Origin of the sequence: Cellulomonas sp. NPDC057328, from assembly GCF_042667215.1 — a bacterium.
Classification (GTDB): Bacteria; Actinomycetota; Actinomycetes; order Actinomycetales; family Cellulomonadaceae; genus Cellulomonas.
In genome coordinates, this window is the sequence record NZ_JBHUZW010000020.1 from 1 (window position 1) to 47,238 (window position 47,238).

Genomic DNA, 47,238 nt, shown 5'->3' on the forward strand with positions numbered 1-47,238 from the left:
GGGCAGGCGACCTCGCCACCGGACCGGCGACCTCGGCGGAGAGGCCCCGGCTCCGGGTGCAGCGGGTGGGCGTGCCCGTCAGCCGATGAGGAGCCCGAGCGCGGCGAGGAAGACGAGCCCGCCGAGCGCGCCGATCACCACCCAGCGCCGCGGCACGGGCGTACGGCGCCCGTAGGACCGGGCAGCGAGGCCGAACAGCACCCCGGGGACACCCCAGATCAGCCACGTCATGCCGAAGTTGAACCAGCCCGTGGCAGACATGTCGCTGATGCCCTTCGGGACGGGGTCCATCACGCCGGCGAGGATCGCGCCCTTCACCACCGTCTCGGCGAGCGGGTACGCGAGCTGCACCGCGGCGATGCCCCACAGGCCGCCGAGGAGCACCCAGCCGGGCACCCGCCGGCCCCACGCCTGGACCGACGCGAGCGCCGCGGCCACGGTGACGAGCCGCAGGCCGATGGCCAGCGCGACGACGCCGCGGTCGTCCCCGGGGCCACCGAGCAGGAGGTCGCGCACCAGCATCGTGCCCGCGACGGCGCAGAAGACGCCCACCCAGGCCGCCGCCGCGAGGGCAGGCCAGCGCGGCGCGGGGCCCCTGTCGGCGGCCGGGCGGGCGGGGCCGTGCGAGGTGGGGCGGCGTGCGGGGCCGGCGGTCTCCATGTGTCCGAGCCTGCTCCCCGGCACGGGCACGGCACATCGGGCGCTCCCCGGACACGCCCCCGGGTACGCCTGCGGGCGAGCGGGGGTAAGGGTCGGGGTGCGGCTCGGGGTCGCGTCAGCGGATGCGGCCGGCGACCGCCTCCGGGAGGGCCTCGACGAGGGCGCGCGTGTCGGGGTGCTGCGGGTCGCGCAGCAGCGCGCGCAGCGGGCCCGACTCGACGAGCCGGCCCTCCGCGAGCACGTGCACGGTGTCGGTGAGGCGCTCGAGCAGGCGCACGTCGTGGGACGCGACGAGCAGGCCGATGCCGTCGGCGCGGACGAGCGCGCGGACGTCGGCCGCCACCTCCTCGCGCATGGCCTGGTCGACGGCCGTCAGGGGCTCGTCGAGCAGCAGGAGGTCCGGCCTGGCGGCCAGCGCGCGGGCGATCGCCACGCGCTGACGCTCGCCGCCGGACAGGGACTGCACCGTGCGCGTCACGAACCGGATGGGGAGGCCGACCACGCCGAGGGCGGCCTCGACGTCGTGGTTGGTGGACCGGCCGGCCTTGCGGGCCTCGGTGAACGCGTCCGTGAGGGTCTTCTCGACCGTGCGCTGCGGGTCGATGCCCGCGAGGCCGTTCTGGTGCACCGTGCGCAGGCGCGCCCTGACGACCTTCTTCTGCCGCAGCGGCGGCTTGCCGACGTTCACCCCGTCGAGCGTCACCTGGCCCTGCGCCGGGCGCATGTGGCCGCCGAGGATCTCGACCAGCGTCGACTTGCCGACGCCCGAGCGGCCGAGCAGGCCGACCGCGTCCCCGGGGCGCAGCGTCAGGTCCACGCCGTCGAGGACGGCCGGACCGCCGTACCCGGCGCGGACGCCGGTGGCCTGGAGGACTGCGGGGGTGCTGCTCATCTGCTGCTGCTCTCGTCGTTCGTCCGGCCGCGCGGGCCGCTCCCTGCCCCTCAACGTACGACCACCCGCCGAGGATCCCGACATCGGCCGCTCCGGGTCGCGCGCCGAACCGGCGGTCGTACAGCGCTCCGGACGCGCGGTGCTGCCGAACGGCCGGATCGACGTCCTGACGTCCGACCGGGTGGGCGTCGTCGTGCCGTGACGCGCCTGGGGGACCCGGGTGAGTCCGCCCCCGGCCGGGCACGAGGCAGGCCGGCCGAGGGCGGAGCTGGGGGGACGGACGGTCCGGTCAGGGGGGCGTGATGTTCGTCCGCGTGAGCGCGACGCCGCCGTTGAGGGACACGAGCCGCCCGGCCACGGTCACGCGCGTCGCGGTGACGTCGCCGTTCGCGAGGACGAGCCCGCGCACCACCGCGCCGTCGTTGAGCGTGGCCGTCGACGTGCTGACGAACAGCACCCGGTCGGCGGAGGCGCCGTTCGCGAGGACGACCGACGACCCCGCGGCGAACGTCAGCGACGTGCCGGTGAACACGAAGAGGGCGCTCGCGTCGCCCCGCGCGTCGAGCGTCAGCGTGCCGCCGACCTGCACGGCGCCGGCGCGGTGCAGCACGCCCGGGCGCAGCGTGCCGGTGAGCGTCGCGACCGCCGTCGCGGTGGCCGGGCGGGCGCGTGCGGCGTCGTACAGCGTGACCGCGTCGGTGCGCGCGGCGGCGGACACCGCGGTGTTCCGCTCGGTGCTGCCGGTGATGTCCCAGCTCCAGAAGCCGGACACCGTGGTGCCCGGCGAGACACCGACGTTGCCGTTCACGGAGCTGCCGATGCCGAGGAAGGCCTGGTTCGTCACGCGCGTCGCCGCGAGGACCGCGAACGACCCGACCCGACCGAGCGCGAGCGTCGGCCACGTGCCGACCCGGAACGTGTTGGCGGCCATGGACGTGCGCGCCGAGAACCCGGCCCACACGGGCTCGCGCGAGACGAGCGCGGAGCCGCCGGCCGTCGCGGCGAACGCGGCGGCCAGGAACGTGCGGCGGGTCAGCGCCGGTGCGCCGGACGCGGCGGACCCGGCGGACGGCGTGCCCGGACGGGACCCGTCGCGCGACGGCCACGTCCACGCCACGAGGCCGACGGCGGCCGCCGTGAGGGCGGCCCAGCCGACGAGGAGGTCGGTGCGGCCGTCCCGCTGCCAGATGCTCGGCAGCCCGACCCACCGCACGAGCAGGCGCGCCTGCCCCGTGATGTCGTCGCGCGTCAGCGGGCTGCTGTCGACGTCGGCGTTCGCGTCGCCCGCGGTCACCCACTGGCCCCGCTCCTCGCCCTCGCCGACGACGCGGTGCATGACCGTGCGCTCGCCCCCGCCGGGGGCGGACGTGCGGAACTCGACGACCCCGCCGAGCGGGACGGGCGAGTCGGCGGGCAGCGGCGTCGACAGGACGACGTCGCCCGGCCGCACGCGTGGCTCCATGGACCCGGTCTGCACGACCGAGCCGTGCCACCCGAGCGCGAGCGGCAGCACCGCGATCGCCGTCATCGCGAGCGTGAAGACGAGGTAGCACTCGGCCGCCGTGCCGAGGAGGAAGGCGGGCCAGCCCTCGCGGCGGAGCCACCCGCGGCGCGCCTCAGGCGAGGTCGCGCGCACGGGTGGCTCCGAGGGGGGCGGGTGCCGGCTGCGGGGTCGTGCTCAGGACGTCCCCGCCGCGCGTCACGGGGCCGGGGTCGCCGGGTCGGCGCTCTGCAGCTCCCACACGAGGTCGATCGACACCTGGTTGCCCTGGAGCGCGTCGATCTGCTGCTGCGTCAGGCCCGTGGTGTCGAAGACCCAGGACCCGCGGTACGTCGTGGACTCGCCGGGCGTACCCGTCGTCGTCCACGCCTGGCCGCCGTTCGCGAAGCTGTTGTACGCCGTCGAGAGCAGCGAGAGCGGCTGCGCCGGGAGCGACGGCTGCGCCGGCGTGAAGCCCGCGCAGCTCTCGAAGCTGCCGCCGGTGCCGCGCTCGACGCGCAGGAGGACGTGGTCGGCCAGCGTCGCCGACGAGGTCGAGAGGTTCTGCACGTACGAGCGGACCTCGCCCGGGACGGTCGAGCTCGACGTCACGACGATGCAGCGCTCGCCGGTCTGCCCCGGCACCAGGTTGGTGACGCTGAAGCCGGCGCGGCCGGCGTCGTCGTCGGTCAGGGCGACCTGGCCGGTGCTCCACGAGTTGCCCGCGTTGCGCGTGGTGGCGGTGAACGCGGCGGTCGAGCTCTGCCAGACCATCGCGCCGGCGGCGAGGACGGCGACGGGCGCGGCGGCGAGGGCGACGGCGCGGCGCACGCCGCGGGACGGTGTTGCCATGGTGGTGGTGTTCTCCCCCTGCTGGGGCCGCGCCGATCGGCGGCCTCGTGGGTAGAACGATATGTAGCGCATGCGCAACACTGCAACGTATCAGTAACGGATAAACCGGACGTCCGTGGGTGAAGAATCCGACAGGTCCGGCAGTTGCGCGAAGCGCGGGGGCGCGATCAGGCGAGCACCGCACTGACGATCAGCAGCACCGGTACGCAGAGCAGCGTCGTGATCAGCCCGGCGTCGCGGGCGAGCGCCTCGCCATGGCGGTACTGCATCGCGTACACGAGCACGTTCTGCGCCGTCGGCAGCGCCGCCATCGCGGTGACCGCGAGGAGGGCGTGCGCGGGCAGCCCCAGCGCGCTGCCCAGCCCCCACGCGAGCACGGGGTGCACGACGCTGCGCAGGGCGACCGCCACGACGAGGTCGCGGCGCGGCGCCGACGCGCCGGGTGCGCGCGGGACCGCGAGCTGCATGCCGAACGCCAGGAGCGCGAGCGGTGCGGCGGCCGCGCCGACCAGGCGGAACGGCTCGAACACCACCTCCGGCAGGTCCCACGGGAGGGCCGCGAGCAGCACCCCGGTCAGCGTGCCGAGGATGATGGGGTTGGTCAGCGTCCGCCGCACCACGGCCTGCGCGCGCAGCGCCCACGGGACGACCGCCGCGACGTCGTCCGGTGCCCCCGGTGGCGCCGCCGCCGCGGCGCCGTCCAGCACCGTGAACGCGACGGGCGCGAGCACGAGCAGCTGGAACAGCAGCGTCGGCACCACGGCCACCGGGTCGCCCAGCAGGTACACCGACAGCGGTAGGCCGACGTTGCCGGCGTTCACGTAGGACGACGCGAGCGTGGCGACCGTGACGTCGGCCGCCGCGCGCCGCAGGGCGAGCCGCAGCACCAGCGCCGCCACCAGCGCGACCAGCGCGGTGGACCCCCATGTCGCCGCGGCGGTGCGGGAGAGCAGCAGCCGCAGGTCGGCGTGCGCGAGCGTGCCGAGCAGCAGGGCCGGCGTCGCGACCGTGAAGACGACGCGGGCGAGCACGGGCGCGGCGCGCTCGCCGAGCACCTGCCAGCGGCCGAGCGCCCAGCCGAGCGCGACGACGGCGCCCATGGTGCCGAGGGCGGTGAGGACGGCACCCATCAGCGCGCGCCACCGGCTCGTCGTCCCACGGCCCCGATCCTCGCACGCCGCGCGACCGACACGGAAAGCGCTTGCCTCGACGTGCCGCGGCGTGGCACGATCGCACGTGCCGCCGACGACGGCGGTCCGGCCGTGCGCGCCCCGGGCCCGACACCTCGAGCCCGGCACCGCGCACCCGGCCGCGTGCTCGCACGAGGGAAGGCAACGATGCCCGCAGTCGCACTGGTCACCGGAGGCAACCGCGGGATCGGCCTCGGCATCAGCCGCCGCCTCGTCGCCGACGGGTTCGCGGTCTCGATCCTCGCGACGCGCGAGGAGCCGACCGACGTCCTGGAGGAGCTGCGCGCGGCCGCGGGGGACCCGTCGCTCGTGCGGTACGTGCGCGGGTCGGTCGCCGACCTCGACGACCACCGCCGCTACGTCGCGGACGCCGTCGACGCGTGGGGACGCCTGGACCTGCTCGTCAACAACGCCGGCGTGGCGCCGAGCGTGCGCGCCGACCTGCTCGAGGCGACGCCCGAGTCGTTCGACCGGGTCCTCGGCATCAACCTGCGCGGCCCGTACTTCCTCACGCAGGAGTTCGCCCGCCGCGTCATCGAGCTGCGCGGGCCGCTCGAGGCGCTGCCGGAGCCGCCCGCCGGTCCCGTCGCGACGGTCGTCAACGTCTCGTCGATCTCCGCCACCACGGTCTCGACCAACCGCGGCGACTACTGCATCTCGAAGGCGGGCGTCGGCATGGCGACCCAGCTGTGGGCGGCCCGGCTCGGGCCCGAGGGCGTCGTCGTCTACGAGGTCCGCCCGGGCGTCATCGCGACCGACATGACGGCCGGCGTCACCGGCAGGTACGACGCGCTGATCGCCGAGGGCCTCGCGCCCGTCAACCGCTGGGGCCGGCCCGCCGACGTCGCCGGCGCCGTCGCGATCCTGGCGTCCGGCCAGACCCCCTACTCCACCGGCGAGGTCTTCCACGTCGACGGCGGCATGCACATCCCGGTGCTGTGAGGACGGAGCGAGAGATGACCGAGCAGCCCCTGCAGCAGCGCGACCACGAGCAGCGCCGGCACGAGCCGGAGACCCTGCGGATCGGCGGCCACGACGTCCCGGTCGTCACGGCCACCACCGTCGTCGTCGGCACCGGCTCCGCCGGCTACTGCGCCGCTGCGCGGCTCGTGCAGTTCGGCCACGACGACGTCGTGATGGTCGCGGACAAGATCGGCGCGGGCGCGTCCCGCAACGCCGGGTCGGACAAGCAGACGTACTACAAGCTCACGCTGTCGGGCGGCGACGGCGACTCCGTGCGCGAGATGGCCGAGACGCTGTTCAGCGGCGGCGCGATGGACGGCGACAACGCGCTCGCGGAGGCCGCGCTGTCGGCGCGCGGGTTCCTGCACCTCGTCGACCTCGGCGTGCCGTTCCCGCAGAACCGGTTCGGCGAGTTCATCGGCTACAAGACCGACCACGACCCGCGCCGCCGCGCCACGTCCGTGGGTCCGTACACGAGCCGGTCGATGGTCGAGCGCCTCGAGGCGAAGGTGCAGCGCGACGGCACGCGCGTGTTCGACGAGTGCCGCGTCGTCGACGTCGTCACGACCACCGACGCCGACGGCACGCGCCGGGTCGCCGGCCTGCTCGTGCTGCGCACCGACGTGCCGCACGACGGCGCCGCCAGCCCGTGGCTGCTCTTCCGCTGCTCGAACCTCGTCTACGCGACGGGCGGCCCGGCGGGCATGTACGCGACGCGCGTGTTCCCGAACGGCCAGTGGGGCGCGTCCGGCGCGGCGTACCGCGCCGGCGTGCACGGCAAGAACCTCACCGAGTGGCAGTTCGGCCTCGCGTCGACGAAGCCGCGGTGGAACGTGTCCGGCACGTACATGCAGGTCGTCCCGCGGTTCGTCTCGACGGACCAGGACGGCGGCGACGAGCGCGAGTTCCTCACCGAGGCGATCCCCGACTACGGGCGCCTCATGTCCCTGGTGTTCCTCAAGGGCTACCAGTGGCCGTTCGACATCCGCAAGGCGCGCGACGGCTCGTCGCTGGTCGACCTGCTCGTCTACCGCGAGACCGTGCTGCGCGGGCGGCGGGTGTTCCTCGACTTCCGCCGCAACCCGGTGCGCGAGGAGTTCGACCCGTCCGCGCTCAGCCCCGAGGCGTACGCGTACCTCGAGCAGGCCGGCGTCCTGTTCGGCACGCCCATCGAGCGGCTGCGGCGCATGAACGAGCCCGCGTACCAGTTCTACCTGGACAAGAACCCGTACGTGGACCTCGAGAAGGACATGCTCGAGGTCGACGTGTGCGCGCAGCACAACAACGGTGGGCTCGTCGTGGACGCGTGGTGGCAGTCGAACGTCACCGGGTTCTTCCCGGTCGGCGAGGCCGGTGGCGCGCACGGCGTCTACCGGCCGGGCGGCGCCGCGCTCAACAGCGGGCAGGTGGGCGCGACGCGGGCGGCGCAATTCATCGCCGCGCGGCGGGACGAGAAGCCGCTGCCCGAGGCGGAGTTCGGCGAGGTCGCCGCGCCGGTGCTCGGGGAGGCGCTCGCGCTGACCGCCGCCGCGATTGGGCGGGCCGCCGCCGGTGTCGCCGACAACACCGGCGACCTGCTGCGGGACGTCCAGGTGCTCATGAGCGCCAAGGCCGGGCCGGTGCGCTCGGCGACGTCCATCCAGGAGGCGCTCGTGCAGGTGCACGACTGGCTCACGCGCTACGACGACCTCGTGAGCGCGGACGGCACGTCGCGGCGGTCCGTCAACCGGACCTTCCTCGTGCGCGACATCCTCACCAGCGCCTACGTCTACCTGTCCGCGATGGCGGACTACGTCGCGCACGGCGGACGCTCGCGCGGGTCGGTGCTGTACTCCGACGCCGCGGGGGAGCTGCCGCGCGCCGGGCACGGGCCCGACGCGGAGACGGAGCTCGACCTGCCGGACGTGTTCCGGTTCGCGCTCGACGGCGGCGTGCTCGACGACGTCGTCCAGGAGACGGCCTGGATCGCGCCCGGGTCGGCGCCGGCGGACGCGGGCGACGGCGCCGGCTGGGCGCCCGTCGTCCCCCGCGACGTCGACGACCCCGCGGGCACGCCCGTGTTCCGGTGGCGGCCGCGCCGGCCGATCCCCGCGGACGACGACTTCTTCGAGAACGTGTGGCGCGAGTTCCGGGAGCACGGCAACGTCCGCTGACGCCCTCGTCGTCCCGCTGCCCGACGCGCGCGTCGAGGTCCGCGGGGCGGCGTGGCTGGAGGAGACGTCCGGCGGCGTGCTGCCGCACCGCCTGCCCGCGTGGACGCGCGCGCAGTTCCCGGACGGGTTCGTCGCGATGTGCGACGAGCAGCCGTCCGGGGTGCGGCTGCGGCTGCGGACGGCCGCGCGGCGGCTCGTGCTGCACGTGCGGACGTGGCGCGTCGCGACGCTGCCGCACGCCGAGCCGGCGCCGGGGGAGCGGTTCGAGGCCGTGGTCGGTGGGCAGGTCGTCGACGCGGCCGTGTGCGAGGTGTCCGGGGTGCAGACGTTCGACCCCGGCGCCGCGACGGCCGCGGCCGGGCCGGCCCCGGCGGGGTCCGTGGCGTTCGTCCTGCCCGATGCCGGCGGCGTGCCCGCCGACGTCGAGGTGTGGCTGCCGTACCGGGAGCGCGTCGCGCTCGTCGCGGTGGAGGCCGACGCCCCCGTCCTGCCGCCGTCGCCCGTCGACGCGCCGCGGTGGGTGCACCACGGGTCGTCGATCAGCCACGGCGCGAACGCCGACGCCCCGACCGGCACGTGGCCGGCCGTCGCCGCGCGGGCGGCCGGGCTCGACCTCGTCAACCTCGGGCTGTCCGGCAACGCGGTGCTGGACCCGTTCGTGGCGCGCGCCGTCCGCGACCGGCCCGCCGACGTGATCAGCCTCAAGGTCGGCATCAACGTGGTGAACCACGACCTCATGCGCCGGCGCGCGTTCGGGCCGGCCGTGCACGGGTTCCTCGACACGGTCCGCGAGGGGCACCCGACGACCCCGCTCGTCGTGGTGTCGCCGGTGCTCTGCCCGCTGGTGGAGGACGTCCCCGGGCCGACGTCGATCGACCCCGACGCGCCCGGCGTGCGGTTCCGCACCGCGGGGCGGGCGGAGGAGGTGGCGGAGGGGAAGCTGACGCTCCGGGTGGCCCGCGACGTGCTGGCCGCGGTCGTCGCGGCGCGGCGGGCCGCCGGCGACACCGCGCTGACGTACGTCGACGGGCGCACGCTCTACGGCGACGCCGACGCCGCCGAGCTGCCGATGGCGGACCTCCTGCACCCCGACGCCGCAGCGCAGCGCCGGATGGGCGAGCGGTTCGCGCGGGTCCTCGGCTCGCTCGCGCGCCCCCACCGCCCCGGTCCTGGCGGCGGCACCGGCCGGCCCTGACGTCACCGGTGCGCCGTGCGCGGGCTGACCCGCGCACGGCGCACCGGTGGTGGCGTCAGATGTTGGCGCCCTTGAGGGTCCCGGTCACGCCGCCCTCCTCCTGCACGACGAGGCACTGCACCAGGTCGTCGCCCTGCTCGAAGCTCAGCTCGGTGGGCACCAGGTAGGAGAAGTACAGGACCGACTCGTCGTAGCTCTTGCCGACGAAGCCCGCGAACTGCTCGAGGCAGTACGTGTCCGCGAACTCGTCGACCGTGGCGAGCTGGTCCTCGGTGATGGTCGTCTCGGCGTAGATCTCGGTGTCGTGCGGCTCGGAGCACGGCACCGTCGGCAGCTCGGAGATCTCGGTGACGTCCTCCTCCTGCATGTAGTTGAGGCAGTCGCCGAGCTGGAGCGAGAACACGTCGGCCACGGCGGACGCGGTCACCTCGCCACCGGGCTCGGCGCGCTGCGCGGGCGGGGCGGTCTCCCCGAGGACGGCCTCGAGGATCGAGCCGCACCCGGACAGGGAGACGGCCGCCACGAGGGCGGTCACGGGCAGGAGGGCACGGCGCAGGTTCGCGGTCACGGGGAGAAGTGAAGCAGCGCGTCACCACCGCGGGTGAACGAATTCGGACGTGCGTCCGGGTGAACTCGCACACCGTGCCCGGCCGCCCCGGTCCGGGGTCGCCTCAGAGGTGCGGCAGGACGTGCCGGACGTGCCGCTCGGCCATCGTGGCGAGCGTGCGCTCGGGGGCCTCGGCCCAGATCGTCTCGTTGAAGATCTCCACCTCGACGTCGCCCGCGTAGCCCGCGTCGCGGACCCAACCGGTGATCGTCGCGACGTCGACGTAGCCGTTCCCGACGTGCCCGCGGGAGTTCAGCGGCTCGGCCGCGAGCGGCAGCACCCAGTCGCACACCTGGTACGACGCGATGCGGCCCTCGGCGCCCGCCCGCGCGACCTGCCGCTGCAGGTCCGGGTCCCACCACACGTGGTACGTGTCGACGACGACGCCGACGACGTCCGGGGCGAACGGCGCCGCGAGGTCGAGCGCCTGCCCGAGCGTGGAGAGGACCGCACGGTCCGCCGCGAACATCGGGTGCAGCGGCTCGAGCACGAGCCGCACGCCGTGCTCCGCCGCGTACGGCGCGAGCTCGGCGATCCGGTCGGCGACGCGCTGCCGGGTGGCCACGAGGTCGCGCGCCGGGTCCGCGGCGCCCGCGTCGGCGGACGGGTACGGGCGGGCGGCCGTGCCCGGCGCGGGGCACGCCGGCAGGCCGCCGACGACCATGATGAGCTCGCGCGTGCCGAGCGTGGCGGCCTCGCGGATCGCCAGGCGGTTGTCCTCGAGCGCCGCGGCGGCCCCGTCGGGGTCGGGCGTCGTGAGGAACCCGCCGCGGCACAGCGACGAGACGCGCAGCCCGTGGTCGGCGACGACGCGGGCGGCCTGCTCCGCGCCGACCTCCTGCACGCGGTCGCGCCAGACGCCGATCGCGGACAGGCCGGCCGCCGCGGCCGCGGCCGCCGCCTCCGGCAGCGTGAGGTGCTTGGTCGTCGCGGTGTTGAGCGACAGCCGCGCGAGGTCCGCCCGCCGCCCCGCGGCCGCCTGCGCGACGGGGGTGACGGCGACGGTCCCCGTCCCCGCCGCGCTCACAGCGTGATCTCGGGGACGTCCAGGCGCCGGCCCTCGTCGGACGAGCGCAGGCCCAGCTCGGCGAGCTGCACGCCGCGCGCGGCGGAGAGCAGGTCGAAGCGGTGCGGGCGGCCCAGCGCGACGTCGGCGAGGAACTCCTCCCACTGCGCCTTGAAGCCGTTGTCGAGCTCCGCGTTCGCCGGGATGTCGATCCACTGGTCGCGGAACCGCTCGGTCGTCGGCAGGTCCGGGTTCCAGACCGGCTTGGGGGTCGCCGAGCGCGGCTGCGCGACGCAGTGGAACAGGCCCGCGACCGCCGAGCCGTCGGTGCCGTCGACCTGGAACTCGACGAGCTCGTCCCGGTGCACGCGCACGGCCCAGGACGAGTTGATCTGCGCGACCACCGGGTCACCGCTCGGCGTCTCGAGCTGGAAGATCCCGTACGCGGCGTCGTCGGCCGTGGCCTCGTACGCCTCGCCCTTCTCGTCCCAGCGCGTCGGGATGTGCGTCGCCGTCTGGGACGAGACCGTGCGGACCTTGCCGACGATGCCCTCGAGCACGTAGTTCCAGTGGCAGTACATGTCGACGGTCATGCCGCCGCCGTCGGCCGCGCGGTAGTTCCACGACGGGCGCTGCGCGCTCTGCACGTCGCCCTCCCACACCCAGTACCCGAACTCGCCGCGCAGCGACAGGATCCGGCCGAAGAACCCCTCGTCGACGAGGCGGCGCAGCTTGACCAGGCCCGGCAGGTAGAGCTTGTCGTGGACGACGCCGGCCGTGACGCCGGTCGTCTCGCGCAGGCGCGCGAGCTCGACGGCCTCGTGCAGCGTCTCGGCCGTCGGCTTCTCCGTGTAGACGTGCTTGCCGGCCTTCATCGCCTCGGTGAGCGTGGCGGCGCGCAGGCTCGTCATCGACGCGTCGAAGACGATGTCGGTGGCGTCGTCGTGGATCGCGGCCTGGAGGTCCGTCGTCCAGTGCTCGACGCCGTGCTTCTCGGCCAGCTCGCGCACCTTGTCGGCGTTGCGGCCGACGAGCACGGGCTCGACCTGCACGCGCGTGCCGTCGGGCAGCGTGATGCCGCCCTGCTCGCGGATCGGGAGGATCGAGCGGACGAGGTGCTGGCGGTAGCCCATGCGGCCGGTGACGCCGTTCATGGCGATGCGCAGCGTGCGGGTGGTCATCGGGTCTCCCTGTCGTCGGGGCCGGCGCCGTCGCCGCCCGGAGGAATGCGCTTTCCGCACTGTAACCGACCGCCCCGGCCCGCCGTCAAGACCACGACCGCCGGCGCCCCCTGCCCGCGACCCGGTCGTCGTGCAGCACCGGCCGCCGGAACCGCTGCACAACGGCCGCGTCGACGCGGTGCCGTCCGGCGGACCCGACCGGTGCCGCACCGGCCGGTCCCCGTGGGTGCGAACCGGTCGTCGTGCAGCACCGGCCGCCGGAACTGCTGCAGAACGGCCGGGTCGGCGGGATCCGAGAGGCCTCGCGTCAGCGGGTCAGCGTGCGGAGGGCCGCGACCGTCGCGTCGCGGAACTCCGCCGACGCGGCGACGTCCGCCGGGACGACCTGCCGCAGCGCCAGCACCCCGTCGACCGCCTGCTCCGGCGACCCGGCGGTGACCTCCGTGAGCGTCGCCGCGAGCGGGTCGTCGAGCGCCACCGCCCGCCCGCCGACGACGAGCCCGCCGGCCACCGCGGCCCGCACGTACGCGACCCACGCGGCGAACGTCGTCGCCGCCGCGTGCGGCACCGCGCCCGCGGCGAGCCGGTCGGCCACCGTGCCCAGCAGGCGCACGGGCAGCTTCTGCGACCCGTCCATCGCGACCTGCACGGTCGTGTGCCCGGTCGCGGGGTTCGCGAACCGGTGCAGCACCTCGTCGCGGTACGCGGCCAGGTCCGTGCCGTCGGGTGCGACGAGCGTCGGCAGGACGTCCTCGTCGACGAGCGCCCGCGCGACCGCCGCGAGGTCCGGGTCGGCCACGGCCTCGGCGATCGTGGCGTGCCCCCGCAGCGCGCCCAGGTACGCGAGCGTCGAGTGCGTCGCGTTGAGCACCCGCAGCTTGGCGCGCTCGTACGGCGCGACGTCGCCCGTGAGCGTCGCCCCGGCGCGCTCCCACGCCGGGCGCGGCCCCGCGAAGGCGTCCTCGACGACCCACTGGAAGAACGGCTCCCCGACGACCAGCCCCTCGTCGCGCAGGCCCAGCAGGCGCTCCGCCTCGGCGTGGTGCGCGTCGGTCGTCGCGGGCACGATCCGGTCGACCATCGTCGACGGGAACCGCACCGCCGCCTCGACCCACGCGCCGACGGGGTCCGCGCCCGGCACCGCGGCCAGCGCGTCGGCGACGAGCCCGGCCAGCACCGTGCCGTTGTCGGTGAGGTTGTCGCAGCACACCACGGTCAGCGGCGCGCCGGACGTGCGGTGCCGGCGGACGAGCCCGCGCACCAGCATGCCGACGGGCGTGCGCGCCGCCCCGTCGACGGGTCCGGTCAGCTCCGCGGCGGCGTCGGCCAGGTCGGCCGCCACCTCGTCGGCCGCGACGTCGAGCGCGCCGTCCGGGCCGCGCCGGTACCCCTTCTCGGTCACGGTGAGGGTGACGACCTGGGTCGTCGGCGCCGCGAGCGCGTCGAGCACGCGCCCGGTGTCCCGCCCCGGGTACGCGACGTCGCGCACCGACCCGACGAGCCGCAGCGAGGTGGCGTCGGCGCCGGCGGTGAGCACGCCGTACAGGCCGTCCTGCGGCACGATCTGCTCGGCGACCCGCGGGCTGCGCTGGGTGACGCCGAGGATGCCCCACCGCGTCTCGCCGGCGGCCGCCGCGGCGTCCTCCGTGCACAGCAGCTGGTGCGCCCGCGTGAACGCGCCGAGGCCGAGGTGGACCTGCCCCACGGTGAGCGCGGTGGGGTCGACGGCCGGGCCGTGGACCGCGTCGGGCAGGGGCCGGGCGGCGCGCTCGCGCCACGTCGGCAGGGTCAGCCGGGGGTGCGTCATCGAAGGCTCCGGTGGTCGGGTGGGGTGGTCGTGGTCAGGTGGCCGGCGGCGCCGTGGACGCGCGCACGACCAGCTCGACCGGCAGGGCGACGCGCGCGGGCCCGTCGGTGCGTGGCGGGTCCAGCAGCAGGTCGACGGCGGTGCGGCCGAGGCGGGCGAGCGGTGCCGCGACGGTCGTCAGGGCCGGCGTGACGAGGGTGGCGACGGGGGCGTCGTCGAAGCCGACGACCGACACGTCGTCCGGCACCCGCACCCCGCGCGTGCGGAGCCGGTCGAGCAGGCCGAGGGCCATGAGGTCGTTGTGCGCGAGCACGGCGGTCGCGCCGGCGGCGAGCGCGAGGTCCGCGGCCGCGACGCCGCCCGCGAACACGGGGGCGTGCGCGCCGAGGTCGACGACGTCGAGCCCGGGCAGCTGCGCGGCGAGGTCGCCGGACAGGCCCTCGCGCCGGCGGGCGTCGGACCACGAGCCGGGCGGGCCGCCGGCGTACGCGACGCGCCGGTGGCCGAGCGCGTGCAGGTGCCGCACCGCCTGGCGGACGCCGTCGCGGTTGTCGATCACGACGGACGGCAGCCCGGCGTCCTCGCGGTTGACGAGCAGCAGGGGCCGGTCGTCGGCGGCGACCTCGGCGAGGTCGTCGGCGGACATGCGCGGCGAGCACAGCAGGACGCCGTCGGCCTGCGCCCCGAGGTGCGAGACCAGCTCCGCCTCGAGCAGGGGGTCCTCCTCGGCGTCGGCGACGACGACGGCGTGCCCGGCGGCGCGCGCCCGGGCCTGCACGGCCTTGGCGACGGCGGAGAAGAACGGGTTCTCGAGGTCCGGCACGACGAGGCACAGGTGCCCGGAGCGGCCGGTGATGAGCTCGCGGGCGGCCCGGTTGGGGCGGTAGCCGAGCTCGCGCGCCACGCGGCGGACGAGCTCGCGGCGCTCCGGCGCGACGAGGTCGGGGGCGGACAGGGCGCGGGACGCGGTGGCGGGGGAGACGCCGGCGGCGCGGGCGACGTCGCGCAGCGTGACGGCCATCCGTCCTCCTCGTCCCAGGGGCCCGGTGCGTGCCGGGAGGCGGACGGGCGTCCGCGATGAATGCGATTTCAGCACGTCGCACCAACTCGCCGCAACGACGGCGGTCCCTCTTGCGCGTCGCGCGCGCCGCCTGGCATGGTCGTGACTGCAAACGCATTCATCCGTCGGATGCGCTGCCCCGCCTCGCGTCGCCGCGTCGGCCGGGCCTGCGGCGACGGGCGCGCAGGGGCGCCCGTCGCCCCCGACGTCCAGGAGGACCCATGAGCCACACCGCAGCCCGCTGGACGCTGCACCCCGACCGCGCGCTGCCGGCCGACCCCGTGACCCGGGGCATCGCCCGGCAGGTCTACGACGCCACCCGCGACCTGCCGATCGTGTCGATGCACGGGCACGTCGACGCGGGCGTGCTCGCGCGGGACGAGCCGTTCGGCGACCCCGCGTCGCTGCTGGTCGTCCCGGACCACTACCTCGTGCGCATGCTGGTCTCGCAGGGCGTCCCGCACGACGCGCTGGGCGTCCCCCGCGCGGACGGGCAGCCGGTCGAGACGGACCCGCGCGCGATCTGGCGCACCTTCGCCGCGCACTGGCACCTGTTCCGCGGCACGCCCACGCGGTTCTGGCTCGAGCACCAGCTCGTCGAGGTGCTGGGCGTGAGGCACAAGCTCACCGCGGAGACGGCCGACGAGGCGTACGACACGATCGCCGAGCGACTCGCGGACCCGGCGTTCCGCCCGCTGGCGCTCCTCGACCGGCTCGACATCGAGATCATCGCGACGACCGACCCGGCGACCGCGACGCTCGCGGACCACGCCGACCTCGCCGCACGCGGCTGGGGCAACCGCGTCGTCCCGACGTTCCGGCCGGACGCGCTGCTGCACGTCGACCGCCCGGCCTGGCGCGACGACGTGGCGCTGCTCGGCGAGCGCGCGGGCGTCGAGATCGGCTCGTACCGCGACTACGTCCGCGCGCTCGAGGCCCGGCGCTGGGCGTTCGTCGAGGCGGGCGCGCGCGCCACCGACCACGGGCACCTGCGCGCGGACACCACGCCGCTCGACCCCGCGGACGCGCAGGCCGTGTTCGCGGCGGCGCTGCGCGGCGAGGTCACGGCCGCCGAGGCCCAGGCGTTCAGTGCGCACATGCTGTTCGAGATGGCGCGCATGTCGACGCAGGACGGCCTCGTGATGCAGCTGCACCCGGGCGCGCTGCGCGACCACGACCCGCGCGTGGCGCTCGAGCGCGGCGCGGACGTCGGCTACGACATCCCGGTCGCGACGGAGTACGTGCGCGCGCTGGCGCCGCTGCTCGAGGCGTTCGGGCACCACCCGAACCTGCGGCTCGTCCTGTTCACGCTGGACGAGGACACGTTCAGCCGCGAGCTCGCGCCGATCGCCGGCGTGTACCCGGCGGTGCGCCTGGGCGCCCCGTGGTGGTTCCTCGACACCCCGGACGGCATGCGCCGCTACCGGGAGGCCGTCACCGACACGGCGGGCTTCTACAACACGACCGGGTTCGTCGACGACACCCGCGCGTTCCTGTCGATCCCGGCCCGGCACGACCTCGCGCGCCGCATCGACGCCGGGTTCCTCGCGCGGCTCGTCGCGGAGCACCGGCTGGACGTCGACGAGGCCGTGCAGACGGCCGTGGACCTCGCCTACCACCTGCCGCGCATGGCGTACCCTCCTGTCACAGCAAGCGCTTTCCGCGGCACCGACGCCGCCACCCCCCAGGAGGTCATGCCATGACCGCGCCCGCCTTCCCCGACGCCGGCGTCCTCGAGCGCCTCGCCGCGCACCGCCTCGTCCCGGTCGTCGTCCTCGACGACGCCAAGGACGCCGACGGCCTCGGCGCCGCCCTCGTCGGCGGCGGCCTGCCGGTCGCCGAGGTCACCTTCCGCACGTCCGCGGCGGCCGACGCCATCCGCGCCCTGCGGGACCGCGGCGACGTCCTCGTCGGTGCCGGCACGGTCCTGACGGCGGACCAGGTCGACGCCGCCGTCGCGGCCGGCGCGCAGTACGTCGTGTCGCCCGGCACCAGCCGCGCGGTCGTCGAGCGGTGCGCCGAGCACGGCGTGCTCGCGCTGCCCGGCGCCGTCACCGCCACCGAGGTGCAGGCCGCCCTCGAGCTCGGCGTCACCACCGTGAAGTTCTTCCCGGCCGGCACGTCCGGCGGCGCGAAGGCGATCGCGGCGCTGGCTGCGCCCTTCGGCGGCGTGCGGTTCGTGCCGACCGGCGGCATCGGCCCGGCGAACCTCGACGAGTACCTCGCCCTGGCCTGCGTCGCGGCGGTCGGCGGCTCGTGGATGGTCCCGCGCGACCTCGTGCGCGCCGGCGACCTCGCCGCCGTCCGCGGCCTCGTCGCCGACGCCGTCGCGCTCGCCACGGACCTCCGCCCCGCCGCCTGACCCCCGCCCGCGCCGCACCGCCCCGCACCGCACCGCCCCGCTCGCCCGCCCCGTCCCACGGACCCCTCAGGAGCCGACGATGCCCGACCTGACGATCCGCCCCGCGTCCGAGACCCGCTACGACGCGGTCAGCCTCGGCGAGGTGATGCTCCGCCTGGACCCGGGCGAGGGGCGCATCCGCACCACCCGGACGTTCCGCGCGTGGGAGGGCGGCGGCGAGTACAACGTCGCCCGCGGCCTGCGCCGGGCGTTCGGGCTGCGCGCCGCGATCGTCACCGCGCTCGCGGACAACGAGGTCGGGCGGCTCGTCGAGGACCTCATGCTGCAGGGTGGCGTCGACACGTCGCTGGTGCGGTGGGTGCCGTACGACGGCGTCGGGCGCGCCGCGCGCAACGGGCTCAACTTCACCGAGCGCGGGTTCGGCGTGCGCGGCGCCGTGGGGGTGTCCGACCGCGGGCACACGGCCGCGTCGCAGCTCGCTCCCGGCGACGTCGACTGGGACCACCTGTTCGGCGAGCTGGGCGTGCGGTGGTTCCACACCGGCGGCATCTTCGCGGCGCTGTCGGACACCGCGGCGCAGACGGTGATCGAGGCGGTCACGGCCGCGCACCGGCACGGCACGGTGGTCTCGTACGACCTCAACTACCGGCCGTCGCTGTGGAAGGCCGTCGGCGGGCAGGCCCGCGCGCAGGAGGTCAACCGGGAGATCGCGCCGCACATCGACGTGATGATCGGCAACGAGGAGGACTTCACCGCCTCGCTCGGGTTCGAGGTGGAGGGCGTCGACGAGAACCTGTCCGACCTGGAGGTGGACAAGTTCGCCGCGATGATCGAGAAGGTGGCCGCGACGTACCCGAACTTCCAGGTGATCGCGACGACGATGCGCGCGGTCCGGTCGGCGACGGTCAACGACTGGGGCGCCCTGGCCTGGTCGCGGGCCTCCGGGCTCGTCGAGGCGACGCACCGCCCGGGCCTGGAGATCCTCGACCGCGTCGGGGGCGGCGACTCGTTCGCGTCCGGGCTGGCGTTCGGGCTGCTCGACGGGCAGGACCTGCAGACGGCCGTCGAGTACGGCGCGGCGCACGGTGCGCTCGCGATGACCACGCCCGGCGACACGACCATGGCGTCGAAGGCCGAGGTGCTCAAGCTCGCCGGCGGGGGCGGCGCGCGCGTCGACCGCTGAGCCCGGCGGCTGGGCCGCGCGGGCGACGCCGTCTCGCGGTCGCGCGCGTCCCGGCACGACGCGGGGCGGCTGCCCTAGCCTGGCGCGCATGGCCTCCAGCGTGACCCTCAGCGACGTGGCGCGTGAGGCCGGCGTCTCGCTGGCCACCGCGTCGCGCGCCATCAACGGCAGCGCCAACCGGACGGTGCGTCCCGACCTCCGCGAGCGCGTGCTCGCGGCGGCCGAGCGCCTGCGCTACACCCCCGACGCCAACGCCCAGGCGATGGCCCGCGGCCGCACGACGTCGCTCGGCCTGGTCGTGCACGACATCGCCGACCCGTTCTTCTCGTCGATCGCGGCGGGCGTCACGCAGGCCGCGGACCGCGCGGCGCTGCAGGTGACGCTCGCGAGCACGCAGCACGAGCCGGCCCGGGAGGTCGAGCTGGTGCGGCTGCTGCAGCGTCAGCGGGCGCGCGCGATCGTGGTCGCGGGCGGCCGCCACGACGACGAGGCGGAGAACGACGCGATGCGCGACGCGCTCGGTGACTTCCGCGCCGCCGGGGGCGCCGTCGCGCTCGTGGGGCAGCCGGTGCTCGGCGTGGACACGGTCGTGGTGGACAACGCCGCGGGCGCCGACGCGCTCGCCCGCGCGCTGCACGCCCGCGGCTACCGGCGGCCCGGGGTGCTCGGCGGCCCGCAGGACCACCTGACGGCGCGCGAGCGCCGGGACGCCTTCACGGCGGCGTTCGCCGAGCTGGGCGACCCGGTCGACCCGGCGCACGTGGTCACCGGCGACTTCACGCACGAGGGCGGCGAGGCCGCGATGCGTGAGCTGCTGCACGTCGGCCCCGACGTCGACGTGGTGTTCGCCGTCAACGACGTCATGGCGCTGGGCGCGCTCGCGGCGGCCCGCGACCTCGGCGTCCGCGTCCCGGAGGACGTGGCGCTCGCCGGCTTCGACGACATCCTCACGCTGCGCGACGTCGTGCCGCCGCTGACGACGGTCCGGGTGCCGCTCGTCGACGTCGGCGTCCTCGCGACCGAGCTCGCCCTCGAGGAGCACACGGGCACGCCCCGCCTGCGCACGGTCCCCACCGAGGTCGTCCTGCGCGCGTCGACCCCCGACCGCACGGCCTGAGGCTGCTCGGTCCGTTCGTCGGCGCGCTCCAACCACCGCGGGCGTCGCAGGACGAGGTGACCTGCCTGTCCCAGCGGCGTGTCGCCGGGGAGGAGGACCTCGTCCCGCGGGCGTACGCACATGGCACGCACGCTGTGCGTACGCCCGCGGGAAGGCATCGCCTCCCGTGCCGACACGCCCACCGGCGACACGCCGACGGGCGAGCGCACGCATGCAGGTCTCGCCCGCGGGGGTGCTGCGAGAGCATTCCTCCGTGGATCCGAGCGGCGGGCGAGCGGCAACGGTGCCGTCGCGTGCACTGCCGAGGGCGGACGTGAGCGCGGCGGCCCGCGGCGCGTGGTCCGCTCGGCTCGGACGGCGCGGCCGCGCGGGGATCGTCGGCCGGGTGCGGAGGGCCGTCGCGGGGGCGTCGCGTCGCGGGGCCGTGGTCCGCGGTGTCGCCGTGCTGGTCGTGCTGACGGCGTGCGGGCCGGGGGCGGGGCCGGTGTCGGAGCCGTCCGTGCCCGCGGCGGGCTCGTCCGCGGCGCGGGCCGGGGTGCCGTCCAGGGTCGCGTCCAGGTCGGAGGCGCTGCCCGCGGCGGTCGTCGACGCGCTGTCCGTCGAGGTCGGGCAGGCGCGCACCGACCGCCTGGCGCGGGTCGTCGAGCTGCGCGTGCGGAACGCCGGACCGGTCGACGTCCGCGTCGTCGAGGGCCGGCTGACGACCGCGACGACCCACCCGCCCGCCGTGACCGACCGGGCCCGGGAGGTGCGGGCCGGTGCGACGCGGGCGATGCGGGCCGCGCTCGCGCCGCCGGTGTGCCCCGACGACGCCACCGACGCGGCCGCGACCGACCCGCAGGCGGTCGTCGAGCTCGACGTGGTGGACGCCGCGGGCCGCGCGGGCACGGTCCGGCTGACGCCCACCGACGGCACCGACGAGCTGCGGCGCATCCACGGCGAGGACTGCGCGGCGCGGGCGGTCGCGTCCGGGCTCGCGCTCACGCTCGACGAGACCCTGGCGACGCGGCGGGAGGGCGACGCGCTCGTCGCCGACCTCGTGCTCCGCGTGCGAGCCGTGCCGGGCGGGCCGCACGTGCGCGTGCACGAGGTCGGCGGGACCACGCTGCTGCGACCCGCCGGCGCCCTCGGCGCGTGGGCCGTCGGCATCGACTCGGCGGCGCCGCCGCCCGACGGGCGCGTCGTGCTGGCCGTCGTCCCCGCGCGCTGCGACCTGCACGCGATCGCGGAGGACAAGCGGGGGACCGTCCTCGGCGTCCGGGCGGTCGTCGACGGCGTCCCGCAGCCCGAGACCTACGTGGCGGCGTCGCCGGCACTGCGCGGCGCCCTGCACGCGTTCGTCCTCGAGGCCTGCGGCGCACCCGACGACGCGCGCCGCTGACCGCGCACCCGACCCTCAGCGCGCCCCGACCTCGGCCCGGGCGCTGCGGCCCGCCATCAGGTCCTCCACGCCGAGCAGGTGCGTCGCCATGCGCAGCCGCGCGCGGTCCGGGTCGCGGGCGGTGATCGCCGCGAGGATCGCCTCGTGCTCCGCGGCGACACGGTCGCCCGCGACGTCGTGCAGCTCCTCCCACGCGCGGCGGCGCGCGTGCGTGCCGGCCAGGCCGTCGATGAGGGCGGCGAGCACCGAGTTGCCGGACCCGTCGGCGACGGCGCGGTGGAACGCGAGGTCCGCCGTGACCAGCGCCTCCGGGTCGGGCGCCGCGTCGACGAGCGCACGGCTGGTCTCGTCGAGAGCCGCTCGGGCCCGCGCGATCTGCGGGTCGGTCATCCGCAGCGCCGCGAGCCCCGCGGCCTCCGTCTCGAGCATCCGGCGCACCGCGTGCAGCTGCGCGCGGTCACCGGGGACGTCCGCGACGAACGCGAGCGGCGTCAGCAGCGTCGCCGGGTTGAGGTCGGTGACGTACGTGCCGTCGCCGTGCCGTGCCTCGAGGATGCCGAGGACGACCAGCGCCCGGACGCCCTCGCGCAGCGACCCGCGCGACACGCCGAGCTCGACGGCGAGCTCCTTCTCGGCCGGCAGCCGGTCGCCCGGGCGCAGCCCGCCGTCGAGGATCAGCCGCTGGATGTCCTCGACGACGCCCTGGGTGCGTGACACGTGCCCGCCCTCGTCCGGTCCGCTGTGACCGTCGACCTGGACGGTCGACCCGGTTCGATGCTAGCTCGCGGCGACGAGCGGGGGGATGCCGTAGACCTCGACCGCGGTGCGGCCGAGCACGCACGCACGCCCGGCGGCGTCCAGCCCGTCGAGCGTCGTCGCGACCGTGCACCACGCCTGCTCCCAGGACGCGTGCCCGTGCAGCGCGCTCGGCCAGTCGCTGCCCGCCATGAGGCGGTCCGGGCCGAACGTGGCGATCGCGTGGTCGACGGCGGGCCGGACGTCGTCGACGGTCCACCCGGGACCGGCGGCGCGGCCCAGCCCCGCGAGCTTCGCGACGACGTTCGGCGCCTGCGCGACCTCGTCGAGGGCCGCCGCCCAGCGGGCCCACGTCGCCGTGTCGCCGGCCCGCAGCGCGGCGAGCGGAGGACCGCCGAGGTGGTCGACGACGACGGTGAGCTTGGGGTGGCGCTCGGCGATCGTGGCGACGTGGCCGAGCAGCTCGGGCGTCGTCGCGGGGAGGTCGAGGACGAGGCGGCGCTCGGTGAGCACGTGCAGGCCGTCGTCGACGGCGTCCCGGACGAGCCAGCGGGCGTCGGCCTCCCGGTCGACGTGGTGGCTGACGCCCACGACGGGCTCGGCGCGCCAGTGGTCGAGCTGCGCCGCGGCCTCGTCGGGGCGGTCGAGGGGGACCCACGCGACGACGCCCACGACGTCCGGCGAGCTCAGCGCCTGGAAGAGGAGGTGCTCCGAGTCCGCGCGGTTGTCGGCGGACTGCACGAGCACCACGCCGTCCACGTGATGCTCGTGCAGCTCTCCGCCCACGTCGGCGACGCGGTACGCCCGGTGCAGGAGGGAGGGGTCCTGCGCCATCCACGGGTAGTGGACCGTCTCGGGGTCCCACACCTGCAGATGTGCGTCCACGACGTCGTAGGGCATGGTCCGACCGTATCGGTGCTCCGATGTCTGGAACGTCCCGCACGCCCGATCCTCATCCAACCCTCATCCAGCAGGTCGCGGGCAGGACAGACATCCGATGACTCAGGAGGTTGGGGTGCGGCGCCGGTTTTCTCGCCGACCTCCGGCGCCCGCGCCCGCCCGGCGTCGGCTCACCGCCCCACCGCGTACCCCTGCATGCCGCGCGGGTTCGCCGCCGCCTCGAGCAGACCGTCCGCGCGCACGCCCGCGGCGCTGATGCGCCCGAGCGACCACGCGCCCGCGTCCTGGACGTCGTGCCCGCGCGCGGCCAGCGCCGCGAGCACCTCGGCGCCCACGCGCGACTCCACCGCGAGCCCGCGCGGCGTGTGCGTGCGCGGGTGGAACGACCCGTGCACGTGCGTCGAGTGCCACGACGCGCCGTCGATCGCCGCCTGCAGGTCCGCGCCGCCGACGAGGTGGCGCAGCAGGAACGGCACGGTCCACTGGTCCTGCTGGTCGCCGCCGGGCGTCCCGAACGCGAACCCGGTGCCGCCGTCGCCGAGCACCAGCGCGGGGCTGAGCGTCGTGCGGGGACGCGTGCCGGGGACGAGGCTCGACGGCAGCCCCGGCTGCAGCCAGAACATCTGCGCGCGCGTCGGCAGCGCGAAGCCCAGGCCGGGGACGACGGGGCTGGACTGCAGCCAGCCGCCCGACGGCGTCGCGGACACGCGGTTGCCCCACCGGTCGACCACGTCGACGTGGCAGGTGTCGCCCGGCGAGAGGCCGATGGGCGAGACCGTCGGCTCGCCGAGGCCGTCGGCGGGCACGCCGCCGCCGGTCGCCGTGCCGCGGTCGGCGGCGGCGCGCGCCTCGACGAGCGCGCGGGGCAGCACCGCCTCCCGGCCGTCGGGGCTGCCCGGGCGGTACCCGCCGTCCGCCTCGGCCCCGACGAGCCGCGCGCGCTCGGCGGCGTACGCAGGGGACAGCAGCGCGTCGAGCGGGACGTCGCCGGAGTCGCCGTACCAGGCGTCACGGTCGGCGAACGCGAGCTTCGCGGCCTCCGTCACCAGGTGCACCAGGTCGGTGGTCGGCCCGACGGCCACCTGCCCGCGGGCCTCGGCCGCGACGACGTCGCGGACCAGCGCGTCCACGCCGAGGGCGTCGAGCAGGCGCAGCTGCTGCAGCAGCACCGGGCCCTGGCCCCACGCGGCGGTCTTGTGCACCTCGACGCCGGCGAACGGCACCGCGACGGTCGGCTCCTCGGTGGCGCGCCACGCGGCCAGGTCGTCGCCGCGCAGGAAGCCGGCGTGCGCGGAGCCCGTCGCGTCGTGCACCGGCGTGCCGGCGACGAACGCGTCGACCGCCTCCGCGACGAAGCCCTCGTAGAACGCGCGCCGCGCCGCCTCGATCTGCGCCTCGCGGTCCGGGCCGGCGGCCGCCGCCTCCGCGAGGAGGCGCTCGAACGTCGCCGCGAGGGCCGGGTTGGCGAACCGCGCGCCGGCCGCGGGCGCGGCGCCGTGCGGGAGGTAGACCTCGGCGCTCGTCGGCCAGTGCGCGGCGAACATGTCCGCGACGGTCGCGACCGTGCGCGCCGCGGCCGGCACGAGCGGGTAGCCGTCGCGCGCGTAGCCGATCGCCGGGGCGAGGACGTCCGCGAGCGGCAGCGTGCCGTACCGGGCGAGCAGGTCGAGCCACGCGCCGAACGCCCCCGGGACGACGGCCGCGAGGTGGCCGGTGCCCGGGACGACGTCCACGCCGAGCGCCGCGAACGCGAGCGGCGTCGCCGCGGCGGGCGCCGTGCCCTGCCCGACCACGACGAACGTCCGCCCGTCCGCGGCGCGGTGGCCGATGACCGGCACGTCGCCGCCGGGCCCGTTGAGGTGCGGCTCGACGACCGACAGCGTGAAGCCGGCCGCCACGGCGGCGTCGAAGGCGTTGCCGCCCGCCTCGAGCGTGCGCATGCCGACGGCGCTCGCGAGCCAGTGCGTCGAGCCGACCATGCCGAAGGTGCCCGTCAGGACGGGCCGGGTGGTGAACACCCGACGATCCTGCGCCGCCGGGCGGGCGGGGACCAAACGAGGCGCCGTGTCGGACCCCGCCCGTAGCGTCACGCACGACCACGCCGCACCACCCGGACCCAGGAGGACACGTGCACGAGACGCCGGAGGACGTCGACGCGCTGCAGGCCCTGCTCGACGCGTCCCTGTCCCGCTCGACCGCCCACCTGCGCTCGATCGTCACCGAGCGCAGCGTGCCGGCCGCCCAGCTCGTGCGCGTCCTCGACGGCATGTGCGTGCTCGCGCTGTCGACCGTCACCGCGTCGGGCGAGCCCCGCATCAGCGCCGTCGACGGGCACCTGCTGCGCGGTCGGTGGGTGTTCGGCACGGCGCGCACCGCCGCCAAGGCGCGGCACCTCGCGGCACGGCCCGCCGCGAGCGTCGCGCACCTGCGCGGCGAGGACCTCGGCGTGTTCGTGCACGGCACGGTCGAGGAGCTCAACCCGCTCGGCGGTCCGCCCGCCGACGACTGGCCGGAGGTCCTCGCGTACCTGCGGGGCTTCTACGGCGACGACGCGTTCGACTGGGACGCCGAGGTCGTCTACTACCGCCTGCGCCCGCGGTGGATGACGGCGTACGCGCCGGACGTGGCGGCGCTGCTGGCGTGACGGGGTGGCGGGTGCGGGGCCGCGGCGGTGCGGGCTCAGGCCGTGCCGAGCGGCTTCTGCAGGAGCGTCGCGCTGAACGTCGGGAAGTCGCGCCGCCCGACGGCCGTGAACCCGTGCCTCTCGTAGAGGGCCCGCAGCGCGGGGTTGGTCGTGCGGCAGTCGAGCCGCAGCAGCCCGACGCCGGCCGTGCGCCCGCGCGCCGCCGCCCAGGCGAGGAGCGCCCCGCCGAGGCCCGTGCCGACGCGCGAGCGCGCCGTCATCAGCCCGTGCACGTACACCGCGGGCGTCGGGTCGTCGCCCCAGAAGTCGGGGTCCGACCACAGCAGCCGCAGCGTCCCGACGACCTCGCCCGGACCGCCGCGCACGACGTGCCACTCGCCGGCCGCGAGCTGCGCCTCGACCCTGGCGCGCGGCAGCGACCCGCGCGGCCACTGGACGACGCCGGCGCCCTCCATCCACTCCTCGAGGGCGGCGCGCAGCGCGAGGATCGCGTCGACGTCCTCGGCCCGCGCGGGCTCGACGACCGGGGCCGCGGTCACGCGCCCCCCGGGAAGCCGAGCACCCGCCACGCCTCGTACGTCGCGACGGCGGCGGCGTTGGACAGGTTCATCGACCGGCGCCCCGGCAGCATCGGGATCCGCACGCGGTCGGTCACGCGCGGGTGGTCGACGACCTCGTCGGGGAGCCCCTCGGGCTCCGGGCCGAACAGGAGGACGTCGCCGTCGCGCCAGTCGACGTCGGTGTACCAGCGCTCCGACCGCGTCGTGAACGCGAGGACGCGCGCGTCGGGCAGGGCGTCCAGCAGGGCGCCGAGGTCCGGGTGCACCACCACGTGCGCGAGGTCGTGGTAGTCGAGGCCGGCGCGGCGCAGACGGGCCTCGGACAGGTCGAAGCCGAGGGGCTCGACGAGGTGCAGGGTCGCGCCCGTGCCGGCGCACATGCGGATCGCGTTGCCCGTGTTGCCCGGGATCCGCGGCTCGAACAGGGCGACGTGCAGCACGGGTGCATCCTGCCACCCGGGCGTGGGCGTGGGCGTGGGCGTGGGCGCCGGTCGCCCGGGGCGTCCGGTCAGGCCTGCGCGGGTGCTCGGTCCTGCGCAGCCAGCAGCGCCGCGGCGGTGCGCCGCGCGAGAGCAGCGGGCTCGGCCGGCGTGCCGCGCAGCAGGCTCGCGAGCACCCCGTTGTAGAGCAGGAGCAGCGCGTCGGCGGTGCCGGCGGGATCGGCGTGGCGGGCGTCGGCGGCGAGCGCGACGAGGCGGTCGGTGACGAGCTGCGTGTCCTGCCGGACCAGGTCGAGCACCGGGTCGGCGGCGGGGTCGGCGGGCACGGGCCGCTCGGACGCCGTCGCGAGGAAGCAGCACCACTGGGTCGGCCCGCTCGCGGCGCGGAACGTCGCGACGGCGTCGAAGACGGCGAGCAGCCGGTCGCGCGGGGTGCCGGCGGCGGCCACCGCGGCGTCCCAGTGCACGAGCCACGCGTCGAGGCGGCGCCGGAGCACGGCGTGCAGCAGGTTGTCCTTGGACCCGACGTGCTTGTAGAGCGTCACGACGGCGACGCCCGCCGCGGCGGCGACGGCGTCGACGCCGGTCACGGCGATGCCGTCGCGGAAGAACAGCCCCTCGGCCGCGTCGAGGATCCGTTCCCGGGTGTGCTGCGGGTCCGCCATGCCGCTAGCGTAACGATCGTTATGGTGAAACGAGCGTTATACCGGGGCGGTGCGCGATGACGACGACCACGGGACGACCGGCGACCGCGGGGCGGCCGACGACGGGCGCCGTCGTCACGGTCGCCGGGATGCTGCTCGTGGCGACCACGTACGGCATGGCGCGGTTCGGCGTCGGCCTGTTCGCACCCGCGCTCGCGGACGAGCGCCCGCAGCTGGCCGACGTGCTCGGCTGGGCCGCCGCCGCGCAGTTCACGTCGTACTCCGTCGCGGCGCTCGCGGCGGCGCGCCTCGTCGACCGGCGCCCCCGCGCCGGGCTCGTCCTCGCGGGGCTCACGGCGACGGCCGGGTGCCTCGGCGTCGCCGTCGCCGGGACCCCCGCGGTGCTCGTCGCGGCCGTGTTCGTCGCCGGGATGGGCGGCGGCTTCGCGTCGCCCGCGCTCGTGCCGGTCGTGGACGCGGTCGTGCCCGCCCGGGCGCGGCCGGCCGCGCAGTCGGTGGTCAACGCCGGCACCGCCGTCGGGGTGGTGGGCGCCGGCCTCGTGTCCGCCGGCGCCCCGGCCCTGGCCCCGGCGTGGCTGCTCATGGCCCTGCTGTGCGCGGGGACGGCCGCCGCGGCGTGGTGGTCGGCCCGCTCCGTCGGCGCGCGGCGGGCCGGGTCGGTCGAGTCGGCGGCGCCGGGTGCCGGGGCGTCCGTCGGCGCGGGGGACGGCACCGCCGGCGGGCCGTCCGTCCGCGCGGACGACGGCACGGCTGCCCGTGCGCACGACGCGTCCACCGGGTCCGCCGACCACCGGCCCGCCCCCGCCCGGTGGCCCCTCCTCGCACCCGCCGCCGCGGCCGTCGTCGTCGGCGCCGGGTCCGCGCTGACGTGGACCTTCGGACCGCTGCTCCTCACCGCGGCGGACGCGGTGCCGCCCGCGCGGGTCGGCTGGCTGTGGATCACGCTCGGCGCGGGCGGCCTGCTGGGCGTGCTGACCGGGGCGCTCGTGGCCCGGCTCGGGCTGCGGCGCGCCTGGTGCGCGTGCGCGGCGGCGCTGGCGCTGGCGACCGCCGGCGTCGCGCTCGCGGTCGCGACGGCCGTGCCCGCGCCCGCCTACGCGGGCACAGCCCTGTTCGGCGCCGCCTACATGGCGGCGTCGGGCGTGCTGATCCTGTGGGCGCGCCAGGTCCGGCCCGCGGGCGCCGGCGCCGCCACATCGGTGCTCTTCGTCGCGCTGGCGACCGGGCAGGCCGCGGGCTCCGCCGGGTTCGGCGTCGCGCGCGGCGTGCTCGACCCGGTGGTGCTCGCCGTCGTGGCGGTCGCCCTGTGCCTCGTCGGCGGCGTCGGCGCGCTCGTCAGACCGCGGGGTACTGCTGCCCCTTGAGCAGCCGCGCGAGGTGCGCCGTGTTCGCGGCGAGCGTCCGCGTCGTCGTGGTCACCGTCTCGGGCGTCTCGTCGAGGTCCTGGTAGTCGGTGCCGCCCATCGCCTCGCCGACCCAGTACGTGATCGCCGCGGCGGGGATGGTGAAGCCCACGTCGTTGAGCGCCTGGAACAGCTCGGCGCTGACGTGGTGGGCGCCGTCCTCGTTGCCGACGACCGCGACCGCGGCCACCTTGCCGTACGTCAGCAGCCGGCCCTCATCGTCCTGCTCGGACAGCTCGGCGTCGAGCCGCTCCAGCGCACGCTTCGTCACGCTCGACGGCTGGCCCATCCAGATGGGCGTCGCCATGACGAGGATGTCGGCGGCCATGACCTTCTCGCGGATCGCCGGCCACGCGTCGCCCTCGCCCATGTCCTTCTGTACGCCGGGCTTCACGTCGTGGTCGACGACCCGGACCACCTCGCCGGTGACGCCGTGCGCACCGAGCGCCGCGAGCACCTGCCGGCCGAGCAGCTCGGAGCTCGACGGGCTCGGCGACGGCGTCAGCGTGCCGACGAGGACGAGGGCGGTCAGGTCGGGCGCGGGGGTGTCGGTCGTCATGCGCACCAGCCTGCGTCGCCCCGGTCGTCGCCGCGACCGCAGCCGGGCGGCACGCCTGCCCTCGCCCGCCCGATCTTCCGGGGTAAGGCAGCAGGGGGATGAGCGCGCCAACTGCGCCGACGAGGGCAACGACGAGCAGGGCGACGACCGCGAGGAGGACGACGAGGTTGTTCGCCACACGCAGCAGAGGGCCCTCCGGGACGAACGTGGCCCCCTTCTGGCCCCTTAATAGGGGAACTTGACGACGACCGCGCCGTGCCGGCCCACCGCTTCGTCCGAGCGCACGACCGTCACCATGCGCCCGCTCTCCAAGGACGCCAGAGCACCCTCAAGCGCGGGCACCGGGCACGCGAGACGGATGGCCAGTCGGTGCAAGGTGACGTCGAGCCGTCCGTCGGCCTGCCAGTCCAGCAATCCCATGACATCCTCCGCCAACGCCGCGTAGCCGACCGTGGCCGTCTGCCGCGCGCGGCGCAGCTCCTCCGGGTCGATGCCGGCCCGGTGCCACGCCTGCTGCGGTGCAGGGTGCGGGAAGACCACACGGGTTTGCGCGTCGTCGAGGGCGAGGATGCGCAGCGCCACGTACGCGTCGACGTGCTCGTCCCACGTCGTCAGCGGGCGACTGCCGTCGCCCCAGGCGTGCAGCGCCAGGCGCGTGGACGCACCGGCCGGTGCGTCGCTCCAGTCGAACGAGGTGCGCGCCACCAGCTCCTCCACGGTCGCCGGACGCCCGAGGAGTTTCAGGCCCCACAGGAGACGCGCGAGGGATCCCGTCCCCAGGATCTGTTCGCTCCATCCGGCCTGCGTCGCTGCTCCGATCGCGTGGAGCCATGCGCAGCCGGGCGTGGTCAGACGTCGGTCCTCCGCCAGCCTCGGCGGTTCGAGGTCGAGGGGGTTCGTGCCGCCCTCGACCGGGTCGGGGTACAGCTGCAGGAGCCACTGCTCGACGGGGAGCCGTGCGAGGTCGGCGCCGCCGTCGTCGTCCTCGCTGTCGTAGCGCCCGCGAGCCAGGACGACCACCCGCACGTGCCGCATGCCTGACAGGTCGATCTCACCACCGGCTTCGTCCGGGTTGCCGTACAGGGTCAGGATCGCGTCTTCGGAGTCCAGCGCCCGATAGACCAGCTCCGCGCGGTCCTCCCACCCCGCCTGCCACGGAGGTCGCGCGTCCCACCGCTCCACGCGTACCTGTGCCCGGACGTCGCGCGCACCGGTGGAAAGCAGGATTTCACCGGGGACGCTCCCGGCGAAGCTGCCTCTCGCACCGGACGACGGGGATGTCGCCGGCATCATCCACATCGCACCCGAGTCCACCAACACGGTGCACTCGAAGAACTCGACCGCCTCGTACCCGGCCACCCGACCTCCCTGTGCCTCGAGGCAAGCATCGAGCAGTCCGCGCCCATCACGAACGTGCACATGGGTGAATCCGCCTGACTGGCGCTGTCTGCGACCGCTGATCACAGGCAGGTTTGGGCGACGTGTGCGTCCCTCAATCCGCGCGATGCGCTGGCATCTCGACGGTGGCGAGCCGCGGCAGCTCGAGGAGTGCCGCGACCGCGTGCCGTAGAAGCGTGTGATCGATTCCTCCGGTGTAGTGGGCCGCGTCAGCCGCCGGACCCGACCGGGTCATGTCCGTGCTGGAGCACACCAGCAGCATCGCGACTGACGTCCGCGCCCAGCCCGAGCGATACCGCGACGCTGTCGCCGGCATGCACGCGGTCGGGCTGCTCCCGGTCGTGATGGGCGATCAGGGCGGCGACGGTGGCGCCGAGGTGGGTGCGGCCGGCGAAGTAGTTCGCGCCAGCAGTGTGCGTGCGGTGGCGTGCCTCGCGGTTGAGCAGCTGCAGGACGACGTGAGCGGCGTGCTGGCCGGCTGCGGCGGTGCGCCGCGGCGCGCAGCGATCGCACTGCTCCGGCCCCAGGGGTGCGTGTGCACCCCCGGGGACGGCAGAGGTCACCCGCCGGAGAACACCTGCAGCAGGATCTCGACGCGGCGTTCGATCGACTCGGCGAAGATCGGCGACGCGACGACTTCACCGACGACACGTCGAACGGCCAACCTAGTCACCACCTCGAGTAGACGACGACTCCGTGCGCGAATCCCGGTCTGTGATCTCTTCGCGCCATGCGTGTCGATCAGCGCCACCCGTCCGGGGACAGACTGCGGACCGGGTCGCGCGCGGCACCGCTGCTAGCGTGCCGGGCGGCCGAGGACGTGACGGGGCGTGCGGGGGACGGATGGGCGACGTGGTGGGCCGGGCGGGCGACGAGGGGCACGGGGCCGGCGGTGAGCCGGTCGTGGGCGGGCGCGTCACGACCGGCCTCCCGGCTGCCCGGGACGGCGGTCTCGTGCTGCGGCTGGACGCACCGGCGCGGGAGTGGACCGACGGGTTCCCGGTCGGCGACGGACGCGTCGGCGCGATGGTCGCCGGCGGCACCGCGCACGAGCGGCTGCAGGTGAACGACGACACGTGCTGGTCGGGCGCGCCGGGCGTGCCCGACCTCGCGCCGCTCGCGGCGCCCGACGGCCCGGCCGCGGTGCTCGCCGCGGCCCGACGCGCGCTCGCGGACGGGGACGTCCCCGCCGCCGAGCAGCACGTGAGCCGGCTGCAGTCCGGCTACACGCAGGCGAACCAGCCGCTCGTCGACGTCCTGCTGACCCATCCCGACGCCGGCGACCCGCAGGCGTACCGCCGCACGCTCGACCTCGCCGACGGCGTCGCGACGACCGCGTGGACCGCCGGCGACGGCACGCCGTGGCGGCAGGACGTGCTCGTCAGCCACCCCGACGGCGTCCTCCTGCTCGACCGCCGCGCGCAGGATCCGGTGGACGGCTCCGCTCCGGCGGACGGCACGGCTCCGGCCGACGCCCCCGGCCCGCTCGTCGTCGCGCTCACCACCCCGCACCCGTGGCTGCGTCGGCCCGCCGCGACGCCCCGCCCGCTGCCGGCCGGCGCCGCGGGCGTCGTCGCGCTCGTCCGGATGCCGGCGCGCGTGCTGCCGGACTACCTGGACGTGCCGGAGCCGGTGTCCTACGACGGCCCCGGGGTGCTGGCGGCGGTCGCGCTCGCGGTCGTCGCGGACGGTGCCGGTGCCGTGACCGTCGTGGACGGCGCCGTCGAGGTCACCGGCGCCGAGCGGGTCCGGGTCGTCCTGGCGACGGCCACCGACCACGTCGTCGCCGACGCGCGCCTGCACGGCGACGCCGACCGCGTCGTCGCCGAGGCCGTCGCCCGGCTGACCGCGGTGCTGCCCGACCTCGACGGCGTCCCGGCGCGGCACGTCGCCGACCACCGGTCGCTCATGGGCCGCGTCGACCTGCACCTCGGTGCCGCCCCGGCCGACGCGCCGCCGGACGCCCCGCTCGACGCGCGGCTCGTGGCGCACGCGCGCGGCGGCGCCGACCCGCACCTCGCGGTGCTCGCGTTCCAGCACGGCCGGTACCTGACCGTCGCCGGCTCGCGGCCCGGCACGCTGCCGATGCACCTGCAGGGCATCTGGAACCCGCACGTGCAGCCGCCGTGGAACGCGAACTACACGATCAACATCAACACCGAGATGAACTACTGGCCGACGCTCGTCGGCGACCTCGCCGAGTGCCACGAGCCCCTGCTCGCGTGGCTGGACCGCCTCGCCGTCGCGGGGCAGCGGACGGCGCGCGAGCTGTACGGCGCGCGCGGCTGGGTGGCGCACCACAACAGCGACCCGTGGTGCTTCAGCGCGCCGGTCGGCGCGGGCCGCGACAGCGCGAGCTGGTCGACGTGGCCGTTCGGCGGCGTGTGGCTGGCGCGGCACGTCGTCGACCACCACGACTGGACGGGCGACGACGACGCGCTGCGCCGGCACTGGTCGGTGGTCCGCGGCGCGGCGCTGTTCCTGCTCGACTGGCTCGTCCCGCTGCCGGACGGGTCGCTCGGCACGGCGCCGGCGACGAGCCCGGAGAACCAGTACCTGCTCGCGGACGGCACGGTGGCGAGCGTGGGCGTCGCGACGACGTCGGACCTGGCAATGGCGCGCGAGCTGCTCGAGCACGTGCGACGCCTCGCCGCGGTCGCCGGTGACGACGACGCCGACCTGCGGGCCGCCGTCGACGACGCCCTCGACCGGCTGCCCGCCGAGCGCGTCGCCCCCGACGGGCGCCTCGCCGAGTGGTCCGCCGACGTCGTCGACGCCGAGCCGGGGCACCGCCACCAGTCGCACCTGTACCGGGTGTTCCCGGGCACGTCGATCGACCCCGACCAGGCGCCGGAGCTCGCCGCGGCGGCGCGGCGCACGCTCGACGCGCGCGGCCCGGACTCCACCGGGTGGTCGCTGGCGTGGCGGCTCGCGCTGCGGGCGCGGCTGCGCGACCCGGACGGCGTGGCGGCCCTGGTCGACGCGTTCCTGCGCCCGGTCGACGCGGACCTGGCCGACGCCGCGCGGGCGGGGTGTGTGCACGACGGCCCGGCGCCGCGGCACGCGGGCGGCGTCTACCGGTCGCTGCTGTGCGCGCACCCGCCGTTCCAGGTCGACGGCAACCTGGGCTTCACCGCCGGCGTCGCCGAGGCGCTGGTGCAGGCGCACCGGGTCGACGACGACGGCGTGCGCGAGGTGCACCTGCTGCCTGCGCTGCCGGCCGCGTGGCCCGACGGGCACGTCCGCGGCCTGCGCCTGCGCGGCGGCGTGCGCGTCACCGAGCTGGTGTGGCGCGCGGGCCGCGTGACGCGCGCGGTGCTGACGGCCGACCGGCCCACCGCGGTCCGCGTCCGCACGGCCGACGACCCGGCCCGCGTCCCCCTCGACCTCCCGGCGGGCAACCCGGTCACGATTCCCCTCTGACGGCCCCCACCCCACCGCCGCCCCACCACCGCCACCGCCCCACCGCCGCCGACGTCCACGGCGAACGGGCTCTGGTGTGCGCTTCGGCGCCCGCATGCGCACACCAGACCCCGTTCGGCACGGACACGCGGCGTGACGGGGCCGGGTCCGGGTCGGGCGGGCGGCGGGGAGGTGGGGCGGTGCCTCAGGTGCGGTACGGGGCCGTGGACTCGCGGACCACCAGCTCGGTGGCCAGGTCGATGCGCAGGTTCGCGGGGTGCTCGCCGCCGGCGAGGCTGAGCAGCATCTGCGTGGCGGTGGCGGCCATCTCGCGCAGCGGCTGCCGCACGGTCGTCAGGGACGGGCCGAGCCACTGCGCCAGCGGGATGTCGTCGTACCCGACGACCGAGAGGTCCTCGGGGATGCTGAGGCCGAGCTCGCGCGCGGCGCGCATGACGCCGAGCGACTGGTAGTCCGACCCGGCGAAGATCGCGGTCGGCCGGTCGGGGCGGGACAGCAGGTCGATGCCGTGCGTGTACCCGCCGAGCACGTGGAAGTCGCCCCAGCGGGTGAGCGCGGGGTCGGGCCGGATGCCGGCCTCCTCGAGCGCGCTGCGGTACCCGTCGACGCGCGCGCGGGAGCAGAGCACGTCGGCGGGGCCGGCGATGACGCCGATGCGGCGGTGCCCGAGCGAGAGCAGGTGCCGGGTGGCGATGAGCCCGCCGTTCCAGTTGTTCGAGCCGACGGTCGGCACGCCGGCGGGCGGCTCGCCCCACGTGTCGACGACGACGAACGGGATGGACCGCGACTCGAGCTGGTGGCGCTGCGTGGCGTCCAGGGACGACAGCACGAGCAGCACGCCGAGCGGGCGCCGCGCGAGGATGTCGTCGATGAGGTCCTGCTGCGGCCGGTGCGACCCGCCCAGCTCGGACAGCACGACGCCGACGCGGCGCGCGGACGCGGCGTCCTCGACGCCCTTGATGACCTCCTGCGCCCACGCGTTGTCGAGCTCGTGGAAGACGAGGTCGATCAGCGACGGGTCGGTCGAGGTGCGGGCGCGGCGGCGCCGGTAGCTGTGCTCCTCGAGGATCGCCTCGACCCGCGCCCGGGTGGTGGGCGCGACGTCGGCCCGCCCGTTGAGGACCTTGGACACGGTGGGGACGGAGACACCCGCCAGCGCCGCGACGTCCGCGATGGTCACCGCGCGCACGTCGCCCGTCGGTTCGGTGGATGCGGTCACCGCGTCCCCTTCGGTCACGCCTGCGCAGCCGTTGCGCAAGTTTCGGCTGCGACCGTAGCACCCGGGGGCGGCCGCGGTCAGCACTCGGGCGAAACGGCCCAAGGTCTCGGTTCGGTCACCGGGGTTGACGTGTGTGCAAACGCTTGCCTAGGTTGTCGGCCACAGGATTTCGGGCAACATGCCGAAAGTTTCCGATACCACAAGGATGTGGGGTTGCCAGTGTCGGCACAGCAGGAGGACGTGCGAGCGCCCGCCGTGGACGGCGGGCCGCACGCGACGTCCGGGGCGCCCGTCCCGGCCCGGGTGGCCGCGCGGCGTCGTGCCCGCGTGGACGAGCTCGTCGCCGCCATGACGCCCGAGGAGAAGGTCGCCCAGCTCGTGGGCCTGTGGGTCGGCGCGGACGCCTCCGGCGGCGGCGTCGCCCCGCACCAGGCGGACATGAGCGGCACCGTGCCGGCGTGGTCCGACGTCATCGCGCACGGCCTCGGCCAGCTCACGCGCCCGTTCGGCACCGCACCCGTCGACCCCGTGGTCGCGGCCCGCTCGCTCGCGGCCAGCCAGCGCGACGTCGTCGCCGCCAGCCGCTTCGGCATCCCGGCCCAGGTGCACGAGGAGTGCCTCACGGGCTTCGCCGCCTGGACCGCGACCACCTACCCGACGCCGCTCGCGTGGGGCGCGTCGTTCGACCCCGACCTCGTCGAGGAGATGGCGACCCGGATCGGCGCGTCGATGCGCGCGGCCGGCGTGCACCAGGGCCTCGCGCCCGTCCTCGACGTCACCCGCGACTACCGCTGGGGCCGCACCGAGGAGACGATCGGCGAGGACCCGTACCTCGTCGGCCTCGTCGGCGCCGCCTACGTGCGCGGCCTCGAGAGCACCGGCGTCGTCGCGACGCTCAAGCACTTCGCCGGCTACTCGGCGTCCCGCGCCGGGCGCAACCTCGCGCCCGTCTCGATGGGCCCGGCCGAGCTCGCCGACGTGATCCTCCCGCCGTTCGAGGTCGCCCTGCGGCACGGCGGCGCCCGCTCCGTCATGCACTCGTACGCCGAGATCGACGGCGTGCCGGCCGCCGCGGACGAGTGGCTGCTCACCGACCTGCTGCGCGGGCGCTGGGGCTTCGAGGGCACCGTCGTCGCCGACTACTTCGGCGTCGCGTTCCTGCAGAGCCTGCACGGCGTCGCCGGCTCCCGCGGCGAGGCCGCCGGGCTCGCGCTGCACGCCGGCGTCGACGTCGAGCTGCCGTCCGTCGACGCGTACGGCGCGCCGCTGCTCGCGGCGCTGCGCGACGGCGCGGTGGACGCGGCCCTCGTCGACCGCGCGCTGCGCCGCGTGCTCGACCAGAAGGCCGAGCTCGGTCTCCTCGACGAGGACTGGGCCCCGGAGCCGCCCGCCGGCGACGCCGTGACGCTCGACGACCCGGTGAGCCAGGACGTCGCGCTGCGCCTGGCGCGCGCGTCGGTCGTGCTGCTCGAGAACCGCGACGGCGTCCTGCCGCTCGCACCCGGTACCCGGGTGGCGGTCGTCGGGCCGCTGGCGGACGACCCGATGGCGATGCTCGGCTGCTACACGTTCCCCGCGCACGTCGGCGCGCAGCACCCGGACGTCCCGATGGGCGTCGACGTGCCCAGCGTGCTGACCGCCCTGCGCGAGCGCCTCGGCGACGTGCCGACGGCCCGCGGCTGCGACGTCGAGTCCGAGGACCGGTCCGGCATCGACGCGGCCGTCGCCGCGGCGCGCGACGCGGACGTCGTCGTCGTCGCCGTCGGGGACCGCGCCGGCCTGTTCGGCCGCGGCACGTCGGGCGAGGGCTGCGACGCCACCGACCTGCACCTGCCCGGGCAGCAGGGCGACCTCGTGCGCGCGGTCCTCGCGACCGGCACCCCCGTCGTCCTCCTGCTGCTCACCGGGCGGCCGTACGCGGTCGGCGACCTCGCCGAGGGCGCGGCCGCGGTCGTGCAGGCGTTCTTCCCCGGGCAGCGCGGCGGCCAGGCCGTCGCCGAGGTGCTGACGGGTGAGGTCGTGCCGTCCGGCCGGCTGCCCGTCAGCATGCCGCGCGACCCGTCGGGCCAGCCGGGGACGTACCTGTCCCAGCCGCTCGGCCGGCGCTCGGGCGTCTCCGACGTCGACCCGACGCCCCTGTACCCGTTCGGCCACGGCCTGTCGTACACGACGTTCACGTGGTCCGGCGCGCGCGCCCTCGACGGCGACGTCTGGCCCGTCGACGGCACCACCCGCGTGGCCGTCGACGTCACGAACGACGGCGACCGCGCCGGCACCGAGGTCGTCCAGCTCTACCTGCACGACCCGGTCGCGTCGGCGGTGCGTCCCGTCGTCCGGCTCGTCGGGCTCGCGCGGGTCGACCTGGCGCCGGGGGAGGGCGCGACCGTCGAGCTGACGGTCCACGCCGACCTCGCGTCGTTCCCGCGCCGCGACGGCACCCGCGTCGTGGAGCCCGGGGACGTCGAGCTGCGGCTCGCCCGTTCCAGCGCCGACGCGGAGCACGTCGTCCGCCTGCGCGTGGACGGCCCCGTCCGGACGGTCGGCGACGACCGTCACCTGCTGAGCACGGCACGCGTGCTCCCCATCACCGGAGGGCGGTGACCTCATGACCGTGCACGACCCCCTGCCCGCGGGGCAGACCACGTCGGCGACGCCGACCGGGGGCGGCTCCGGCCCGGCCGCGGCGGCCACCATCGGCATGGTCGCCGGTGCCGCCACGCCGGGACGACGCCGGTTCGGGCGCGACCGCCGGCACGACCGCGGCGCCCGCACCAGCTGGCGCAAGGCGCTGCGCCGCGACTGGCAGCTCTACTCGCTGCTCGTCCTGCCGCTCGTGTTCTTCGCGATCTTCCGCTACGTGCCGATGCTCGGGAACGTCATCGCGTTCCGCCGCTTCCGGCCCGGCGGCTCGATCTTCGGCGAGGAGTGGGTGGGCCTGCACTACGTGCGGATGTTCATCCAGGACCAGACGTTCTGGAACGTCTTCCAGAACACGCTGATCCTCGGCGTCCTCAGCCTCGTCATCATCTTCCCGCTGCCCGTGGTGCTCGCGCTCATGCTCAACGAGCTGCGCTCGAGCCGGTTCAAGCGGGTCATCCAGACGATCTCGTACCTGCCGCACTTCATGTCGGTCGTCATCGTGGCCGGCCTGGTGTTCCAGCTGACGGCGGTGCGCGGCACGATCAACCAGGTCATGACGGCGCTGGGCAGCAGCCCGGTCGCGTTCATGCAGCTGCCCGAGTGGTTCCGCACCGTCTACATCGGCTCGGAGATCTGGCAGACCGTCGGGTGGGGCACGATCCTCTACCTCGCCGCCCTGTCGACGATCGACCCGCAGCTCTACGAGGCCGCGCGGATCGACGGCGCGAACCGCTGGCGCCAGACGTGGCACGTCACGCTGCCCGGCATCCGGCCCACGATGGTCGTGCTGCTCATCCTCAACATCGGCACGTTCATGGCGGTCGGGTTCGAGAAGATCCTGCTCCTCTACAACCCCCTGCTGTTCCCGACGGCCGACGTCATCGCGACGTACCTGTACCGCGTCGGCATCGGGTCCAGCCAGTTCTCCTACGCCACGGCCATCGGCCTGTTCGAGGCGATCATCGGCCTCACCCTCGTCCTGTCCGCCAACGCGATCTCGCGCCGAGTGGTGGGAGCGTCCCTGTGGTGACCACCGACGTCACACGCCTCGACGAGAGGCTGTCCGCCTCCACGGTCCGCGGCGTCAAGGACACGCGCGCCTACACGGCGTTCCGCGTGGTCAACGCGACGCTGCTCGTGATCATCGCGGCCGTCACGCTGTACCCGTTCGTCAACCTGGCCGCGCAGGCGTTCAGCTCCGAGGCGTACATCAACGCCGGCCAGGTGAACCTCTGGCCCAAGGGCTTCAACCTCACGACGTTCGACCTCGTGATGAGCGACGGCATGTTCTGGCGCAACTACCAGAACACCGTCTACTACACGGTGGTCGCGACGCTCGTGGCGATGGTGCTGACGACGACGTTCGCGTACGCGATCTCCAAGCACCACCTCAAGGGCCGCAAGGTGTTCATCGGCATCGCCGTGTTCACGATGTTCTTCAACGGCGGCCTGATCCCGAACTACGTCCTCGTGAACGAGCTCGGCCTGCGCAACTCCGTGTGGGCGATCGCGCTCCCCAACGCGATCAGCGTGTTCAACCTGCTCGTCATGAAGTCGTTCTTCGAGAGCTTCTCGACCGAGCTCGAGGAGGCCGCCGAGATCGACGGCCTGAGCACGTACGGGAAGCTGTGGCGCATCGTCCTGCCGCTGAGCAAGGCGGTCATCGCGACGATGGTGCTGTTCTACGCGGTGTCGTTCTGGAACTCGTGGTTCGCCGCGTTCCTGTACATGGACCACCGCGAGCTGTACCCGGTGACGGTCTACCTGCGGAACCTCATCGCGGGCGCGACCAGCGTGGACGGCGCCGCCGGGTCGGCCGAGGCGACGCAGATCGCCGCGAACGTCAAGGCGGTGACGATGCTCCTCACCGTCCTGCCGATCGTGTGCCTCTACCCGTTCATCCAGAGGTACTTCGTGTCGGGCGTGATGCTCGGCTCGGTCAAGCAGTGACGTACGTCCCGCGGTCCGTCCCGGCCCGCGGCCCACTCGGATGCAGGACGACGGCGTTCCATTCGGAAGGAGAACGATGAGGACCACGAAGAGGCGGCCGCTGGCGGTCGTCGCGACCGCGGCGACCCTGGCCCTGACCCTGGCCGCCTGCTCCGGCGGCTCGGGCGGCGGCGAGGGCGGCGACACCCCCGAGGCCAGCGAGCTCGGCCAGGTCGGCGCGATGGAGGACTACGAGGTCGGCACGACCTTCAAGGCCACCGAGCCGGTGACGTTCGGGCTCATGTACCGCGACCACCCGAACTACCCCCTCAAGGCCGACTGGGACATCCTGACGAAGCTGCAGGAGAACCAGAACGTCGAGTTCGACATCCAGACCGCGCCGCTGTCGGACTGGCAGCAGGCGCAGTCGATCGCGATCGGCGCGGGCAACGCCCCCGACATCATCTCGGTGACGTACCCGGGCCAGGAGGTCCCCTTCGTCGCCGGCGGCGCGATCCTGCCCGTCAGCGACTACGTCGAGCACATGCCGAACTTCCAGGACAAGGTCGAGAAGTGGGGCCTGGAGGCGGACATCGACCGCCTGCGCCAGGAGGACGGCAAGTACTACCTGCTGCCGGGTCTGCGCGAGTCGGTGCGCCCCATGTACACCTACGCGGTCCGCAAGGACATCTGGGACCAGCTCGGCCTGAGCCTGGAGCCCGAGACGTTCGAGGACTTCAAGGCCGACCTCGAGAAGGTCAAGGCCGCGTACCCCGACCAGTACCCGATCTCCGACCGGTGGTCGGCGAACGGCCCGCTCGAGGCGACGCTCAACGTCGCGGCGCCGGCCTTCGGCACCATCGCCGGCTGGGGCTTCGGCGAGGGCGTGCAGTGGGACGAGGACGCCGAGGAGTTCGTCTACGCGGGCGCCACGGACGAATACCGCGAGCTGCTCGAGTACTACAACGGGCTGATCGCGGACGGCCTCATGGACCCGGAGAGCCTCACGCAGGAGGACGACCAGGCCCTGCAGAAGATGGGCTCGGGCCAGACGTTCGCGCAGCTCACGAACGACCAGGAGATCCTCAAGATCCGCAGCACCCTGACCGAGCTCGGCACGACGGGCGAGGTCGCGATGATCCGCGTGCCGGCGGGCCCCGCGGGTGACATCGAGGGCGGTCAGCGCCTCGTCAGCGGGCTGATGCTGGCGTCCACGGCGGCCGAGGAGGACGACTTCCTCGCGATGCTCCAGTTCCTCGACTGGCTGTACTACTCCGACGAGGGCCTCGAGTTCGCCAAGTGGGGCGTCGAGGGCGAGACGTACACGAAGGACGGCGACACCCGGACGCTGAACCCGGAGATCGACCAGAACGGCCTCAACCCGGGCGCGCCGAAGTCGCTCAACGTCGACTACGGCTACCACAACGGCGTCTGGATGCTCGAGCACGGCTCCACCGACGACCTCGACCGGTCGATGCTGCGACCGGAGGTCGTGGACTTCGTCGAGTCGATGTCCGACAAGGAGCTCGCCCCGGTCGCGCCGCCGGCGCCGCTCAACGAGCTCGAGCGCGAGCAGGTCTCGCTCTGGCAGACCGCCCTGCGCGACCACGTCTACCAGAACACCGCCGCGTTCATCCTCGGCCAGCGCCCGCTGTCCGAGTGGGACGCGTACGTCACGGAGCTCGAGGGCAAGAACATGCAGCAGTACCTCGACGTCGTGAACGGCGCGCAGCAGCGGTTCGCCGAGGCGAACGGCTGACGCGACCGACCGACGCGACGGCCCGGTCCCTGCTCGCAGGGGCCGGGCCGTCCCGTTCCAGCCCGCGCCCGTCCCGGGGCGGGGCCCGCACCAGACCGCGAACGACCGGAAGGACCGTCCCCGTGCGCACCGTCGTCCCCACCCAGCCCAGCGGCCCCCTGCCCGACGCCTGGCGCGCCTGCGTCGGCACCGGGCGCATGAACCTGGCCCTGCGCGCGGACTACCGCGACTCGCTGGCGCAGGTGCAGCGGGAGATCGGCTTCCGGCACGTGCGCGGGCACGGCCTGCTCTCGGACGACATGGCGGCGCTGCGGACGGACGAGGTCGACGGCCGCACGTACACGCGGTACGCGTCGACCTACGTCGACCAGGTGCACGACTTCTTCCTGTCGGCGGGCATCCGGCCGTTCCTCGAGCTGGGCTTCATGCCGTCGCAGCTCGCGTCGGGCGACGACACGGTGTTCTGGTGGAAGGGCAACATCACGCCGCCGCGGGACGAGCGCGCGTGGGTGGCGCTCGTGCAGGCGGTGCTGCGCCACCAGATCGACCGGTACGGCATCGACGAGGTGCGGCACTGGCCGGTCGAGGTGTGGAACGAGCCCAACCTCACGGTGTTCTGGAAGGACGCCGACCAGGAGGCCTACCTCCGTCTCTACGAGGCGACCGCCCGCGCGGTGAAGGACGTCGACGCGGACCTCCAGGTGGGCGGCCCGGCCCTCTCGCCCGGGTCGGACGAGTGGTGGGCGCCGTTCACGGACTTCGTGACCTCGCGCGACGTGCCGGTCGACTTCCTGTCCCGGCACGCGTACACGTCGGGGCCCGCGCAGCACGTGCCGTTCGGCACGTACCAGACCCTCATGCCGCCGCAGCACCTGCTCGAGCAGTTCGACGCCCCGCGCCGGCACGTCGCGGGCACGCCGCTCGCGGGCCTGCCGGTGCACATCACCGAGTTCAACACGTCGTACCGCCCGGACAACCCGGTGCACGACACGGCGTACAACGCGGCCTACCTGGCGCCGGTGCTGGCGGCCGGCGGCGACCTCGTCGACTCCTTCTCCTACTGGACGTTCTGCGACGTCTTCGAGGAGAAGAACGTGCCGACGTCGTTCTTCCACGGCGGGTTCGGCATGCTGACGCACCGGCAGGTGGCCAAGCCGACGTACCACCTGTACGCGTTCATGGCCCGGATGGGCCGCGACGTGCTGGCGCGCGGCGACGACCACCTCGTGTGCGTCGACCCCGACGGCCGCGTGACCGTGCTCGCGTGGCAGCCGGTCGGCGGCACGGACGCCGCCGACGCACCCGCCGAGCACCGCGTCTCCCTCTCGCTGCCCGTGCCCGCCGGCACCCCGGCCGCGTTCGCGCACCGCGAGCGCGTCAACGAGCACGACGGCAACGCGTTCGCCGCGTGGCGCGAGCTCGGCCGCCCGCTCTCGCCCACCGCGCGCGAGCTCGACCTGCTGCGCGCCTGCGCCGCGCCCGCGACGTCCCACGCCCACGCGCCCGTGCACGACGACCGCGTCGACCTGGACCTCGTGCTGTCCCGGCACGAGGTGACGTTCGTCGAGGTCCTGCCCGTGACGCCCACGCACCACGAGGGCCTGGACGACCGGCGTGCGCTGGGCGTCGACGACGACCGGCTCGTGGCGCCGCACGAGCGGCTGCGAGCATGACCGCCATGACCTACGACGGTGCGGGGGCGCGACGCGGCGCCCCGGACGACGAGATCGGTGCCGGCCCGCTGTCGCGGGGGGCGGCGGTGGTGTGGTGGGTGCTGACGGTGAGCGGGCTGACCGTGCTCACCGGCGGCCTGCCGCTGGCCGTCGTCCCGCTGCTCCTGTCCGACCCGAGCAACGCGCCGCTCGTGGCGCTCGCGGCCGTGCCGCTCGCGCCCGCGCTGGCGGCGGCGGTGTTCGCGTGGCGCCGGTTCCTCGGGGACCGCGACCTCGGGCCCGGGCGGCACTTCTGGCGCGGGTACCGGCTGAACGCGCTCGACGTCCTGCGCTGGTGGGTGCCGACGGTGGCCGTGCTCGCGCTCGTCGGGTTCACCGCCGGCAACCTCGGGCAGGCGCGCGTCCCCGCCGGGTACGGCGTCGTGCTGGCCGTCGTCGCGGTGGCCCTGCTGCTGTGGGCGGCGAACGCGCTGGTGCTGTCGGCGACGCTGAGCCTGCGCACGCGGGACGTCGCCCGCCTCGCGGCCTACTACCTGGCCGCACGGCCGCTCGTCACCCTCGGCACGCTGTCGCTGCTCGTGCTGTGCGTCGGCGTCGTCGTGCTCACGTCCGACTGGGTGCTCGTCGCCCTGCTCGGTCCCCTCGCCCTCGCCGTCACGCGCAACGCCGCACCGGTGCTGCGCGACGCGACCGCCCGGTTCACCCGCCCCACCGACCACGGATGAGGTCCTCCCGCATGACCCTGCACGGCCCCGGTCTCCCGCTGTCCGACCACCTGCGCTACGGCGGTGACTACAACCCCGAGCAGTGGCCCGAGCACGTGTGGGACGCCGACCACGCCGCGTTCTCCGCGGCGCGGATCTCGACGCTCACCGTCGGGGTGTTCGCGTGGGCGCACCTGCAGCCCGCGGAGGGCACGTACGACTTCTCGCGGCTCGACGCGATCGTCGAGCGCGTCGCCGCCGAGGGGCGGCAGGTGGTCCTCGCGACGCCGAGCGGCGCGATGCCGCCGTGGCTCGCGCGCGCCTACCCGGACGCCTGCCGGGTGGACGTCGAGGGGCGGCGGCACGTCTACGGCCAGCGGCACAACCACTGCCCGTCGTCGCCGGACTTCCGGCGGCTGTCGGTCGCGATGGCCGACCGGCTCGCGGAGCGGTACGCCGGCCACCCGGCGGTCGTCGCGTGGCACGTCGGCAACGAGTACGGCGGCGGCTGCTGGTGCGAGGCGTGCACCGCCGCGTTCCGGGTCTGGCTGCGCGAGCGGTACGGCTCCCTCGACCGGCTCAACGACGCGTGGAACACGCTGTTCTGGTCGCACGTCTTCACCGACTGGGACGAGATCCCGGCGCCGTCGATGCTGTCGGAGCACTGGCGCGGCCCGGACCACACGGCGTTCCAGGGCATCACGCTCGACTACCGCCGGTTCCTGTCCGACCAGCTCCTGGCCGGCTTCGTCGCGGAGAAGGCGGCCATCCGCGCGCACGACGCCACGACCCCCGTCACGACGAACCTCATGGGCCTCTACCAGCCGGTCGACTACCACCGCTGGGCCGAGCACCTCGACTTCGCGTCGTGGGACAACTACCCGCCCGCCGACGACCCGGTGCGCACGGCCGCGCGGATGGCCGCCACGCACGCGGCGATGCGCGGCCTCAAGGACGGCCAGCCGTTCTGGGTCATGGAGCAGACGCCGTCGATCACGGCGTCGCGCGACGTCAACCCGGTCAAGCGCCCCGGCGTGCTGGCGCTGTGGACGTGGCAGTCGGTCGCGCACGGCGCCGACGCGACCCTGTACTTCCAGATGCGGCAGTCCCGCGGCGCGTGCGAGAAGTACCACGGCGCGGTGATCGACCACTCGGGCCGCACGGACACGCGCGTGTTCCGCGAGGTCGCCGAGCTCGGCGGCGCGCTGGCCGTCACGGGGGACGCGCTGCTGGGCGCCCGCACGCCCGCCCGCGTCGCGCTGCTGCTCGACTGGGACTCGTGGTGGGCCGTCGAGATGACCGACGGGTACAACCGCCACGTCGGCTACGTCGCGACCCTCCTGCGGTACCACCGCGCCCTGTGGCACGCGAACGTGCAGGTCGACGTTGTGCCGGTCACCGCCGACCTGTCCCGGTACGACGTCGTCGTCGCGCCGCTGCTGCACATGCTCAAGGGCGACGTCGTCGAGCGGCTGACCGCGCACGTCGAGGGCGGCGGGTCGCTCGTCACGACGTTCTACGGCGGGCGCGTCGACGAGGCCACGAACGCGTTCCTCGGGGAGCCGCCGCTGGACCGGCTGCTGGGCGTGCGCGTGGAGGAGACCGACTCGGCGGCGCCGGGCGCGGCGAACCCCGTCACGCTGCGGCTGGGCGGGACCCCGGCCGTGCACGACGCCGAGCTCGTGTTCGAGCTGCTCGTGCCGCACGCCGGCACCGAGGTGGTCGGCACGTACGGCGCCGACTTCTACGCGGGCACGCCGGCCGTCACGCGGGCGTCCCGCGGCGCGGGCGCGGCCTGGCACGTCGGCACGGGTCTCGACGACGACGGCGTCGCGGCCGTGCTGCGCGCGGTGCTCGACCGGCACGGCCTGGTCGGCCCGCACGCGGACGACGACGGCGTCGAGGTGGCCGACCGCGTCGCGCCCGACGGCACCTGCTACCGCTTCCTGCTGCACCACGGCGACGCCTCGCGCACCGTCACGCTCGAGGTCGGCGGCACCGACCTGCTCACCGGCCGCGAGGTCGCCGTGGGGGAGGAGCTGACGCTCGCACCGGCGCAGGTCATGGTGCTGCGGCAGGGCGCGGCCTGCTGAGGCGGGCGCGGACCTGCACGTGTCGTGGGGGTCCGCGTCCCGTACCCTGTCCCCGTCGAGGGGAGTACTTCCCCGCACCGACCCGGTCAGTACGGCGCACCCGGTGCGACCTCGGGCGGTGGCCCGCCGCAGGCGGGTGAAGGAGACCTCGGAGCCACACCACTTCCCGGTAGGAGACTCCGTTGACCCCAGTTCTCGCTGCCGCCGACGCCGCGTCCGGCTCGGCCATCAGCACCATCGCGACCCCCACGCTGTGGGGCGTCACCATCGCGGGCGTGATCGCGCTGCTCGCGCTCGACTTCCTCGTCACGCGCAAGCCGCACGAGGTGTCGATGAAGGAGGCGGCCGGCTGGTCGGCCTTCTACATCGCGCTGCCGCTCGCGTTCGGCGGCTGGGTCTGGTCGCAGTACGGCCAGCAGACCGGCGTCGAGTACCTCACCGGGTACCTCGTCGAGAAGTCGCTGTCCGTGGACAACCTGTTCGTGTTCATGCTGCTGCTCAGCGCGTTCGCGGTGCCGGCGGTCCTGCAGCAGCGCGTGCTGCTGTGGGGGATCATCGGCGCGCTCGTGCTGCGCGGCATCTTCATCGCGCTCGGCGCGGCGTTCCTCGCGAACTTCGCGATCGCGTTCCTCGTGTTCGGCCTGATCCTGCTGCTCACCGGCGTCAAGATCCTGCGCGACCAGGTCAGCGGCGCCGGCCACGACGTCGACGTCGCGAACATGCGGTCCGTCAAGCTCATCCGCCGCTTCATGCCGGTGACCGAGGACTACCGCGGCCCGCGGATGTCGGTGGTCGAGAACGGGAAGCGGATGCTCACGCCGCTCGCGGTCGTCGTCGTGGCCGTGTTCGCCACCGACATCGTGTTCGCGGTCGACTCCGTGCCCGCCGTCTACGGCATCACCGGCGACCCGTACCTCGTGTTCGCCACCAACGCGTTCGCGCTGCTCGGCCTGCGCGCCCTGTACTTCGTGCTCCAGGGCGCGCTGTCCAAGCTCGTGCACCTCGGGTACGGCCTCGCGGCGATCCTCGGGTTCATCGGCGTCAAGCTCGTCCTGCACTGGGCGCACGGCGTGTGGCCCGGCGTCCCGACCGTCCCGACGGTCTGGTCGCTCGTCGTCATCGTCGTCATCCTGGGCGTCGTCACCGCGACCAGCCTGTACGCCACGCGCGGCAAGGACGGCGACACGGGCGGCTCCGCCCACGTCGCCGAGCCGGGGGCGCACCACCACCGCTGACGCGGCACGACCCACCACGACCGCCCGGTCGCCGGCACCCGCCGGCGGCCGGGCGTCGTCGTTCGCACGCCCGCCCGCCCGCGCGCCCCGCCCGCGTCCGCCGAGTGCGGTACCTCGTACCGAGTGCGGCAGGTACGACTACCGCACTC

The 47,238-nt window shown here is 75.3% G+C and carries 40 protein-coding genes; 20 read left to right on the forward strand and 20 right to left on the reverse strand.

From position 1 onward, the window contains the following. Positions 1-78: 78 nt before the first annotated feature. Both ACFUMH_RS05905 and ACFUMH_RS05910 read right to left on the reverse strand, forming a co-directional pair. On the reverse strand, positions 79-660 hold the full coding sequence (locus ACFUMH_RS05905) for a hypothetical protein (protein ID WP_378201856.1): 582 nt from the start codon (positions 658-660) through the stop codon (positions 79-81). Positions 661-775: 115 nt separating this feature from the next. Beyond that, positions 776-1,552: an ATP-binding cassette domain-containing protein gene (locus tag ACFUMH_RS05910; RefSeq protein ID WP_378201859.1), complete on the reverse strand. Its 777-nt coding sequence runs from the start codon at positions 1,550-1,552 to the stop codon at positions 776-778. Here ACFUMH_RS05910 and ACFUMH_RS05915 point away from each other — a divergent pair. Continuing rightward, positions 1,542-1,754, forward strand: coding sequence for a hypothetical protein (locus ACFUMH_RS05915; RefSeq protein WP_378201862.1), 213 nt, complete (start codon positions 1,542-1,544; stop codon positions 1,752-1,754). The genes ACFUMH_RS05910 and ACFUMH_RS05915 overlap by 11 nt on opposite strands. A gap of 87 nt (positions 1,755-1,841) precedes the next feature. Here the strand turns inward: ACFUMH_RS05915 and ACFUMH_RS05920 are convergent, their stop codons facing one another. From ACFUMH_RS05920 to ACFUMH_RS05930, 3 genes are all read right to left on the reverse strand, one after another. Next, positions 1,842-3,188: an ice-binding family protein gene (locus tag ACFUMH_RS05920; RefSeq protein ID WP_378201865.1), complete on the reverse strand. Its 1,347-nt coding sequence runs from the start codon at positions 3,186-3,188 to the stop codon at positions 1,842-1,844. 63 nt (positions 3,189-3,251) lie between these two features. Next, the gene (locus ACFUMH_RS05925; RefSeq protein WP_378201868.1) at positions 3,252-3,884 is read right to left on the reverse strand and encodes a hypothetical protein; all 633 of its coding nucleotides are present in this window, start codon (positions 3,882-3,884) and stop codon (positions 3,252-3,254) included. A gap of 167 nt (positions 3,885-4,051) precedes the next feature. Beyond that, positions 4,052-5,014, reverse strand: a complete 963-nt coding sequence (locus ACFUMH_RS05930; RefSeq protein ID WP_378201871.1) for an AEC family transporter — start codon at positions 5,012-5,014, stop codon at positions 4,052-4,054. A 207-nt stretch (positions 5,015-5,221) separates the two neighbouring features. Here ACFUMH_RS05930 and ACFUMH_RS05935 point away from each other — a divergent pair, with 207 nt between their 5' ends. The 3 genes from ACFUMH_RS05935 (at position 5,222) to ACFUMH_RS05945 (ending at position 9,385) form a co-directional block, all read left to right on the forward strand. After that, positions 5,222-6,016 carry a 3-ketoacyl-ACP reductase gene (locus tag ACFUMH_RS05935; RefSeq protein ID WP_378201874.1) on the forward strand — a complete coding sequence of 265 codons (795 nt, stop codon included), beginning with the start codon at positions 5,222-5,224 and terminating at the stop codon, positions 6,014-6,016. A 14-nt stretch (positions 6,017-6,030) separates the two neighbouring features. After that, the gene (locus ACFUMH_RS05940; RefSeq protein WP_378201877.1) at positions 6,031-8,190 is read left to right on the forward strand and encodes an FAD-binding protein; all 2,160 of its coding nucleotides are present in this window, start codon (positions 6,031-6,033) and stop codon (positions 8,188-8,190) included. 76 nt (positions 8,191-8,266) lie between these two features. Next, a complete protein-coding gene (locus ACFUMH_RS05945; protein ID WP_378201880.1) occupies positions 8,267-9,385 on the forward strand; it encodes an SGNH/GDSL hydrolase family protein in 1,119 nt (372 codons plus the stop codon). A gap of 55 nt (positions 9,386-9,440) precedes the next feature. On the opposite strand, the gene ACFUMH_RS05950 is transcribed toward ACFUMH_RS05945, so the two are convergent. The 5 genes from ACFUMH_RS05950 to ACFUMH_RS05970 all read right to left on the reverse strand — a co-directional run bounded on the left by ACFUMH_RS05950 (position 9,441) and on the right by ACFUMH_RS05970 (position 15,007). Then, positions 9,441-9,953 carry a septum formation family protein gene (locus ACFUMH_RS05950; RefSeq protein WP_378201883.1) on the reverse strand — a complete coding sequence of 171 codons (513 nt, stop codon included), beginning with the start codon at positions 9,951-9,953 and terminating at the stop codon, positions 9,441-9,443. Between the two features lie 103 nt (positions 9,954-10,056). Then, positions 10,057-10,938, reverse strand: coding sequence for a sugar phosphate isomerase/epimerase family protein (locus tag ACFUMH_RS05955; protein WP_378201964.1), 882 nt, complete (start codon positions 10,936-10,938; stop codon positions 10,057-10,059). A 77-nt stretch (positions 10,939-11,015) separates the two neighbouring features. Then, positions 11,016-12,179, reverse strand: coding sequence for a Gfo/Idh/MocA family protein (locus ACFUMH_RS05960; RefSeq protein WP_378201887.1), 1,164 nt, complete (start codon positions 12,177-12,179; stop codon positions 11,016-11,018). A gap of 307 nt (positions 12,180-12,486) precedes the next feature. Then, positions 12,487-13,986 carry a mannitol dehydrogenase family protein gene (locus tag ACFUMH_RS05965; protein WP_378201890.1) on the reverse strand — a complete coding sequence of 500 codons (1,500 nt, stop codon included), beginning with the start codon at positions 13,984-13,986 and terminating at the stop codon, positions 12,487-12,489. A gap of 34 nt (positions 13,987-14,020) precedes the next feature. Beyond that, positions 14,021-15,007, reverse strand: a complete 987-nt coding sequence (locus ACFUMH_RS05970) for a LacI family DNA-binding transcriptional regulator (protein ID WP_378201893.1) — start codon at positions 15,005-15,007, stop codon at positions 14,021-14,023. Positions 15,008-15,267: 260 nt separating this feature from the next. On the opposite strand from ACFUMH_RS05970, the gene uxaC reads away from it, so the two are divergent. The 5 genes from uxaC to ACFUMH_RS05995 all read left to right on the forward strand — a co-directional run bounded on the left by uxaC (position 15,268) and on the right by ACFUMH_RS05995 (position 21,089). Further along, on the forward strand, positions 15,268-16,749 hold the full coding sequence (gene uxaC, locus ACFUMH_RS05975) for a glucuronate isomerase (RefSeq protein WP_378201896.1): 1,482 nt from the start codon (positions 15,268-15,270) through the stop codon (positions 16,747-16,749). After that, positions 16,746-17,408: a bifunctional 4-hydroxy-2-oxoglutarate aldolase/2-dehydro-3-deoxy-phosphogluconate aldolase gene (gene eda / locus ACFUMH_RS05980; RefSeq protein ID WP_378201899.1), complete on the forward strand. Its 663-nt coding sequence runs from the start codon at positions 16,746-16,748 to the stop codon at positions 17,406-17,408. Before uxaC ends, eda begins: the two co-directional genes overlap by 4 nt. A 79-nt stretch (positions 17,409-17,487) precedes the next feature. Then, a complete protein-coding gene (locus ACFUMH_RS05985; protein WP_378201902.1) occupies positions 17,488-18,591 on the forward strand; it encodes a PfkB family carbohydrate kinase in 1,104 nt (367 codons plus the stop codon). An 88-nt stretch (positions 18,592-18,679) separates the two neighbouring features. Further along, complete coding sequence (locus ACFUMH_RS05990) at positions 18,680-19,708, forward strand: LacI family DNA-binding transcriptional regulator (RefSeq protein ID WP_378201905.1); 1,029 nt, start codon at positions 18,680-18,682, stop codon at positions 19,706-19,708. Positions 19,709-20,150: 442 nt separating this feature from the next. Further along, complete coding sequence (locus ACFUMH_RS05995) at positions 20,151-21,089, forward strand: hypothetical protein (RefSeq protein ID WP_378201908.1); 939 nt, start codon at positions 20,151-20,153, stop codon at positions 21,087-21,089. Positions 21,090-21,104: 15 nt separating this feature from the next. Here ACFUMH_RS05995 and ACFUMH_RS06000 read toward each other — a convergent pair whose 3' ends face one another. The 3 genes from ACFUMH_RS06000 to ACFUMH_RS06010 form a co-directional block, all read right to left on the reverse strand. Next, positions 21,105-21,806 (reverse strand): FadR/GntR family transcriptional regulator, encoded by a 702-nt coding sequence (locus ACFUMH_RS06000; protein WP_378201911.1) that lies wholly within the window; start codon positions 21,804-21,806, stop codon positions 21,105-21,107. A 60-nt stretch (positions 21,807-21,866) separates the two neighbouring features. After that, positions 21,867-22,745 carry an amidohydrolase family protein gene (locus tag ACFUMH_RS06005; protein WP_378201914.1) on the reverse strand — a complete coding sequence of 293 codons (879 nt, stop codon included), beginning with the start codon at positions 22,743-22,745 and terminating at the stop codon, positions 21,867-21,869. A 170-nt stretch (positions 22,746-22,915) separates the two neighbouring features. After that, positions 22,916-24,724, reverse strand: a complete 1,809-nt coding sequence (locus ACFUMH_RS06010) for a gamma-glutamyltransferase family protein (RefSeq protein WP_378201967.1) — start codon at positions 24,722-24,724, stop codon at positions 22,916-22,918. 149 nt (positions 24,725-24,873) lie between these two features. Here ACFUMH_RS06010 and ACFUMH_RS06015 point away from each other — a divergent pair, with 149 nt between their 5' ends. Further along, a complete protein-coding gene (locus ACFUMH_RS06015; RefSeq protein ID WP_378201917.1) occupies positions 24,874-25,389 on the forward strand; it encodes a pyridoxamine 5'-phosphate oxidase family protein in 516 nt (171 codons plus the stop codon). Positions 25,390-25,424: 35 nt separating this feature from the next. Here ACFUMH_RS06015 and ACFUMH_RS06020 read toward each other — a convergent pair whose 3' ends face one another. From ACFUMH_RS06020 to ACFUMH_RS06030, 3 genes are all read right to left on the reverse strand, one after another. Then, complete coding sequence (locus tag ACFUMH_RS06020; RefSeq protein WP_378201920.1) at positions 25,425-25,928, reverse strand: GNAT family N-acetyltransferase; 504 nt, start codon at positions 25,926-25,928, stop codon at positions 25,425-25,427. After that, entirely contained in the window at positions 25,925-26,389 is a 465-nt protein-coding gene (locus ACFUMH_RS06025; RefSeq protein ID WP_378201923.1) for a tRNA (cytidine(34)-2'-O)-methyltransferase, read from the reverse strand. The genes ACFUMH_RS06020 and ACFUMH_RS06025 overlap by 4 nt, the downstream gene beginning before the upstream one ends. A 68-nt stretch (positions 26,390-26,457) precedes the next feature. Then, the gene (locus ACFUMH_RS06030) at positions 26,458-27,054 is read right to left on the reverse strand and encodes a TetR/AcrR family transcriptional regulator (protein ID WP_378201926.1); all 597 of its coding nucleotides are present in this window, start codon (positions 27,052-27,054) and stop codon (positions 26,458-26,460) included. Between the two features lie 56 nt (positions 27,055-27,110). On the opposite strand from ACFUMH_RS06030, the gene ACFUMH_RS06035 reads away from it, so the two are divergent. Beyond that, positions 27,111-28,418, forward strand: coding sequence for an MFS transporter (locus ACFUMH_RS06035; protein ID WP_378201929.1), 1,308 nt, complete (start codon positions 27,111-27,113; stop codon positions 28,416-28,418). Here ACFUMH_RS06035 and ACFUMH_RS06040 read toward each other — a convergent pair. The 3 genes from ACFUMH_RS06040 to ACFUMH_RS06050 all read right to left on the reverse strand — a co-directional run bounded on the left by ACFUMH_RS06040 (position 28,390) and on the right by ACFUMH_RS06050 (position 30,977). Continuing rightward, positions 28,390-29,016, reverse strand: a complete 627-nt coding sequence (locus ACFUMH_RS06040; protein ID WP_378201932.1) for a flavodoxin family protein — start codon at positions 29,014-29,016, stop codon at positions 28,390-28,392. The two genes, ACFUMH_RS06035 and ACFUMH_RS06040, sit on opposite strands and share 29 nt — an antisense overlap. Positions 29,017-29,241: 225 nt before the next feature. After that, entirely contained in the window at positions 29,242-30,375 is a 1,134-nt protein-coding gene (locus ACFUMH_RS06045) for a hypothetical protein (RefSeq protein WP_378201935.1), read from the reverse strand. A 248-nt stretch (positions 30,376-30,623) separates the two neighbouring features. Beyond that, positions 30,624-30,977, reverse strand: a complete 354-nt coding sequence (locus ACFUMH_RS06050; protein WP_378201938.1) for a hypothetical protein — start codon at positions 30,975-30,977, stop codon at positions 30,624-30,626. A 280-nt stretch (positions 30,978-31,257) separates the two neighbouring features. Here ACFUMH_RS06050 and ACFUMH_RS06055 point away from each other — a divergent pair, with 280 nt between their 5' ends. Next, positions 31,258-33,837 (forward strand): glycoside hydrolase N-terminal domain-containing protein, encoded by a 2,580-nt coding sequence (locus tag ACFUMH_RS06055; RefSeq protein ID WP_378201941.1) that lies wholly within the window; start codon positions 31,258-31,260, stop codon positions 33,835-33,837. Positions 33,838-34,021: 184 nt separating this feature from the next. On the opposite strand, the gene ACFUMH_RS06060 is transcribed toward ACFUMH_RS06055, so the two are convergent. Continuing rightward, complete coding sequence (locus ACFUMH_RS06060) at positions 34,022-35,056, reverse strand: LacI family DNA-binding transcriptional regulator (protein WP_378201944.1); 1,035 nt, start codon at positions 35,054-35,056, stop codon at positions 34,022-34,024. 348 nt (positions 35,057-35,404) lie between these two features. Between ACFUMH_RS06060 and ACFUMH_RS06065 the strand changes: the two genes are divergently transcribed. From ACFUMH_RS06065 to ACFUMH_RS06100, 8 genes are all read left to right on the forward strand, one after another. After that, positions 35,405-37,657, forward strand: coding sequence for a glycoside hydrolase family 3 N-terminal domain-containing protein (locus ACFUMH_RS06065; RefSeq protein WP_378201970.1), 2,253 nt, complete (start codon positions 35,405-35,407; stop codon positions 37,655-37,657). A gap of 97 nt (positions 37,658-37,754) precedes the next feature. Then, a complete protein-coding gene (locus ACFUMH_RS06070; protein WP_378201973.1) occupies positions 37,755-38,726 on the forward strand; it encodes an ABC transporter permease in 972 nt (323 codons plus the stop codon). Then, positions 38,723-39,646: a carbohydrate ABC transporter permease gene (locus ACFUMH_RS06075; RefSeq protein WP_378201947.1), complete on the forward strand. Its 924-nt coding sequence runs from the start codon at positions 38,723-38,725 to the stop codon at positions 39,644-39,646. Before ACFUMH_RS06070 ends, ACFUMH_RS06075 begins: the two co-directional genes overlap by 4 nt. Before the next feature lie 76 nt (positions 39,647-39,722). Further along, positions 39,723-41,384 carry an extracellular solute-binding protein gene (locus ACFUMH_RS06080; protein WP_378201950.1) on the forward strand — a complete coding sequence of 554 codons (1,662 nt, stop codon included), beginning with the start codon at positions 39,723-39,725 and terminating at the stop codon, positions 41,382-41,384. Between the two features lie 122 nt (positions 41,385-41,506). Next, positions 41,507-43,057 carry a xylan 1,4-beta-xylosidase gene (locus ACFUMH_RS06085; protein ID WP_378201953.1) on the forward strand — a complete coding sequence of 517 codons (1,551 nt, stop codon included), beginning with the start codon at positions 41,507-41,509 and terminating at the stop codon, positions 43,055-43,057. Then, positions 43,054-43,782 carry a glycosyl transferase gene (locus ACFUMH_RS06090; RefSeq protein ID WP_378201956.1) on the forward strand — a complete coding sequence of 243 codons (729 nt, stop codon included), beginning with the start codon at positions 43,054-43,056 and terminating at the stop codon, positions 43,780-43,782. Before ACFUMH_RS06085 ends, ACFUMH_RS06090 begins: the two co-directional genes overlap by 4 nt. 11 nt (positions 43,783-43,793) lie before the next feature. Continuing rightward, a complete protein-coding gene (locus ACFUMH_RS06095) occupies positions 43,794-45,854 on the forward strand; it encodes a beta-galactosidase (RefSeq protein ID WP_378201958.1) in 2,061 nt (686 codons plus the stop codon). Between the two features lie 182 nt (positions 45,855-46,036). Next, the gene (locus ACFUMH_RS06100) at positions 46,037-47,089 is read left to right on the forward strand and encodes a TerC family protein (RefSeq protein ID WP_378201961.1); all 1,053 of its coding nucleotides are present in this window, start codon (positions 46,037-46,039) and stop codon (positions 47,087-47,089) included. Positions 47,090-47,238: the final 149 nt, after the last annotated feature.

Excerpts from the sequence above, each read along its gene's own strand:
- ACFUMH_RS05990 (WP_378201905.1), top strand. The coding sequence starts at position 18,680 with ATGGCCTCCAGCGTGACCCTCAGCGACGTGGCGCGTGAGGCCGGCGTC.
- ACFUMH_RS06070 (WP_378201973.1), top strand. The coding sequence starts at position 37,755 with ATGGTCGCCGGTGCCGCCACGCCGGGACGACGCCGGTTCGGGCGCGAC.
- ACFUMH_RS06095 (WP_378201958.1), top strand. The coding sequence starts at position 43,794 with ATGACCCTGCACGGCCCCGGTCTCCCGCTGTCCGACCACCTGCGCTAC.
- ACFUMH_RS05965 (WP_378201890.1), bottom strand. The coding sequence starts at position 13,986 with ATGACGCACCCCCGGCTGACCCTGCCGACGTGGCGCGAGCGCGCCGCC.
- ACFUMH_RS05985 (WP_378201902.1), top strand. The coding sequence starts at position 17,488 with ATGCCCGACCTGACGATCCGCCCCGCGTCCGAGACCCGCTACGACGCG.
- ACFUMH_RS06030 (WP_378201926.1), bottom strand. The coding sequence starts at position 27,054 with ATGGCGGACCCGCAGCACACCCGGGAACGGATCCTCGACGCGGCCGAG.
- ACFUMH_RS06065 (WP_378201970.1), top strand. The coding sequence starts at position 35,405 with ATGACGCCCGAGGAGAAGGTCGCCCAGCTCGTGGGCCTGTGGGTCGGC.
- ACFUMH_RS05935 (WP_378201874.1), top strand. The coding sequence starts at position 5,222 with ATGCCCGCAGTCGCACTGGTCACCGGAGGCAACCGCGGGATCGGCCTC.
- ACFUMH_RS05970 (WP_378201893.1), bottom strand. The coding sequence starts at position 15,007 with ATGGCCGTCACGCTGCGCGACGTCGCCCGCGCCGCCGGCGTCTCCCCC.
- uxaC (WP_378201896.1), top strand. The coding sequence starts at position 15,268 with ATGAGCCACACCGCAGCCCGCTGGACGCTGCACCCCGACCGCGCGCTG.
- ACFUMH_RS05960 (WP_378201887.1), bottom strand. The coding sequence starts at position 12,179 with ATGACCACCCGCACGCTGCGCATCGCCATGAACGGCGTCACCGGCCGC.
- ACFUMH_RS06035 (WP_378201929.1), top strand. The coding sequence starts at position 27,111 with ATGACGACGACCACGGGACGACCGGCGACCGCGGGGCGGCCGACGACG.
- ACFUMH_RS06090 (WP_378201956.1), top strand. The coding sequence starts at position 43,054 with ATGACCGCCATGACCTACGACGGTGCGGGGGCGCGACGCGGCGCCCCG.
- ACFUMH_RS05910 (WP_378201859.1), bottom strand. The coding sequence starts at position 1,552 with ATGAGCAGCACCCCCGCAGTCCTCCAGGCCACCGGCGTCCGCGCCGGG.
- ACFUMH_RS06010 (WP_378201967.1), bottom strand. The coding sequence starts at position 24,724 with ATGGTCGGCTCGACGCACTGGCTCGCGAGCGCCGTCGGCATGCGCACG.
- ACFUMH_RS05930 (WP_378201871.1), bottom strand. The coding sequence starts at position 5,014 with ATGGGTGCCGTCCTCACCGCCCTCGGCACCATGGGCGCCGTCGTCGCG.
- ACFUMH_RS06040 (WP_378201932.1), bottom strand. The coding sequence starts at position 29,016 with ATGACGACCGACACCCCCGCGCCCGACCTGACCGCCCTCGTCCTCGTC.
- eda (WP_378201899.1), top strand. The coding sequence starts at position 16,746 with ATGACCGCGCCCGCCTTCCCCGACGCCGGCGTCCTCGAGCGCCTCGCC.
- ACFUMH_RS05925 (WP_378201868.1), bottom strand. The coding sequence starts at position 3,884 with ATGGCAACACCGTCCCGCGGCGTGCGCCGCGCCGTCGCCCTCGCCGCC.
- ACFUMH_RS05940 (WP_378201877.1), top strand. The coding sequence starts at position 6,031 with ATGACCGAGCAGCCCCTGCAGCAGCGCGACCACGAGCAGCGCCGGCAC.
- ACFUMH_RS06055 (WP_378201941.1), top strand. The coding sequence starts at position 31,258 with ATGGGCGACGTGGTGGGCCGGGCGGGCGACGAGGGGCACGGGGCCGGC.
- ACFUMH_RS06080 (WP_378201950.1), top strand. The coding sequence starts at position 39,723 with ATGAGGACCACGAAGAGGCGGCCGCTGGCGGTCGTCGCGACCGCGGCG.
- ACFUMH_RS05905 (WP_378201856.1), bottom strand. The coding sequence starts at position 660 with ATGGAGACCGCCGGCCCCGCACGCCGCCCCACCTCGCACGGCCCCGCC.
- ACFUMH_RS06005 (WP_378201914.1), bottom strand. The coding sequence starts at position 22,745 with ATGCCCTACGACGTCGTGGACGCACATCTGCAGGTGTGGGACCCCGAG.